This window comes from Halolactibacillus halophilus (assembly GCF_900115605.1).
Classification (GTDB): Bacteria; Bacillota; Bacilli; order Bacillales; family Amphibacillaceae; genus Halolactibacillus; species Halolactibacillus halophilus.
Genome location: NZ_FOXC01000006.1, coordinates 1 through 54963, shown reverse-complemented (window position 1 = coordinate 54963; position 54963 = coordinate 1). Strand labels below are relative to the sequence as shown.

The following is a 54963-nucleotide window of genomic DNA, read 5'->3' as shown; positions in this document are numbered from 1 at the left end:
TCACATGTAAATGGCTGTCTGCTAATCTAACTCACAGCTTAAAAAAATCAGGAGAAATATACAAACGAAAATTTCTACTCACTAGCATTATAACAAAAACAATTGACAAGAGGGGACCAATCACTAGAAAAGATAGGCTTAAATTAAAAAGCCTTATTATTTACCGTTATTTTTTATAATTTCTCAACCGGTATCGTTTGGATTACGTTTAGAAGTTTGTTATAGTTATACAAGAAGTTAAAAGAAGGCCAATTGTTGGTCAGTAAAAACTAGGAGGATTTTATAATATGTCTAACGTACAACAATCAGCAGAACAATTAGCGGATGCAATTCGCCAGAGTGAAGAGTTTTCAACTCTTAAGGAAGCATATGATGCGGTTATGAGCGATGAAATCGCTAAAAAAATGTTCGATGATTTCCGTAATACACAAATCGAATTACAACAAAAACAAATGCAAGGTCAAGAAATTTCAGAAGAAGAAGTCGAACAAGCGCGCAAAGTTGTCGAAACCGTACAACAACACGAAGCGATTTCTAAACTAATGGAAGAAGAACAAAAAGTGAACGAATTCATCAATTCTATTAGCCGCACAATCACAAAACCATTAGAAGAATTATATAACCAACAGTAAGTAAATGAATCGTCTGTCTCTTTTATTAGAGGGAGGCGATTTTTTTATGTTTATACGTCATAGAAGGGGCGTTATAGCACGTAATATTATTATTATGAATTTGTAACAAAACTAACAGATAGATGATAATATGTTATGATAATATTAACAATTAATTGGGAGGAATCAGCATGTTAAAAAAATTCGCTAGTGATGCTCTAGGAATTAGTGATATCGGGAAAGTGATTAAGCCAGAAGATTTTGATAAGACGTTATCAGATGATTTTGTGTTACATGAGGACGGGGAAACAATTCATTTTCTAATTAAATCTAAGACGGATGAATACTGTTTTACTAATCGTGCTTTGATACATTTAGATGGTGAGAAGGCAACAAGTTCAAAGCGAGTGATTAAGCGTTATGATTACTATCAACATGTCATCAGTGATGTACGAGTCGAAACAGCAGGAACGATTGACCTCGATTTAGAGATCAAGTTTAAGATGGGAGAGCTTGCTTTCTCAGTTGACATTGATAAAAAAGAAGGGGAAGCCATCACCGATCTGTATAAGTCCTTGTTTGAGATTTCTGTAAAACAAGCATCAGACAAGCGACAGTTTGATTACGCGAAAGATAGTCTTGAGCGCAGTCAAGGTTTGATCAAACGTAGTTACACTAAAGATACAGCGCTTTCAAGTGAACTTGAAAAAGCCACGACTTTTAGCAACGATTGGTTAAATGAGAAGTATGATGATTTCACTCAAAAAGACTACAAAGATATATTTATGAAATATATTCGCAATTAATCGAATTCAAAATAGTTAAGAACGATAAAAGCAGCGACGTGCCAAGGCGCGTCGCTGCTTTGTGTTACTTATTTTTTAGTTAGGATTACTTCTTCTCCATAACTTTGTCAATTAGACCGTATTCTAACGCTCTATTAGCTGTCATGAAGTTATCACGATCTGTGTCACGTTCAACAACTTCCATTGGTTGACCGGTGCGTTCAGCAAGGATTTCGTTTAATTTCTTGCGCATTTCAATGATACGGTTAGCGTGAATCTGAATATCAGATGCTTGACCTTGTGTACCGCCTAATGGTTGGTGAATCATGACTTCTGAGTTAGGTAACGCATAACGTTTTCCTTTTGCGCCAGCAGCAAGTAAGAAAGCACCCATAGATGCGGCCATACCAACGCAGATAGTTGAGACATCTGGTTTGATAAATTGCATCGTATCATAGATGGCCATACCAGCTGTGATCGACCCACCTGGTGAGTTAATGTAAATAGAGATATCTTTGTCTGGGTCTTCAGCTTCTAAGAAAAGAAGTTGAGCGACAATCGAGTTAGCAACATTGTCATCAATGCCAGAACCTAACATAATGATGCGGTCTTTTAATAGCCGTGAATAAATGTCATATGCTCGTTCACCGCGATTTGTTTGTTCAATTACTGTAGGGATTAAATTCATATTTATTCCTCCTCTAGAAATAACTTTAAGTATGTGTATGAAGCTTATAAATATATCATAGCTAATAGGTCAAAAAAGGTCAAATAAAACACTAACAGATGAAATGTTTTTTTCTTTTCAACCTTCCCAAGTTAATGTATGTATAAACTTTGTAAATAGTATAACAGAGATGGGGGTGTTTTGCGTATGGATTGCACTCGCCATTGTTGAAATTTTTCTATACTATGAGTGGATGGTGAAAGAAAGGATTGTATTTGTCGGTCATTTCAGTTATAATTATTTTTGTTCGATTTTAATATGCGCTCGTAGCTCAGGGGATAGAGCATCGGTTTCCGGTACCGTGTGTCGGGGGTTCGAATCCCTCCGAGCGCACTTTTAGACAGATGTTTTCATCTGTCTTTTCTCATATTTTATAAGTTGATATGGCTTTACAGAAAGTAAGAGGTGCAAAAATGAAAGTTATGATATGGTTAGCTGTGTCTGTGTTATTGATTTGGGAGCTAGTAGCATTACGTGATATTGTTGGTTATTCTCTTTTTATCCAAAATAGCTTGATCGTTCTCTCAAGTAGTTATTTCTTTTATTTATTGGATGTTCACGTTAGTCTGGCTAAAGTAAAAAGACAACTGGGACTCCTTATGAACAAAACCTCTCACTAAAAGAGGCGTAGATTGTTAAGGTGTATAAACGATAACAAAAGACTGATCCATATAAGCATTATAAAAGGTTCATTGATAATAGATGATCCCTGTTCATTAAACCGCTTTGGTTAATTCCCTAAAGCGGTTTAATTGTATTTTATGAAGTAAATTCAGCTTTTTTTACATTTTTGTTAAAAAACAAACATAGTTTAGTGGTATTTCGGGTATAGTATTTAAGTGAGAGAGAAAGTCTCTAAAATAGGTTTAAAGGAGTGTTTTTTTATGCATCAAAGAGCAAATAAAACAAAGAAAGTCGCCATTGTTGGAACAGGATTTGTTGGTTCAAGTTATGCGTATTCACTAGTAAATCAAGGAACAGTTAGTGAAATCGTGTTGATTGACTTAAATAAGGATCGTGCAGAAGGTGAAGCGCAAGATTTAAATCACGGGGTTCCATTTGGTTCACCAATGAAAATAAGAGCCGGTGATTATGCCGATTGTCATAATGTTGATTTAGTTGTCATCACTGCTGGTGCGAATCAAAAACCAAATGAAACTAGACTCGATCTTGCGAGTAAAAATGCAAAAATCATGCGTGGGATTGTAAAAGAGATAATGGCCTCTGGTTTTGATGGTATTTTACTGATTGCATCAAACCCTGTTGACGTGATGACACACGTTGCCTATGAAGCCTCTGGGTTACCAAAAGAACGTGTTATTGGTTCGGGTACTATTTTAGACACTGCACGCTTCCGTTATTTATTAAGTGATTATTTCCAAGTTGACTCAAGAAATGTGCATGCTTATATTGTAGGAGAACATGGTGATTCAGAATTGCCAATTTGGTCACACGTTACGATTGGTGGCTTGCCACTGAATGTGTATGGTAAACTTAATAACTTCTATGAAGACCGTGATATGCAGGCGATTTTTGAAAATGTTCGCGATGCCGCTTATCAAATCATTCAGAAAAAAGGCGCAACCTATTATGGTATTGGTATGGGACTTGCTCGTCTGACAAAAGCTTTACTCTATAATGAGAATTCAATTTTAACGGTATCAACCTATTTTGAAGGTGAATATGATATTAATGGTGTCTATATGGGTATTCCCGCTGTTGTTAATGCGCACGGAGTAAGAGAAATTTTACGGTTAAACTTATCAGACCGCGAACAACAATTGCTAGAAAGCTCAGCAAATATATTAAAAGACATGCACGATAATTTGAAATGAAAGATCAGTGAGATGTAAAGAGGCTGGATTAAGCCTCTTTTTTATATCTCTTATGTCTATCGTTTTTTGTTCGGTGTGATTTAAAACTTGTCAGATACCGATTTTTCTGATAATATTACATGTGTTGGGTATTTTTTTGCCCCCTGTGGGACAGAAATTTAACCACAGGGACTAAATTGGTCCCGGCAGTATTGAAAGGGTGCGTTAAGATGCAAAAGCTGATAGAATTGCAACAAAAAATATGCCCTGATCTTATCGCAGTGATTGACCGGCGTTTTCATTTGCTCCATACCATTCGTTATTATCAACCTATTGGCCGAAGAAGTTTGGCTACCGAGTTGATGTTAAAAGAACGTGAAGCTCGTGCAGAGATTCATAAGCTTTCACAACTTGGCTTAGTTGAGGCAACGCCCAAAGGGGTAATGCTGACGGTGGCAGGTCAAATGTTGGTGGATGAGTTTACGCCTTATTTCGAAGAGTTACGAGGATTTCGTGATTTAGAAATGAAACTTAAACAGACATTCGACTTAGAACGTGTTATAATTACACCTGGGGACAGTGATACTGATCCGTGGGTAAAAGACGAACTAGGTAAACGTGCTGTGTCGTTTTTACAATCCCAACTCAATATCAAGCAAACCGTCGCTGTGACAGGTGGCACGTCTATGGCTGCTGTGGCTAAAATGATGGCACCGACTGATTTAGGTAAAGGCTCAATGTTCGTTCCCGCTAGAGGTGGACTCGGGGAACGTGTCGAGAATCAAGCGAACACTATTTGCGCTGAAATGGCCAATAAGATGAAAGGTGATTATCGTTTGTTATATGTACCGGACCCGCTCAGTGAAGAAACGTATCATTCAATTATTGAAGAGCCCGGGGTAAAAGAAACATTACATATTATAAAACAAGCAGATATCGTCATGCATGGTATTGGTGATGCTTTTACTATGGCAAAACGTAGAAAAGCAGAAACAAACGTTTTAGAAAACCTTAAGTCGGGAAAAGCAATAAGTGAGGCCTTTGGTTATTATTTTGACCAAAATGGCCAAATCGTACACAAAGTACGGACCGTAGGTATGCAATTAGAAGACTTGTCTCATATTAAGACAGTTGTGGCGATTGCTGGAGGTAATTCAAAGGCAAAAGCGATTGAGTCCTATTTTAGACAAGGGAAGAGTAATGTCCTAATCACAGATGAAGGGGCAGCAAAAGCATTAATAAAGGACTTATAGTCCTTTAGATAAAATTTTAAACAATACTAAGGAGGAAATACGTATGACTGTAAAAGTAGGTATTAATGGTTTTGGTCGTATCGGCCGCTTAGCTTTCCGCCGTATTCAAGAAGTAGAAGGAATTGAGGTAGTAGCAATCAACGACTTAACTGACGCTGACACGCTTGCTCACCTTTTAAAGTATGACACAACTCAAGGTCGTTTCAATGGCGATGTTGAAGTTAAAGAAGGAGCTCTTGCTGTTAATGGACAAGACATTAAAGTATTAGCTAACCGCAATCCTGAAGAATTACCATGGGGAGACTTAGGTGTAGAAATCGTACTTGAGTGTACTGGATTCTTCAACTCAAAAGAAAAAGCTGAACTTCACCTTAAAGGTGGCGCGAAGCGTGTTGTACTTTCTGCTCCAGGTGGAAATGACCTTCCAACAATCGTTTATAACGTTAACCATGACATCTTAACAGGTGAAGAAACTGTAATCTCAGGTGCTTCATGTACAACAAACTGTCTAGCTCCAATGGCTGACACATTAAACAAGGAATTCGGTGTTGCTGAAGGACTTATGACAACTATTCACGCTTATACAGGTGACCAAAACACATTAGATGCACCTCACTCAAAAGACTTACGACGTGCACGTGCAGCAGCAGTTAACATTGTGCCTAACACAACAGGTGCAGCAGCAGCAATTGGTCTTGTAATTCCTGAACTTAAAGGTAAATTAGATGGTGCTGCTCAACGTGTTCCAGTTCCAACTGGTTCATTAACTGAGTTAGTAACTGTATTAGACAAAGAAGTTTCTGTTGAGAGCGTAAACGCAGCAATGAAAAAAGCAGCGAACGAATCTTACGGTTACACTGAAGATCCAATCGTATCTTCAGATGTTATTGGTATTTCTTACGGTTCATTATTTGATGCAACACAAACAAAAGTAATGACTGTAGGTGGCAAGCAATTAGTTAAGACTGTTTCATGGTATGACAATGAAATGTCTTATACTGCACAATTAGTGCGTACATTAGAATATTTCGCTAAACTTTAATTTTTAGCGAGCTAAACTAAACAAACAGTCCATTAGCGGGAAGCGTTCGCGCTTTCCGCTTTTAATTTTCACTAGGAGGATTATCCAATATGGCGAAAAAAATTGTAACTGATTTAGCTGTTGCCGGCAAAAAAGTACTCGTACGTGCTGATTTTAACGTACCGATGAAAGACGGTAACATTACTAACGATGACCGTATCGTTCAAGCGCTTCCAACAATTAAGCACTTACTAAAAGAAGATGCAAAAGTGGTTGTATTTTCTCACTTAGGTCGTGTAAAAGAAGAAGCTGATAAAGAAGGTAAATCACTTAAGCCAGTCGCTGAGCGTTTATCTGAATTATTAGGTCAAGACGTGACATTCGTACCTGAAACACGTGGAGAAGGATTAGAAAACGCAATTGACAAATTAGGCAATGGCGATATTTTAATGTTTGAAAACACGCGCTTTGAAGATATTGATGGTAAGAAAGAAAGTAAAAATGATCCTGAATTAGGTAAGTACTGGGCAAGTCTTGGTGACTTATTCGTTAACGATGCTTTTGGTACGGCTCACCGTGCGCATGCATCAAACGTTGGGATTGCTTCAAACGTTGAATCAGCCGCTGGTTTCTTAATGGAAAAAGAAATCCGTTTTATCGGTGATTCAGTCGATAGCCCAGAGCGTCCATTTGTAGCTATTTTAGGTGGTGCGAAAGTAAGTGATAAAATCGGTGTGATTGAAAACTTACTTACTAAAGCAGATAAGATTCTTATCGGTGGCGGTATGGCTTATACATTCTATAAAGCACAAGGCATGGCTATTGGTTCTTCACTACTTGAAGAAGATAAATTAGATCTTGCGAAAGATTTACTTGCACGTGCTGATGGTAAAATTATTTTACCAGTTGATACAATGGTTAACACTGACTTCTCTGAGGAGGGCGATGTGAAAGCTGTTGATGCTGGTGCGATTCCTGATGGCTATATGGGTCTTGATATTGGTCCTAAATCAGTTGCTCAGTTTGAAAATGAACTAGATGGTGCGAAAACTGTCGTATGGAACGGCCCTATGGGTGTGTTCGAAATGGAAGCATTCGCACAAGGGACAATCGGTGTATGTAAAGCAATCGCAAGCTTGGATAATGCAACAACCATCATCGGTGGTGGTGACTCAGCAGCAGCAGCGATGAAATTAGGTTTTGCTGATGACTTCTCACACATCTCAACTGGTGGCGGCGCGTCACTTGAATACCTAGAAGGTAAAGAACTACCTGGTTTAGCTGCAATCAGCAATAAATAAGGTAGAATAATAAACTCACTGATTAGTCAACTAATCATAGACGAAAGGGAAGAGATTATGCGTAAACCAATTATTGCAGGAAACTGGAAAATGAACAAATCTTTATCAGAAGCAAAAAGTTTTGCTGCTGATACAAAAAACAACGTACCAACAACGGATGCGGTAGATTCAATCATCTGCGTACCTTTCCCATTTCTTCACGCTTTAGTAGAAGATACAAAAGGAACAGATTTAAAAATCGCTGCGCAAAACATGCACTTTGAAGAAAGTGGTGCGTTTACAGGTGAAGTTTCACCAGCTGTCCTTAAAGACTTAGGCGTGACTTACGTTGTCCTTGGACACTCTGAGCGTCGTGAAATGTTCAACGAAACAGATGAGTCAGTAAACAAAAAAGCAAAAGCAGCGTTTAACTATGACTTAACACCAATCATCTGTGTAGGTGAAACATTAGAACAACGTGAAGCAAACCAAACGATGGACTTAGTGGCTGATCAAGTCACAAAAGCGCTTGACGGTTTAACAGAAGACCAAGTCAAACAATCTGTGATTGCGTATGAGCCAATCTGGGCAATCGGTACAGGTAAAACAGCGACATCAGAACAAGCAAATGACGTATGTGCACACGTGCGTAAAACCGTTGCATCTGTTGTCTCAAATGATGCTGCTGAAGCTGTCCGCATTCAATACGGCGGTAGTGTAAAACCAGCAAACATCGATGAATTATTACAACAATCTGATATTGATGGTGCGTTAGTTGGAGGCGCGAGCCTTGAAGCTGATTCATTCCTCAAATTAGTGGAGGCGGGCAAATAATGAGTCAAGACAAATTAGCAGCCTTAATAATTCTTGATGGTTATGCTCTACGTGATGAGGTTGTTGGGAATGCGGTTAAACAAGCCAATACCCCTAACTTCGATCGTTACTGGAATACTTATTCGCATAACCAACTGACGGCTTCTGGTGAAGCTGTTGGTCTACCTGAGGGTCAAATGGGTAACTCAGAAGTGGGCCACTTAAATATCGGTGCGGGTCGGATTGTCTATCAATCACTCACACGTGTGAATCTTTCAGTGCGTGAACGTGACTTTTTTACCAATGAACAGCTTGTTCAAGCAGTAGATAATGCAAAAGAAGATGGCAAGGCCTTGCACATTTTCGGTTTACTGTCAGATGGTGGGGTTCACTCTCATATTGAGCACCTGTTTGCATTATTAGAACTTGCGAAAGAAAAAGGACTTGATAAGGTGTACGTTCACGGTTTCTTAGATGGCCGTGACGTTGGTCAAAAATCAGCGAAACAGTATATCGAACAAGCTCAAAGCAAAATGGATGAACTTGGCGTGGGTCAATTTGCGACGATCTCTGGTCGTTACTATGCGATGGACCGCGACAAGCGTTGGGAACGAGTTAAGCTTGCGTATGACGCGATTGCTTATGGTGAAGGCAAAACATCAACAGATCCACTACAAGCCGTTGAAGACGCTTATAGTGAAGGTGTGTATGATGAATTCGTTATTCCAACGGTTATTACAGATGCGTCTGGAGAACCAGTTGCTAAGATGCATTCAGGTGATTCAGTTATCTTCCATAACTTCCGTCCTGACCGTGCGATTCAAATTTCGCAAAGTTTTGCTAACAATGACTTTAATGAATTTGATCGCGGCGAAGCAGCACCAAAAAATCTATTCTTTGTATCATTTATGAAATACAGTGATACCGTCAATAGTAAAATTGCGTACCCACCAACTGATCTTAAAAACACGATTGGTGAAGTACTGCAAGACAATAAACTTAACCAATTACGCATTGCTGAAACGGAAAAATATCCACACGTAACGTTCTTTATGAGTGGTGGCCGTGAAGCGGAATTTGAAGGGGAAAAGCGGATTTTAATCAGTTCGCCAAAAGTCGCAACGTACGACTTACAACCTGAAATGAGTGCGTATGAAGTAACTGATGCCTTACTGAAAGAATTAGATGAAGGCAACCAAAATGCCATCATCTTAAACTTTGCTAACCCTGATATGGTTGGACACTCAGGTATGCTCGAACCGACAATTAAAGCAATTGAAACGGTTGATGAATGTTTAGGTAAAATCGTTGATAAGATCACTGAAAAAGGTGGACACGCCATCATCACCGCTGATCACGGTAACTCTGATGAAGTTGTCTCACTTGATGGTAAGCCAATGACTGCTCACACGACCAATCCTGTTCCAGTTATTGTAACTAAAGACGGAATCGAATTGCGTGATGGTGGTATCCTAGGAGACTTGGCCCCAACATTACTTGATCTTTTAAACGTTGACCAACCAGAAGAAATGACGGGTAAGTCACTTATTAAGTAAGTTTTATCCTGTATTGATTCGAATCAATGTTAAAAAAACAAGCAGCAAGATCTATACTATATTAAAAACAAAAAGGAGTTTTATAATCATGCCATACATTACAGACGTATATGCTCGCGAAGTCATGGACTCACGCGGTAACCCAACAGTAGAAGTAGAAGTTTACACAGAATCAGGTGCGTTCGGTCGCGCTTTAGTACCAAGTGGTGCATCAACTGGTGAATATGAAGCAGTTGAATTACGTGACGGCGACAAAGATCGTTTCTTAGGTAAAGGTGTTCTTAAAGCAGTAGAGAACGTAAACGACGTTATTGCACCTGAATTATTAGGTTTTGACGTAACACGTCAAGTTGTCATTGACCGTGTACTAATGGAATTAGATGGTACTCCAAACAAAGGTAAATTAGGAGCTAACGCTATTTTAGGTGTATCTATGGCTGTCGCACGTGCAGCAGCTGATCACTTAGGTGTTCCTTTATACACTTACCTTGGTGGATTCAACGCAACAGTACTTCCAACACCAATGATGAACATCTTAAATGGTGGTGAGCACGCTGACAACAACGTTGATATTCAAGAATTTATGATCATGCCTGTAGGCGCGCCTACATTCAAAGAAGCACTACGTATGGGTGCTGAAATCTTCCACAACTTGAAGAAAGTACTTTCTTCAAAAGGTTACAACACAGCTGTAGGTGACGAAGGTGGTTTCGCACCAAACCTTAAGTCAAATGAAGAAGCTTTATCTACAATCATCGAAGCAATCGAAACTGCTGGTTACAAGCCAGGTGAAGAAGTTCAATTAGCAATGGACGTTGCGGCTTCTGAAATCTACGAAGATGGTAAATACAACCTTAAAGGTGAAGGTGTTGTTCGTACATCAGCTGAAATGGTTGACTGGTATGCAGAAATGTGTGACAAGTACCCAATCATCTCAATTGAAGATGGTCTTGACGAAAATGACTGGGATGGTTTCAAACTTCTTACTGACCGCCTAGGCGACAGAGTTCAATTAGTAGGTGACGATTTATTCGTAACAAACACTGAAAAATTAGCTGAAGGTATTGAAAAAGGAATTGGTAACTCAATCTTAGTTAAAGTTAACCAAATCGGTTCATTAACTGAAACGTTTGAAGCAATCGAAATGGCGAAACAAGCTGGTTACACAGCAGTTATCTCACACCGTTCAGGTGAAACTGAAGATACTACAATCGCTGACATCGCTGTTGCGACAAATGCTGGACAAATTAAAACAGGTGCTCCTTCACGTACGGACCGTGTTGCTAAATACAACCAATTACTACGTATTGAAGACGAACTTGTTGAAACAGCTAAATATGCTGGTAAAAGTGCATTCTATAACTTACGCTAATCAGTCGTAAGTAAAGATGAATAATGAAAGAGCCTAGTCCATCGACTAGGCTCTTTTATTCGATAATTATGATGACACGTTAAAAAACTTGGTGGAAAGATAAGATGAGATATTTAAATGGAAAAGAAATCATTTTGTTGAATTCACTTTTGATTAAGCGCTATAAATAAGTGCCGTCGAACGACTAAAGCAAACTGTATTTAAATCAGAAGCTGATCCGACCATTTGGACTAAAGCAGCAGACTATACTGTAAATATCGTTATTGAGAAATTTGAAATCAATGAGATTACAACATGGTTAAAAATTCATTCAGTCATGAGAGTGTAAAACAATCTTATTCATTGTATTTCGACAATTGATTTTGGTATTTCTATAAAAGTTATCAATTGCATAACAATTACTTTTCCCCTCTTGTCATGATCACTAATTTAAGTGATAATAAAAATATTGCTTTACTATTTAGGGGGGAGATTATTTGTCGTATTTACCGTTAGGCTTCTTTGTGTTGTTGCCAATTTTTTTAATCATTTATATTGCGTTAAGACAATTAAACAATCCCCGCCTAAAACGCCGATTATTTAATGGGGTCATGTTGGGATATTTCCTGATCTTAAGTTATTTAATTTGGTTTAGAGGACTTGGAGATGCGCGTGACGCGCTTCAAATAAATTTGGAGCCGTTTGAGACGATTAAACTTTATTTGCGTGCTTACAGGCAAGAGACGTTATCATTTGAGATTATTATTGTTAATCTCGTCGGTAATGTGGTGATGATGTTTCCGCTCGGTTTTTGGTTATATGTGAAACCTTATGGGTGGTTTAGAAAGTTATTGTTTATTGTCTTAGTACCGGTGTTATTTGAAGGTGGTCAGTACCTCTTACATCAACTTCATATGGTTTCACGGTCCGTTGACGTAGATGATTGGATTTTAAATAGTTTAGGCATTTATCTAGGATTGCTGCTGAATATGGGACATGAACAACTGTTATCAAAACTGTTGAATCAATCAAAGTACAAAGAAACAAAAAAGTCAAAACAACATATTAGCTAAAAGCGCCGCTATCATTCATAAGAATGATAATCGGTGCTTTTTTGTATCAATAGACATCATCGTGTTTTCGATATTTAAGGGCATCAGACTCATTTCATTAAAGTATGATACCAGTTATCAAGCTCTGCGGTGCTTATAAATGGTGTGCAGTACATCAATCCACTAGGCCCAAAGATTTAGCGCCCCGGTTCATAGCTGAATATTAGAGGTTCATTATTAAGAATTATTAAATCAATTATAAGATTTTTTTGCGTAAGTGGTTCTCTTTCTATTATACCAAATGCATCTTTACTCATTTAAGTAATCATTACTTTCTTAATGAAAAGGGTTTATTTGGTTAAAAATAAAGGAATAGAGTAATAATCCATTCTACCGAGGAGGCACATTTATGTTAAATATGAAATTGAAATACAGTAGGCAAGGCGCCTATACAGAAGAAAGAAAGTCACGGACAGAAAAAAAGCCCATCATTAAAGCGCCACAAAGCAAAACGATGATTTATCCGATGAACATGCATATTGGCGCACCAGCTGAACCGATTATTGAGGTGGGTGATGACGTCAATATGGGGCAGTTGATTGCCGAAAAGAAAGGTTTTGTCTCTGCCAATATATATAGTTCTGTTTCTGGCACCGTTGAGGTGATTCAAGAAATGATGACGATGCACGGCCCTCATCTTGCCATCGTTATTAAGAATGACTTTAAAGATACTCCAGCGCCCGCACTTACATCTACTCAAGAAGATTTAACATCACAGGATAAGCTGTCACTTATTGAACAAGCCGGCATTGCCGGAATGGGTGGCGCAACCTTCCCAACTCACGTCAAACTTTCACCACCAAAAGGAAAATCCATCGACACGTTAATTATTAACGGCGCAGAATGCGAGACGTATTCGACGGCTGATCACAGATTGATGATAGAGTCTGCTGAAGAAATCGTCGCAGGAATTAAAGAACTTCTAACACTTTTTCCGATTAAGCAGACGTATATTGCGATTGAGACAAATGTTCATGACAGTGTTGCAGCACTTAAACATGCGATTGGTGATGATAAACGGATTCAGATTAAAGAGCTTGAAACAATTTATCCACAAGGGGCAGAAAAACGTTTAATCAAAACCCTTGTCAATCGTGAAGTGCCTTCAGGCGGGTTACCACTTGACGTTCACACGATCGTCGCCAACGTCAGTACGGTACGTGCTGTTTACTTAGCGATTCAAAAAGGCTTACCACTGATGGATCGCGTCACAACTGTTACGGGAGAACCGATTAAAGACCCGCAAAACTTTAGAGTGAGAATTGGCACACCAGTTCAAGTCTTAATTGATGCTTGTGGTGGCTTTGTCGAAAAGACAGGTAAGATGTTGCACGGGGGACCAATGATGGGTAAACCGATTACCTCTGGTCAAGTACCAATCACAAAGGGAACGTCAGTCATCAGCTTTTTACCGAAAGAAGAAGTAAAAGTAGATGAACGGACCCCGTGTATTAAATGCGCAGAGTGCTTAAATGTCTGTCCAGTGAACTTGCAGCCGGTTCTGATATCAAATGCTTATGAACAAGGAGATATCGACGCAGCCGAACGACTCGGGGCGATGGACTGTATTGACTGTGGAAACTGTTCTTATATTTGTCCTGCCAATATTCCGCTCCTTGATAACATTAGACAAGCAAAAACAGAAATCAAGGCGAGAAAGGAGCAAAGCTGATGATGTCACTACAAGATATGAAGCTGAACGTGCGTGCATCACCTCACTTGAAATCTCATCGTAAAACAGATTGGATGATGAAACAAGTGATCATTGCTTTACTGTTACCGCTGATGGCAGCAATTTATTTCTTTGGGATCAAGTCGCTAGGTTTGGTGCTTGTCGGTGTGGCCTCGAGTGTGTTATTTGAATACAGCTTTCAAAAATTTAGAGATCAACCGGTAAGAATTAATGATTACAGTGCGGTTATTACTGGTATGTTAATTGGCTTAAGTGTACCTGTCACCGCTCCTTATTGGACAATTATTATTGGCAGTTTCTTTGCGATTGTGATTATTAAACAACTACCAGGCGGCATTGGTCGTAATATGTTTAATCCGGCCGTTGGCGCGCGGGTTATGTTGAAAGTTTTTTTCTCACCCTGGATTACGAACTGGGTTACACCAGGAACTGATGCGGTGTCAACGGCAACGCCGTTAGAATCAATTGGTCATTTCTCAACAACCATTAGTAAAGATGTGCCAGGATTGTTTGAGTTATTTTTAGGAGTAAATCTCGGAGGTAATATTGGTGAGACGTCAAAACTGATAATAATCTTGGCCTTTATTTATCTTGTTGTTCGTGGCGTTATCAATATGAAGATTCCGCTCCTTTATGTCGGAACGGTTGCCGTTATTAGTTCTATTTATGGTGGCTTTAGTTTCGATTATATGATGACCCATGTCTTGAGTGGGACGCTCATCTTTGCGGCGGTCTTTATGGCTACAGATTATACGAGTGGAGCGCTGACACCAGATGGGAAAACTATTTTTGCGATTTGTGCAGGGTTCTTAACGATAGCCATTCGCCTTATCTTTAACTTCCCAGGTGGCGTGGGTTTTGCGATTCTAATTATGAATGCGCTTAGTCCTGTTATAGATAAATATCTTGCCCCGCGTATATATGGCCATAAAAAAAGACCGAAAGTTGCGCTCGTCAAGTAAAACGAGATACTTTTTACAACAATGAGTGTGATAAAAGTAAGCGAGAATAGAAAAGAAATGAGGGCGTCTGTATTGAAAACATTTGATCCGTTCTTACAATCAGTTGAAGACCCAAGTCATCGTGAGCGTTTAACGATGATTTTACAAGATATTAAAGATACGTTTCCTGAACTTGAACCAGTAATCAAGTGGAATCAACCGATGTTTGTCATCCATGGCACGTACATCATTGGTTTTAGTATAGCTAAAGCCCACCTTGCGCTTGCTCCGGAAGAGGCTTGTTTAGAAAAATTCGAATCTGAAATTAACCAAGCTGGCTATCAAACGACAAAACAGTTAGTGAAGATTAAATGGGCCGATTCCATTGATCTTGATTTGATTCAAGATATGGTAAGGTTTAATATCGAAGATAAACAGGGTATGACAAGGTTTTGGCGGTAAGTCTTGTCAATATTCCCTAAACATATGAAAAGCCCGCTTATTCGCGTGAATAACGCAAATAAGCGGGCTTTTATTGTATTAATAGATCACTGGCGTGATTATTGATTAGTTTTTTCGCGAATGAATGCTTCAACCTCATCAGCCGTTGACATACTTAATAAGTCATCTTTGTAAGAACGAAGTTCTTCTTTAGATAGATCTTTAATTTGTGTCCGTGCTGGAAGAATTGATGTGGCACTCATACTAAACTCATCAAGACCTAAGCCGAGTAAGATAGGAATAGCGATGGAATCGCCTGCCATCTCACCACACATACCAGCCCATTTGCCTTCGGCGTGAGCTGCTTCAATCACGTTGTTTACAAGATTGAGAATAGCTGGGTGGTACGGTTGGTAAAGGTATGAAACTTGTTCGTTCATGCGGTCTGCCGCTAGTGTGTACTGAATTAAGTCATTTGTACCGATACTAAAGAAGTCAACTTCTTTAGCGAATTGGCGTGCGATGACAGCGGTTGCTGGAATCTCTACCATAATACCGACTTCAATCTCGTCACTCACTTCAACGCCCTGAGCTTTTAAGTTATCTTTTTCTTCAAGTAACATAGCTTTAGCTGCTCGGAACTCATCAAGCGTCGCGATCATTGGGAACATAATTTTTAAGTTACCATGAACACTTGCACGCAGAAGCGCACGTAATTGTGTACGGAAGATATCGTCACGCTCGAGGCATAGACGAATTGCGCGGAAACCAAGGAATGGGTTCATTTCTTTTGGTAAGTCCAGGTAGCTTAATTCTTTATCGCCACCAATGTCTAACGTACGAACAACAACCGGCTTGTCACCCATTTGTTTTAATACAGATGAGTAAGCTTCAAATTGCTGGTCTTCAGTCGGGAAATCAGAGTTGCCCATGTAAAGAAATTCTGTACGATATAGACCGACGCCTTCTCCGCCGTTATTAAGCACACCGACAACATCATCTGGTGTACCAATGTTAGCGACTAATTCAACGTGCTCACCATCTTTAGAAATGGTTGGCTCGTCTTTTAATTGTGCCCAAATTTCTTTTTGTTTTTCGAAATCAGCTTGTTTTTGTTTATATGTTGCTAATTCATCTTCAGTTGGATTAATGACAACTTTACCATCCATACCATCAACAACCACGATATCGCCTTCAGAAACATCTTCAGTGACGGTTTTAGTACCGACAACTGCAGGGATTTCTAAAGAACGGGCCATAATCGCAGAGTGTGAAGTACGACCACCAATGTTTGTCGTAAACCCTTTCACAAATTGCTTATTTAATTGTGCTGTATCTGAAGGTGTTAAGTCTTCAGCGATAATGACTACTTCTTCATCGATAAGCGCTGGGTCTGGGAAGGTCACTTGAAGTAAGTGCGCCATCACACGTTTAGTTACGTCCTGAATATCAGCTGCGCGTTCGCGCATATATTCATTATCCATCCCTTTAAACATATCGATAAACATACTCGCAACATCATCAAGGGCCTTTTCAGCATTGACGTTGTCATTTTTAATTTTATCTTCCATTGGTGTGATTAATTCAGGATCACTTAATACTAAGAGGTGCGCAGAAAAAATCTCCGCATGCTCGTCACCAAGTGAAAGACGTGCGTTTTCTTTAATTTTTTCTAATTCACTTTTCGATACCGTTAACGCATTATGAAGGCGGTTAACTTCTGTATCAACATCATCAACTTTCTTTGTCTCATAAGAAAGATCAGGTGTTTCTAATGTGTATGCTTTAGCAATTGCGACACCACTAGATGCCGCAATACCTGTTAAAGTCGCCATATACGAATTATTCCCCTAAGCCAGTTTCTTTAACTGTTGAGTAGATTGCGTTGATTGCTTCATCTTCGTCAGCACCTTCAGCAACGATCTTGATTTCAGCATCCTTAGGGATACCTAGAGACATAACACCCATAATTGATTTTAAGTTCACTGATTTACCATTGTACTCAACTGTAACGTCAGAAGCGAAGTTACCTGCTTTGTTTACGAGTACTGTTGCGGGGCGTGCGTGCACACCTGTTGAATCTGTAATTGTAATTGTTTTTTCAGCTGCCATGAAAAAAACCTCCTAGAATTTATAATTTTTTTTCAGTATACCATACCTTCTATTTTAACGGTTTATACCGCTAAATATCAAGTTTATTGCACATATTTATTTAGATAATGCAAATTATTTTTTTCCGATGTCTAACGGAAAAAGAAAATATGAGACAATAAACCTTTGATACCATATCATGAAACCTTTTGGCTGTAAAGGTTAAGGACATCTAGAAATCCGTTACGTCCACGGTTACGAGCTCAAAAAGTGTTTCTATCGCTTTTTTTTCAGCTAAATCTTTTGTGAAAGCAGTCGCACTTCCCGAGGCGATCGCAAGCCGGAAAGCATCAACAGGTTCATAACCACGTGAAAGACCAGCTAAAAAGCCAGCCACAGTGGAATCACCAGCGCCTACAGTGTTAATGACTGTTCCTTTTGGGACACGCGCTTCATAAATTGTGTGATCATGGAGGTAAATCGCTCCGTCGCCTCCCATTGAAATAATTACGTGAGTAATACCAGAATTATGAAGTTGTTTCGCATAATAAATCGCTTGTTGTTTTGATGTGATCTCTACATCGAATAGTTCACCAAGTTCGTGATGATTTGGTTTTGCTAAAAAGAGTGGTTCTCCGACCATTTTTTTTAATGCTTCAGATGAGGTGTCGAGTACAAGTTTAACTGGTTTGTCTCTTAATTGCTTAACCATCTGTAAATAGAAATCATCAGGTAAGTCATGAGGTAAACTACCAGCAAGCACTAAATAATCGTCTTCAGTTAATTGGTCAATCTGTTCAATAAATTGATCAATGGCTTTAGGTGTTAGCTTAGCGCCAGGACCATTGATTTCGGTTTCTTTTTCGCCTTTTAATTTAAGGTTGATCCGCGTATGGTCTGTGACGTGGATAAAGGCTGTATCGACGCCCTCATCATGCAAAGTTTGTTCGATAAACGCACCTGTAAAGCCACCAGCAAACCCTAATGCTGTTGAGGGGATAGCTAGCCGCGTGAGAATACGCGAAACGTTAATCCCTTTGCCACCAGGAAAGTAGCTTGGGTCTGTGCCGCGGTTAAGTCCGCCGTAATCAAAATCATTAACCGATAAAATATAGTCAATTGATGGGTTGAGTGTACAAGTGAAAATCATGTCATCGCCTCCAAAATGTCTGTGTTTTTTTCATAATCTATTCGATCTGTTTCTAATAAACGATCGGTAATTAACGTTGCCTCGCTTAGCTCACTAAAGCGGTAAGCACTTTTTGTTTGTAGTTTTGAATGATCAGCTAAGACAAATCGTTGGTCACTTAAACTTAACGCTTTTTCTTTTAAATCGCCCTCTTCAGGGTCTGGGGTAGAATAGCCAAAGGTGAGATCCACGCCATTAGCACCGATAAACGCCATGTTAAAATGATAATGTTCGATTTGCTTAAGGGCGACGCTACCAATGACTGCCCCTGTTTTGTCCTTTACTTTCCCGCCGATGATATACGTTGAGATCTGATAATGTTGGAGTAAGTCGAGATGCATCAGACCGTTGGTGACAACAGTAATCGGTCGATCTTTTAAAAAAGGTATCATTTCATATGTTGTTGTCCCAGCGTCTAAATAAATCACATCGTAGTCTTCGACAAGGGCAGCTGCATACTGGGCAATTTCTTTTTTCTCAGTCGTCCCGCGTTGTTTTTTCTCTTGAACACTTGGTTCATCTTTTATTTGGCTGACGGCGATTGCCCCGCCGTGAACTCTTTTTAATAACGCTTGTTTTTCAAGTTCACTTAAATCACGTCTAATGGTTGATTCGGATACGTGCATTAAATCAACAAGATCTTGAATAGTAATCGTTTGCTTTTTCGATAGCTCTTCTAATATTAAGGCATGTCGTTTTGGTGTTAACATCATCGTCGCCTCCTCTTATGTATTCAGTATACGATAATGCTTTATAGAAATCAATCAAAATCAATCAAAATCAATCAAATGTGACAATTTAATTGGATGTGTCTAATAAAGTCGAAATCGCTTTCATCAAAAAAGGAAAATATACTTGTCACGAAAGGTTGAAGTATGCTAAATTAGTACTAGTGTTTTTATTTAATGTTATAGAAATCAAGAAGTGACTTTAAGTGGGTCTAGGAGGTATGCTTTAACGATGGAAGCTGTTATGGTTACATTAATTATTCTATCAAGTATTGCCCTTATTGCTTTGATTGTGATGCAATCAGGTAAAAGTGAAGGGTTAGCAGGTGCGATTTCTGGAGGGGCTGAACAGCTCTTTGGAAAGAAGAAAGCACGTGGCTTAGATGCCGTATTACAAAAAGCGACAATCGTTGCTTCAGTAGTGTTCTTTGTAGCAACATTTGCATTTGCGTATATTATTTAACAAGATGAATCTCTTTAGGTGGCATTAGAAAGACGTCACCTAAAGAGATTTTCTTTTTACCTCGCACAATCACACATTGTGCATTCTCCGGCGCACTTTGATAAAATAAGAATGGAATTACACTAGAGAAAAAGCTCATCAGTAGCTAGGGAAGAAAGGACGATCGATTTGAAAATCAAACAACCAGAACCGTTTATGTTTAAAGGTGGGAAAAGAGCGGTATTACTATTACATGGGTTTACTGGTCATAGTGCGGATGTGCGCATGCTCGGCCGCTTTTTAGAAACGAAAGGCTACACATCACTGGGACCGATTTACCGTGGACACGGGAAAACTCCAGAAGATTTACTTGATGGCTCCGCCGAAACATGGTACGCGGATGTTGTCAAAGCGTATCAACAACTAAAACAAGACGGCTATGACAAAATTGCCGTTTTAGGCTTATCACTCGGAGGTGTCCTTAGCCTAAAACTGGCAACTGAGAATCCAGTCGTTGGTGTCGGTACGATGTGTTCACCGATGTTCTTTGACAATGAGACGCAATTGACGAAAGGTTTTCGTTACTTTGCTAGTCAATATAAACAAAAAGAAGGTAAATCAAGTGACGTCATTACAGAAGAAGTGAAAGCACTGACGAAAAATGCTGAGCCACTATTTGATAGTCTTGCAAGTTTAATTAATGAAGTGCGCGGGGGGCTCGATCATATTTATACACCAACACTCGTCATTCAAGCAGAAGATGATCAAATGATTAACATCGCTAGTGCGACAGAGATTTATGACCACGTAGAATGTGATATTAAAGAGATTCACTGGTATCCTGATGCTGGACATGCGATCACTCTAGGACCAAAACGTGACGAGGTCCATGAAACGGTCTACCGGTTCTTAGAATCATTGGCTTGGGATTAGAATATATTTATAAAAGTATAAAATAAAAGTAACAGATAACCAATAGGTTAGAAAGAAGGTGAAGGAAGAATGAATGATTTAAAACAAAAGATTTTAATATTTATTACAGAAGAAGCAGAGCGACCGGTATCAGTGGATGACATTAGTGACGCTGTGTTTGACGAGACCGTCACAAGTGACATGTTCACCGAGCTTATGAAGACACTCAATGACTTAGAAGGCGAAGGCCGGATTATGTTGACGAGAAAGAATAAATACGTCTCACCAGGACGTGCGGGACTTGTGCGCGGTAAAGTCCAAATGCATAAAAAAGGGTTTGCGTTTTTAATTCCTGAAGAAGAGGGAATAAAGGATTTATATTTACATCCGCACGATTTAAATGGTGCGATGAATGGCGATATTGTATTAGCGCGCGCAGACCAAGAAGTAAGTGGCGATAAACGTGTTGAAGGTATCGTTGAAAGAATCCTCGAGCGGGGTTCAACACGTGTTATCGGAAATTACATTGATAAAGGTAACTTCGGTTTTGTGGTGGCAGATGATAAACGGATTCCAAATGATGTTTTCGTTAAAAAAGAAGACAGTCAAGGTGCTGTTGATGGTCATAAGGTCATTGTGAACATCTTAAAATTTCCTGAAGGTCAAAATGCGGCTGAAGGTGAAGTGGTTGAAATTTTGGGACATAAAAATGACCCAGGTGTGGATATTCTTTCAATCATTCATAAACACAACATTGAGATTGAGTTTCCTGATGAGGTGTTAGACCAAGCGAAGAACGTAAAAGAAACGATTGATGAGGCTGATCTTAAAGGTCGGGTTGACCGTCGTGATGAAACGATTGTGACAATTGACGGGGCTGACGCGAAAGATTTAGATGATGCGATTAGAGTGGAACAGTTAGACAATGGTAACCACTTATTAGGGGTATATATTGCCGATGTGTCTTACTATGTTGAAGAAGGGTCACCGATTGACGTTGAAGCATATAAACGTGGAACGAGTGTCTATCTTGTTGACCGCGTAATTCCTATGATCCCGCACCGATTATCGAACGGAATTTGTTCACTTAATCCTCATGTTGATCGGTTAGTGCTTGCCTGTGAGATGGAGATTTCGCCGGAAGGTGAAGTTGTGTCACACGATATATTCCAAAGTGTGATCAACACATCTGCCCGGATGACTTACCAAGCGGTTAATCAAATTTTAACCGATCAAGATGAGGCGACAATGAAAGAATATGAGTCACTCGTTTCGATGTTTAACGATATGGAACAACTGGCGCAAATTTTACGTAAAAAGCGGATGGACCGTGGTGCGATTGATTTTGATTTCAATGAAGCAAAAGTACTAGTGGATGAATCAGGTCACCCAACAGATGTTGTCCTGCGACACCGCGGGGTGTCTGAACGTCTGATTGAAGAATTTATGTTAGCGGCCAATGAAACGATTGCCGAACACTTCCACTGGATGGATGTGCCGTTTATTCACCGGATTCACGAAGACCCAGACGAAGATCGTCTTCAAAAATTCTTTGAATTTATTGGTCAGTTTGGTTATAGCGTCAAAGGTGTTAAAAATGATATTCATCCTCAAGCTTTACAACGCGTGCTAGATGAAGTGAAAGGCGAACAAGAAGAGATGATTATCTCAAAACTGATGCTTCGGTCAATGAAACAAGCGAAGTACGACCCAAAAAGCATTGGTCATTTCGGGCTTGCGACCGAGTTTTATACGCACTTCACCTCGCCGATTAGACGGTACCCTGACTTAATTGTTCATCGACTTATTCGCACTTATCTGATCAACGGTGACCTCAGTAACGATACACAAGCAAAATGGAAAGAAAAATTAGCTGAGATTGCTAAACACACGTCAGAACAAGAGCGAGTGGCTGTTGATGCTGAACGTGATACTGATGAACTGAAAAAAGCAGAATTTATGCAAGATAAGATTGGCGAAGAGTTTGAAGGGGTTATTAGTTCAGTGACCGGTTTTGGTCTCTTTGTTGAACTGGAGAATACTGTCGAAGGGCTTGTGCACGTTAGTGACTTAACTGATGACTATTACCACTACGATGAAACGCGTTATGCGATGATTGGTGAAAGAACCGGTAATGTGTTTAGAATCGGTGACGTGATTGAAGTTCGTGTTGAAGCGGTCAATTTAGAAGAACAATCGATTGACTTTGAGATTGTGGGTATGAAAAAGAAAGCGAAGCGACCAAAAGCTGATTTTAATCGTGGTCCGAAAGGTAAAGGCCCTGCAAAAGGTTCAAAGAAAAAACATGGCGACGATAAAAAGCCGAAACGAAAAAAGAAAAAACAAAAAGGGCGCGCTGTCCCACCAAAAGCTGCGAAAAAGAAGCGTAAGAAGTAAGATGTAATATAAATATAAAGACAGATCATTAGCCAAGGAGCCAATGATCTGTCTTTTCTTTATATACCTATTTTGATGTTGACGTCTTTTCAATCGGTACGAACATCAATACTGCCGTTACTTGTGTCAAGACGGACATCGTCTGTAAGCGTCAGGCCATAGGCATCAATCGAACCGTTTTTTGTTTCTGCCTCAACCATCATTGCTTTGTCAGGAGAATGGATGACTTCAATGATTTCCTCATCTGAAAAGCTGCCTTGATGACTTAAAAAGGCACCCAATAATCCCGTGGTAATAAGAATCATTCCAACAATGATAAATGTTTTTTCATTGTATCCACCTTTTTCATCGTTATCATTATTCAAATCATTATATGAACGTGCCGTGCAGTTCCCAACCTGGTTCTAGTCGGAAGCAGTCTTTATCTGTTAGTTTTTGATATTGGGTTAGTGAAAAATTAAACCAAGGTAAACGATCGGGTTCATGTTTTAATAACTGGTCAATCGTAAAGAATAAACCGGGTGTCGTAAAGAGATCATCATGAACATAGCGGATATTCAGTAATGCTTCACCCTTATAATCATTATCGACAAATAAGCAGTGACCTGTGAGAGGGGACTTGAATAGCCGCATCACCCGTAATTTTTCAGCTGGTATTAAGTTTTCAGTCAGTGGGAAAGGGTAGTACGCTTCATAAGGAAACGAAGCAACCCCGCGATTGGTCAAGGATTGAAGTGCTTGTCGTTTCTCGTCATAATCAGTTATTTCATCCCAAAGAATCTGATCTGTGATCAGTGGCTTAAGATTAACAGCTGGGAAACTGTGGTACGTATCGATATGTTTCATACCTAGCTTCGTGAGTATTTTCTTTGCGGGCGTATTATCAATCTGGGTATAGCCGCCGATGAACTTTACGCTAGGGTCTTGTTTAACGGTATCAACAAGATAGTGAAGTAACTGCGTTGAGTAGCCTAATTGCCTAAACTGTTTATCACTTCGAAGACGCCCCAGCATGGCGTTGCCACCTGGGAAATATGTATACCCAGCGACACTTGCAAGTATATCGTCATCGAATAGGCCGTAAAGGTAATTAGCGGGTGGTGTCACCAGTCGCTCAAAGACCGTTAACATATAATCATTGTTCATGCCTGTTTGCATTTGTTGATAAAGAGAAAAATCATTCATTGTGAGTCGTCGAATTGATATCATCGATCGTAATCCTTTCTTCTACTTTCATCTAGAGGTGTGTATTTCATTCCTTTTCATTGTATAATAAGATCAAGCTTGGTAAAATAGAAAAAGGACAATTTAACAAAGCGAGGTGAGAAACATGCCAAAAGGATCAGGAAAAGTCGTCGCTCAAAATAAAAAAGCGAATCATGACTTCTTTATTGAGGAAACATTAGAAGCGGGTATTGTCTTACAAGGAACAGAAATCAAATCTGTACGTAATGGCCGTGTTAATATGAAAGATAGTTTCGCGCGGGTAAGTAACGGTGAAGTATTCTTGCATAACTTGCACATTTCCCCTTATGAACAAGGAAATATTCATAACCACGAGCCGACGCGGATGCGTAAGTTGTTGTTGCATAAAAAACAAATCGCAAAATTAATTGGAGAAACCCAACAAGCAGGGTATTCACTGGTTCCAATTAAAATTTATTTAAAAGATGGCTACGCAAAAGTCCTTATCGGACTCGGAAAAGGTAAGAAGAAATATGATAAACGTGAAGATTTAAAACGCAAACAAATGAAACGTGATGTTGCACGTGCTTTAAAAGATCGCGATTAACGAACGGGGATCTGACTTGAAAAAGTGTGAAATTCCTGTTATAGTAGACGATGTAAGAAAATTGAATAGGCGCAAGTTACGCCTCTTTCTGTACTTTCCTATTACGGGGACGTTACGGATTCGACAGGGGTAGTTTGAGCTCAAGCTGCGTGTCGAGGTTACGGCTCGTAAAACGTTACCCGCCAATAATAACTGGCAAACAAAACAATTTCTCTTTAGCAGCTGCCTAAGCAATTGCTAAAGGATCCCGCTTAGCATCACCCATGTGCTAAGATTTGGGGTCTCAACTGAAGTGGGATACGCTAACCTCCACCGTCTGAGGACGGTTAGAAGAGTCTAATCAGACTAGCAACATGGACGCCTGTTGATTGGCATATGTGCTTGCGAATCCAAAATAGATCAACTACACATGTAGACGCTTGAGTGGCGATATCTCTGGACGTGGGTTCGACTCCCACCGTCTCCACCAATATGACTTAGGTCGTTGGGGGAGTAAGAACTTAAATTTTGTGATACACTTTGTGATACAGTTTTATTTTATTTTATAAACTTTAGCGAGTTTGAAGTCATCTTCCATTTGGGAGATGGCTTCTTTTTCTTTGCTCGGATATAAATGCGCGTATATGTCCAATGTCGTGGACGTATTCGCGTGTCCTAGACGTTTACTCACAATTTGAATGTCATTGCCTGCGTTTATTAAATAACTTGCGTGTGAGTGTCTTAAATCATGTAGACGTATCTTTGTTACTTCAGCTTTTTCTATATATCTGTCAAAGTAACGATTCACGCTTGTATCAGATAAGCTGTCGTAAAACTCGCCAAAGACAACATAATCTGGTTTACTAAACTTACTGATCTTTAACTCGGCAAGTAAATTAATCGTGTGCGATGGCATCTGTATCTTGCGTACAGATGATTCGTTTTTAGGTGTTGTCACTCGTCGTTTCATTGTCGTTTTATTGATATCAACAGTATTATTGTCTAAGTCAATATCCTTCCAGGTGAGTGCTAACGCTTCACCTTTCCGCATCCCACCATAAAAAAGCAGCATGAACAATGCTTTGTATTCTAAGCGATCCACCACACTAATAAACTGCTTAAATTCTTCTAACTGCCAATAATTCATCCGTTTCGGTTCTCTTAAATCAATGTTACCGACTTCTTTAGCGACATTATTCTTTAAATACTCCATTTTAATAGCGTAATTAAAAATCGCTGACAATATTGTGTGCGCTTTTTTAGCACTAGCAACACTTAACTTATCAAGTAGCTTGTCATGCAATACCGCAACATCACGTCGTGTGATATTTTTAATTAGCTTGTTTTTAAAGTGTGTCTTGAGATAAAGACGCACGACGCTTTCTGTTTTATTATACGATGATTCTTTACGTCGTTTCTTATACCAGTCTGTGTACATATCAGCGACTTCACTAAATGTGACGTTTTCTTCGTCAGCCGTTTCAAATTCATATAAAAAATCAACTTCGGCCTTCTTTGCTTCACGTTGTGTTTTAAAGCCGCGCTTCATATACCGTTTCTTTTCTCCGCTTTTTAACTCAACTGTCACACTATAATAGTACGTGTTACGTTTCTTATCTTTATAAACAGTCATGATGATTTCTCCTTTCATAAATTTAAGCCCTGATGATCAGTCAGGGCTATTAAGTTTTTAGCGCTAAGAACTTAATCTAACTCTACAATATAAACGACAACTTTACCGTGTATGACTAGATTTTCATTATTATCACTTGTCACGTAGTCGTAAAAACGTTTGTCGTGTGAATCTGGTCTAAAGATGATTCTATTGTCATCTCTAAAGTACCGTTTGACTGAATAATCGTGATTGTCTGAGTAAACAACAATGTCACCATCTTTCAGTAAGTTACAATCCGTCGGTTTAATAGCGATGATAGAACCGTGCGGAATGATACGATTCATCGATTCGCCATTGATGCGCATCATGTAAATATCTTTATCTCCTGCCCATTTGCCCATGATTGAATCCGGAACACTTATCTTTTCGGCATGATCTATGCCGTCAACTGTCAAAGGTAGTCCGGCGCTTATTGATGTTGGTAAGTAAACATATTTACTTGATGTGAAAGTTGATTCTTTTTCAGGCGCTCGATCGTTTTCTTCTACCAAATCTTCTATTTTAACTCCTAATGTATTGGCTACTTTTAAAACGCTATCTATAGAAGCTCTCTCTAAATCTCTGTCAATAAAAGATTTGATTGTGGTATATGGAACTCCGGCAGCTTTAGAAAACTGGCTTATGTTTTTGTATCTACTTCTTAAAATCATATTCTCTAATCTTTTTCCTTTGCTCATGTTTTCACCCCCTTTTTCTTTTTTTGAATTATAGTTACGATATTTCGTAACTAAATTAATCTTATCATTATATGGTTATGATGTAAAGCATTAAAATACGACAAAATGTAATTTTTTTAATAAAAACCATTGACAAGTTACGACATGTAGTTTAAAGTTAAAAATGTAAGTTACGACACATCGTAGATGGAGAGGAGTTGACTATATGTACCCAAATTTAAACGCAGAACTAGCTAGAAGAAATATCAAGCGAACTGACATAGCTAAAGATTTGTTTAACGGTCGAACTGCTACAGTTTCCGACAAATTGAACGGAAGATATCCCCTTCAGTTATCGGAAGCGATAAAAATTAAAAAGCGGTATTTCCCAGAATTAGAATTAGGTTATTTGTTCGAGCCTGAAAATGAATCAGAAGAGGTGAAATAAATGAGTAATTTCAGTATCAATTTTTCCGATGAAGAACAATACAAGAAATTCATTCAATCCATTAAGGATGAAGTTGTTCAAGAGATTCAACCAAGAACAGTGTACAACCCGTCTTGGATAACTGTAAGGCAGGATATGGAGAGTCGATTCCGCAGCGATTATAACGACAATTGCGGTCATTGGCACAATAACCAACAATCTATGTATGCAATTTTTAGATTAGCTTTTCAAAAGCGATCAATCAAAGATTTGGATGACGTTGATGGTACGAAGATTAAATCACTACACGATGAATTATTCCAACTTATTGATAAATACCGGGAGGGAAATTAAATGAATCAATTAGAAAAAACGTTAACAAGTTTAGAAGTAGCCGAAATGGTAGATCGAGAGCACAAAGAAGTCTTGAGAGATATCCGCAATATACTTAGTCAAATAGGTGAGAGCAAAATTGCGCTGTCCTATTTTATTGAATCAACATATCAAAATTCTCAAAACAAACATTTACCATGTTACAACCTCACCAAAAAAGGTTGCGAACTTTACTCAACGCGAATGACTGGAGAAAAAGGAACACAATTCGCTGTTGCTTACATCGAACGTTTTAACAAGATGGAGAACCACATTAAACAAAATGAGATAAACACATCAAATTTAAGTCCTGAACTTCAAATGTTCAATGGTTTATTTCAATCTTTGGCTAAGCAAGAATTGGCTACGAAACAGTTAGAAACAAAAGTTGATGGTATTCGTGATGTGGTTGCACTCAACACTACAGACTGGCGAAAAGATGCGCGTCAATTAATCAGTAAGATAGCTCAATCTCGCGGCGGATTTGAAGCATATAAAGAAGTTAATAACGAGATTTACAAGGAGGTTGAACGTAGAGGTGGTTATCAATTAAGTGTGAGACTTACCAATAAACGTAGACGTTTAGCTGATGAAGGAGTTAGTAAATCAAAACGAGACAAGCTTAGCAAAGTAGATGTAATCGCAGACGACAAACGCATAACCGAGATTTATGTAGCTGTGGTTAAGGAGTTTGCAATTAAAAACGGTGTAACTATCAAGGAGGCAAATTAAATGTTTAAAAATGCAGAATTAACAGTAATCGAAAACAACGCAAACGTATCTGTTGAGTATGACGAGAACAACGACATTTATAACTTGACATTGATTGAGTACGACGAAGGTAAAACGGTGGCGACAGATACAGGTAGTCACACAGCCCACGAAATCAAAAACGTAGCAACTGTTCAAATCGAAAAGAAAGACGTTAAACAAATCATCAAAATGTTAGAGTATATCACTTCAAACGATGGATATATCGAAAACAATTATTAAATTAATCGAAAGGAAATGATCTAAATGGAGAAAATTCAACAAGCCAAATTTTTACCCACAGTAAACGAACTACAAGAGATGGGAAGTGAAGAATTTGAAGAGTGGACTTCTCATGCAGTATATGAACTGGCTAGAAGAAAAAATGAGAGGGATCCGTACCCAAATTTAAAAACTAAATTAAAAAGTATACTTGAGAATCCCTCACTAAATGAAACTCATAAGGAGGTACGCATTCTAGAAGCTTTGCAGAAATTTAGTGATTGGTACCTTTGATAGCTATTAGTGTTATTTCAGAGTTTCGTAAGCTTAGAAAAGGCAATTCAATGTTATCAGTCAAGGATATAGGGTTATACAATACATCATCAATCTCACTATCTATATCAGAGAAGTCAATCATATCAACGATTTCTCTTAACGTATTGTAGATTAATCTAGGATCGTCAAGCTTCCGTAAAAAATCTCCGTGCTGTTTGATGTATTCGTGTGAAGTGTTGTGAATTTCACTTAAAAATGGAGAAATTCCTTTATAGTGAATCTTTCTATCTATTACTCCTATTCCATCAACATATTCTTCAACAATTGAATTTGAGTTCCAGTTTATGAGATCACCAGTCCATAAACGATTGTCAATTTGTAAGACTACTTTAAATTTTTTGTCTTTGGCTATGCTATTTTCAGAAAAAAATCTTTTTAAGAGCACATCAAAAGCTTGGAGTTTAATAATTTCATTCATTCATCTCACCCCCTTATACAGTATTTAACAATATTCTAACACAATATATTGAGTTATCAAAGGGAGAGTGTACGCATGTTAAGGGTTAAAGAACTACTTGAAGAAAAGAACATATCAATCTATCAATTATCTAAACTAACAGGTCTTTATGATTCCACACTAAACAACATTGTAAATAACAGTGAAGCTAATCCGACATTTAATAAAATATGCAAAATTGCGGATGCTTTGGAAGTTTCACTAGATGAATTGAGAGGTGATAAACATGAATGCTAAATTATTCGTCGCTCGTAGAGAAAACAGATTAAAACAATCTGACGTAGCAAAGAAACTGCACATAAGCAAACAAACGTACTACAAAAAAGAAAAAGGCATTAACTGTTTTACACAAAAAGAAATGGTTCAACTCGCGAGAATATTTAACTGCACATTGAACGACTTATTTTGGGAGGGTGAAGAAGATGAACAGATACCAGGACTTAATCGATCGCATGGATAAATGGGAAAACGGTCATTTAGTCGTAGACGGAAGCGGAGTGTTGAAGTTACAACGTAAGTCTGATGATGAGATTGTCGCTATTCACAGAGATAGCAAGATTGAAGTATTTAACGAAAACAGATTTGAAAAGCACAGTTACGAAACATTACTAACTGTTACTGACGAAGATGGATACCCCGCTTATGCAGGTCACTATACGAGGGTGAAATGATGTCTAGATACTTTATCACTTTTGGAGAATTAGCCTTTATTGGATTTGAAGATAATGAAGCCAGGTTCGCTGTAATGGATAGCCCGGGTTGGGGAAGTAAAGTGAAAGTGTATGACAATGCCATTAGTGTTTGGCACGACAAACAAATTTTAGGATTTGGTCGGGTTAAATTCGCCAGAAACTTCAAGGAAATCGGAGGGGAAATTGATGTACAACGTACTCACTAATATTGATGAATTTTTAAGGAAGTTTAAAGAACGGTTTGAAGAAGTAAAAGCGTGTAACAACTTACGGATTAGAGATTATCGAATTCAAGCGCTTATGACAGACATTGAACGTGCATTTGATATTCCGGTAGCTGATAGAGCAAAACGAGAAGCATTTAAAGTTGGTTTCCCGGAAGTATGGGATTTGTATCAGCGAGTATCTAAAGAGCGGTGGCCGAATCAATGAACTTCTTAACCTATATTGCCTTTACGACTTTTACCGCTTCATTGGTAACCGCTTCAATCACAATTGCGCTAGCTTTAAAGATTGGTAGCACACGCAATATTAATAAAGTACTGATAGATCAGATAGGCGCACATATAGAATGTACGAACTTATTGATTGAAAAGCAATACATCGAAGGTAACTATGAAGCGCTTAACAAGTTACTAGTCAATCAATTAACGAATTACAGGGATATAAGAAAATTACTGAAGGAGGACAAACATGAATATTAAAGTATCTTTTTGGATGCGGTTAAGCAAGAAACAACAGCTTAGTCTACTGATGAAGCGGAAAGGGGGTGAGATCTAATGAAGCATGGTAAGAAGCCGAACAGACAACAGAAACTACTAATGAGCAAATACAAGATTGATAGCGGAAACTGGTTAGTTGTTAAGAATTTAAACGATGAGTTAGTCGTGAGCCATCGGGAGACAGGCAGATTGAGAACGTTAGACAAGTCAGTTATGCAATAAAAAGAACCTTACTATTGTAAGGCCCTTAACCAACTAAATTATAACACGAAAGGGTGTAAATGCAATGGATGAAATGATTGTTGATTTAAATGACTTTGCTGACGGAGCATTAGCAGAACGCTTTAACTATGAATTGAAAAACCTGCTCCAAAATATTGCGGATCCTAACACGGACCCGAAGAAGAAACGTAAGTTACAAATCGTCTTAACGTTAACGTCTAATGAAAAGCGTGAAATCGCTGAAGTAGATATTGATGTTAAAACAACACCGGCACCAAGATTATCACTAGGTTCTACGTTAGTTATGGATAGAGATGAAGCGGGTTATGCAACAGCAGCGGAATTAAAGAGTGGCATGAAAGACCAGACGTATTTTGATTCAGAGGATGGTCGTATCAAGGACGACCGCGGCGGCGTTATCGACTTTAAAGCACAGGGAGGAAATAAATAATGATTAAAGAAGCAATGCAGTATATCGCAGATTTAAGTAACAAGAAGGTATTAGACGTTAATAACCAAAAGTACGCAACAGGTTCTATGCAAGTACTCAGCAAGCCGACGGTTCAAACTATCACCGTACAAAGCTTATCCGGTTTAGTGGATTACATTAAAACGAATTTTGATTCGCTAAAAAAAGTATTGATTCACATCGTAGATCCGCAGACTGTTCGTGTCATGACCGAACATAACGAAGATATGAACCGTCAACATTACTTAGAAGCCAAAGCGTTCGTTCCTGCGTTTAATTTTGATCGTTTTTACGATGCGGAATCATTCAATATTAAGCTGCAGTCCGTTTTCGTGAAGAACGAGGACCGAGATATCGTTTTAAAGGTTGTTGGTAATCTACGTGAAGAAAACGTTAAATCCATCGGTGATGATGGTGTCAGTCAGTCTGTATCTGCCAAAGTGGGGATTGCAACTGTTGCTGACGTAAAGGTGCCTAATCCGGTCCTATTAGCGCCATACAGAACATTTACAGAAGTGGCGCAACCTGAATCTAATTTTGTTTTACGTATGCGTGATGGTGGAGAATGCGCTCTATTTGAAGCGGATGGTGGTGCTTGGCAACTAAATGCTATGGATTCGATTAAATATCACCTGCAGTATCAATTAAAAGATATCGATGTGCATGTAGATATTATCTCGTAATTAAAACAGGGGCCTTCATTTGAAAGCCCCTAACCCAATAATAGTGATGGTGCAACATCACTTAACACGATTATACATGAAAATAGGTCGAGGTGATAGAGTGTCAAAACAACGTCGTTTGAAAATATTATCTGAGATAGATCATCTCAATGATAACTTTTGCAATAATTGCGAGTACTCTCAATTATCCTCGACAAAACAGTGCAGAGGTTGTCCTGTATTTAAACAATTAAACGATTTAGGTAATCAGTTATGTATGACGAAGCAAAGGGGCGATAAACCGATGGCAGGAATAAACTTGAGTGACAAAGACTTAGAAAAAACTACGTCGCTAAGAGATCAAGGTAAAACATACAGAGAAATAGCTGAACATTTTGGAATAAAAATGACCACACTATACGACAAACATAAAAAGTTTTTGCGTAAGGCCGACAAAAAAGAGCGAAGTAATCAACCTGAAGCTAGTGATAAAAAAGATGGTTACGACCAACTGAAGAAAGATTACGAAAAGATTAAAAGCGAGCATGAAGAAGCGTTGGGATTAATAAACGCAATGGCTGAAGAAAACTCTGAGTTGCAGGAAGAATTGAAAAGCAGCAAAGAGATGTACGAAACTCTTAGTTCGCAGCAAACCATCCAATTTACACAATGTAATTGTAGTGGATCAGACGTTACTAAGCACCTAGAAGTATTGTTACATCATTACATGTCAGAGACGTTGAAATAACGGGATTGGAGTGTTCTAAATGGCTAAAACAAAAAGGTTTTACTGGTTAAAGTTAAAGAACGATTTTTTTAATCAACGTGAAATAAAAAAACTAAGAAAGATAGCTGGTGGCGATACTTTCACGATTATATATTTAAAAATGCAATTACTAAGTATAAAGAATGACGGAATAATTTCCTTTGAAGGGACTGAAGATGGATTGGATGAGCAGTTGTCTTTAGAACTTGATGAAGATATCGACAATGTAAAACTTACGCTTGCTTTTTTGCACACGAATAACTTGATTGAGAACATAACTGAAGATGATTATTTACTTAATAAAGTTCCAGATGTGATAGGGTCTGAAAGCGAGTCAGCAGAACGCGTTAGACGTTTAAGAAACAAAAAAAACGGTCAAAAAACGTTACATTGTAACGATGGTGTAACAGAAGGTAACACAGAGATAGAGAAAGAGTTAGATATAGAGTTAGAGAAAGAAAAAGATATTGTCCGTGATCTGTTCGATCACTTTCTCTCTCAGGGCATTATTCAACATAAAAAATTAACGAACACAATGAGAAGTGCAACGAAAGCAAGATTGAAAGATTACAGCTTTGACGAATTGAAACAAGCTATCAACAATTACGCAATGGTATTTAAAAGTGAAAAACATTGGTTTACTCACAAATACACATTTGCAGATTTAATGCGAGACAAAGACATACGTAAATTCGTTGATGAAGCTGACCCGATTAACAACTTTGCTAAAGATAGCTACAAACAAAAAACACAAAGCCCTACGTTCGATTATAACCCGGATGTAGACGCGTTTTAGGAGGGCGAAACGTGCGACGATTTGACGAAATGATAAAAGAGAAGTTCGGTATTGAGGAAGCGGGAAAAGAAACGTGTGAAAAATGCGGAGAAACCTATACTTTGTATCACACACCAAAAGGGACAGTAGGCGCATGTAAGCCGTGTTACGACAAAGAGTTTATACAGAGTTTGGACTTACCAACAAAAGATGAATACCGACGATCTAAAGTGACAGGTGTTATCAGCGAGTTAGAACGTGTCACAAGCGACTTAGTCGATGCGACAGTGAATAACTATCAACCGAAAGATAAAACGCAAGTCAAAGCGAAAGAAATAGCGAAAAACTACATCATGAACTTTGATAAAGAACACTCACTTGTTTTGAGTGGCAATCCCGGACTTGGCAAAACACACTTAGCTTATGCCATTGCGAAAGGCGTGCGTAAGATGCGCGATGATGACGGTAATCACTACACGACGTTATTCATCAAAAGCACAGACTTATTGCAAAAGATTAAAGCGACGTATCATCGTGAATCGACTCTATCAGAAGATCGCATCTTAAATTTAATAGACCAAGTAGATTTACTGGTGCTTGATGATGTTGGTTCAGAGTATATCAAGAAAAATGATGATGGATCAGAGACATGGGCGACAGACATTTTATATAAAGTCGCTGATATGCGCTTGGGTAAAGCGTTAGTCGTCACAACAAACTATAACGAATCCAGTCTTGTTGAGAAGTTTGGCAATAACGGCCCACGCGTCATTGATAGATTGCTAGACAACGCAGAACGCCACCGATTAGAGGGTGAGAGCTTTAGAAAGAATCGATTCTAGGAGGATTATATCATGCAAGGAGTTATATACTTTAAAGCTAGAAAAAACGGTGATTGCAGAAATGTTTTTGATAAATTCCCGCTTCTATGCCAGGAAGTTGGGTTGACAAAGGAGGACCTTAATCATGACGTTCAGTCCTTACAGCAAACAATCGCAACTAGGAAGTAAACGTAAGAAGACGAATCGTAACTTCTCGCCATCAGTTAAACAAGCCATATTCGAACGTGACGGCTATAAATGCGTGAAGTGTGGAAAAGGCATCATCGAGAGCGTACCGCATCACATTACTTTTAAGTCACAAGGTGGAACTGGTGAGAAGCGGAATGGAGTCACAGTATGTAGGTCCTGTCATGATTGGGCACATGGTTTGAAGATAGGCCCATATCATGAACCCGCACATCTAGGTCGTAAATGGTTTGAGAATTGGCGAGAGCGTCGCTTAGATCAGGACGGTAACTATTTATGAAAATCTACGTTTTGGAGAGAGCAATCAGAGCAAGAAGCGGCGAGATATTACAGGTCGTACAAACGTTCGATTCTAAGCCAAGACGTTACACTTACATTATTTTTATTTAGGAGATGACAAGATGTTAAACAGAGTAGTACTAGTCGGTAGATTGGTTAAAGATCCGGATTTAAGGTACACACAAAGCGGTAAAGCGGTAGCTAACTTTACTATCGCAGTCAATAAGCCATTCACTAATCAAAATGGCGAACGTGAAGCGGATTTTATTAACTGTGTGATTTGGAACAAACCTGCCGAGAACTTAGCGAATTACATGAGTAAGGGCCAAATGATTGGTGTAGATGGCAATTTACAGACACGTAGTTACGATGGCCAAGATGGCAAACGAGTATTTGTCACTGAAGTATTAGCTGGATCCGTACAGTTTTTAGAATCTAAGAAAAATAGTAAACAAGAAGCGGTTGATTATCCGAGAACAGCACCGCAAACGCAAAACGAGCCGATTGATATTTCAGACGATGATCTACCATTTTAGGAGGGAGTAGTTTTGGACGAAAGAACAAGATTATTAATTGAGTTAGATAAATTGATTGCTGATGATGCACCGACACACGAGCTACAAGCAATGCTAGATAAGATTTATCCGAAGCGTGTGGCCAAACGCAAGAAGTTGCAAAGAAAGCCGTCTAAAGAATTAACCAAAGACGAACGAGAGTACCTCTTTGACTTGAATGGAGTCAAATACGCAAAATCTAATGGTTACACAGACGAAGAGCTTAACAAGATTATTGAATTAAGATTTATTGAGCAATGGACTGCAAAAGACATCGCTATCGAATTGAATCGTACGGAATCGGCAATAAAAGGAAAGATACGTTATTTAGTTAAAACAGATGAATGTGCGAAAAAATACTTTAACGAAGAACAAAAGCTGAAAGAAGAAAAGGTACTACGCAAAGAAAAGCAAGTACTTGATCTTGTTCGCGAAGGTAAAACGAATAAAGAAATTGCTGAGTTGGTACCAGGGGTTTCAAGCAGTAGTAACGTCACGAAGATTAAAAGCAAATATCAAATGATTCTTGGTGATAAACGTGTCAAGAAAACAGTTTATTGACTTACTCAATAGATTAGGTATTTACCAAGCTAAACAGATGACGGATGCAGAACTTGTCATAATCTATCACGAATTGAAGCGGGTAGAAGAGTTAATCAACGAATACAGCAAACAATGAGGTGTGTAAATGAGATACTCCGAAATAATTGATGCTAAGAAGCGGATACACGTTATACAAGAACTTGCTAACAAATTTGACTATCACGATGTGCAAGATAAATCATACGAAAAGCTTGTTAGTATACTTACTCATTTTAGAGCGTCAGAAATCAACCACGATCATCCATTCGATATATGGTTCTGACGTAGTTGAGAGAAACTGTTCATTAAGGAGGCAACACTTTGAAAGTTAAAGAATTCGAAAATGGGCTTGTTATTAAACATCGTAAGTCGGCTATTATCTTCGAGAATGCAGAAGGAAAAAAAGAAAAAGAGGAACGTTTTGTATATAGGTTTTCATCAAAAGAATTTAAAGTGTTTACTGATTATATTAAAAAAATTGCAAATGAATCTTGGACTAATATAGCGCCTAAAGAAGCCCATAGCATGGGTTCTGATTATGACGAATACTATGACCACCGATATGATGATAACGGCTATTTATCCCTTTTAGATGATGGGATTTCTATTAGAGCACCTTATTGGTCAGTTGATACACTTTACCAATTTAACAAAGCTAAAATTCAATCGTTTATTTATGATTTGGACCAAAAGTTACTGCGTAGTTCGAGTAAAACTACGTAATACATGTTAAGGGAGAAATGGTGAGATGTTAAAAAAATTAGCAGTCTGGTATTTAAGAAAAAGTAACTGTTCTGTACTTATCGGATTTGAGATAAAATCCGGATATGTAAGGTCGATTAAAAATAATACGTTTATTTATGATAATGAGCTATGTGATGTTGAATACAGAACAAGCGATGACGAACGTTTGTTTCTTCCGAAAGGAAAATTCAGTATACAACAAAGGAGATGAAGAAATGAAGTTAAAAGACACCAAAATACTCATTCCACAAATACCAAAAGAATGGAATGAAAGATTACGTTCGGGACACACAAATATTTGGAATGAACACTCCTATAATAGTGAATTGCCAGAAGTAAGATTAGATCCACCAATGCGAGGTTTGTATGCTGAAAGGTTTGAATATGGATGGTATTGGGTTTGTGGTTGCAACAAATGCTTAAACAATAATGAAAAATATTCTTATATTGTCTGCGAAGAGCATGACCGATGTGTTACGTGTGGCACCCATAGAAAAGATCTTACTGAAATACCATGGGGTACACCAGATGGGTTTCAATGTAAGTCTTGCAATTCAATAGAACATGAAGAACGTAAGCAAGAAGCGTTACAACTTGCAAAAGAAAACGGTCATGATGAATGGGATTGTTTCCATCAAGATAAAATCATATGTCCTGTTTGCGCTTCGGAATATTCTGACGATGATATACACCAGGTTGTAAAACATGAAATGGAATGTGATGTCTGTAATACATGCTTTGTCGTTGAAGTCGAATACGATGTGAAATACACATCGACTTTAAAGAATAAATAAACAGCTTCAGAGGAGATGAAGAAATGAAACAACGAAAATTGATTTTACTAACTATGGTGTTACTAACAATATTATTAAGCGCTTGTTCAGCGGCGGATACAGTGTCACACAATATCAGCAAGGATTCAGACGAGTTCAGAGTGATCAGACGCGTGGTTTTTTATAACTCACTCACTGACACTTATATCATGGAGATGGTCGGGAACATCAGTGTAGACCTCGACCGAGACAACGTTATCGAAGTCATCGCAAAGGTCGGACCGGACAAATATCAAAAGCATTATCTAGGACTGAGCGACAATGTGACGTACACAGTCGAGCAATTAAGAACGTCAGACGTGTCTGAATATGATTACAAGATGATTTTCAAACCGGAAAAAATTATACCTATCGACATTGAATATAAGACTGGGGAGGAAGAGATGGAATGAAAAAGAGACTAAAAAAGAAAGTGATCAAGCAATTAGCTGCTAAATCTAAACGGATGGAATCAACCGGGGAAAAAATAAAGCCGACAGAATTAGAAAGCAGGGTTGCCGAAAGTATATTTAAAAGCGAATTCGATAAGTTTCAGACGAAAGAATATTTAGAGCAAACTATTTATAGTGAAGGTTATTTAACGAGAATGCAACGGAAAGTAAAAGAAATAGACAACATGTTCAAATCTAAAAATCTATTAGAACTAGCTAAAAAAATGTGAGGAAGTGACGGAATGATTAAAGTATTTTGCCAACCAAGAAAAAGCGGAAAGACAACGAAACTTATTAAGATGGCTCACGAATCCAACGCTATCATAATAGTCAATAGTTCAGATCAAGCTAAAGAGGTTAGTTTTATTGCTAAGCGTATGGGTTTAGTTATTCCTAAGCCGATATCAGTCGATGAATATATTAGTTCTTATGATAAATATAAAAGATATCCATTATTAGTCGATGAGGCACAAAGTGTACTAAACAGGCTGTTAAAAGGAAACGTCCAAGCGATGACAATCACTGATTACGATGAAACTATAGACTACGATAAATTAGGTTATTATTTATGAAACGTCACGATAAGGAACTAGCTGAGATATTACACAACGTAGAAGCATATATAAAAGCTTTAGAAGAAACAAACGAACGATTAGAACAAGAAAATGAACAGTTGCAAAAAGAACTAATTAAAGTGCAATCGAGAGGAATTTGATTTTGATGATATTTAAAATATTAATACTTTATATAATCGTAACAATTGCATGGATGCTATTAGAGAAAATCATATATGGTCAAACACAACCGAGATTAGTCGATGATGTGATAGCGATCGTATTAAGTATTTCTTTATATTACAATTTTAATTAAAAGGAGAACGTGAACATGGATTTAAAACAGTTGTTTGAAACGCAGCGAAAACTAGATGAACGCATAGTCGAAGAAAAAGGATTACAAGGTAAAGATCTTCTTGCAGAAAAGTATTTAGCGTTGAGGACAGAATTAGGAGAACTTGCAAATGAGTGGCGAGGATTTAAGTTTTGGAGTGAAGACCAAAAACCGAGAACGAAAGGTAGCTGGGTTTGCTATACAGGGGTTGAAAATGGTGATTTTATTAATCTTTATGAAAATCCATTGTTAGAAGAATACGTCGATTGTCTGCATTTTTTGTTATCTATCGGAAATGAATATCATTTTTCTGTCTATACAGCACTTAAACCGACTGGATTGGATTATACGATCTTGCACCAATTTAACCAACTATTTAATCATGTGGAATCGGTTAAAAATTGCATGTCTATGGGTGTGTTAGGTTCGTATGAAATGTTGTTTAATGGTTTTTTAAATTTAGGAAGATTGCTAGGTTTTACAGACGAACAGATAGAACAAGCCTACTACGACAAAAATAAAACCAATCACGAGAGACAATATAATGGTTATTAAAACAGTCAGTGAGTGATTATATGACTAATCAGAAGCGGATAGATGAGAATCTAGAAGAAGTGAAGAACTATCATAAACAGATCATGCAGCTATCTGAAGAGGATAAAGTAGACAAGATATACTTGTTATCAAAACAGCTTATATTCATCGGTCGATTAGCTGCGATATTCTCAGAGATGCACAGAAACATATACGTTGAGCGTAAGCGTATTTACAACACAGAGTACTTAAAATCTAAACAAAGCAAAGCAGTACATGCAGAGCTTGCTATTATCGATATAAGACAGAAAGAAGCGGACGCATACAACAATTACAAGCGATGGAACACAGCTTTTATCACAACACGAGAAGAAATTAATGCATTGAAGTACAAAGTTAGAATTGACTTAGAAGACGGATCAAGCAGATAGGCGGTAGATAATGTGCAGGAATTAAAGACAACCAAGTCAACATTTAAAAAAGTAGAATCGGAATGGTTTAATTATTATCGTACGTTACAAGAAATTAAGATGCTAGAAGATGCAATACTTTATCCGTACGATGATAGTAACAACGATCCAACAGTTGTGTCCGGTAAGAACAGCGTAAGAGACACAACAGACCCGACGGCAGATAAAGTTATTAGACTGACTAAACATAAGCAGCTTAATTACTTACGCGAGATTACAAGCGCGATTGAAACAGTATATAACGCATTACCTAAAGACCGGAAGCGGTTAGTGCATGAACGATACTGGTGCAAGGACAATAATAAGGATTGGGAGTACGTTGCGCATCAATGTTCAGTAAGCAAGAGACAAGCGTTGAGATGGCGTGATGAAATGGTTCAAGCGACAGTTGAAGTGCTCGGTTGGAGATAACATGTCACTATCATGTCACTTTTGGCCTTCTAAAATGTGATATTATGTTAATGTGGAATACATCTCCTTAGTTAGGACATTCGTGCAATCGGTGCGGGTGTCCTTAAATTTAACCCTTCTATTTCTTTTCTATTATGGTAATATAAAACCATGTCAAATTATACTAAGGAGTGATTGTATGACAGGAGAAACAAGGTCGTATTTTGATGGAGGGTTATTGCAGTTGGTAGGATGGACGTTATTAGGATGGGTTATCACAATTGTAACGTTTGGTATTATGTATCCGTGGGCGCTATGCAGAGTGTATGGATGGAAAATTAATCACACGGTGATTGAGGGTAGAAGACTGAAGTTTACAGGCTCAGCTGTTAGTCTATTCGGCCGATGGATCAAGTGGCTATTATTAACTTTTATAACATTAGGCATTTATAGTTTCTGGGTACGCATTGATCTAGAGAAATGGAAAGTAAAGCACACGATATTTATTAACTAAATAGTATTATCTGAGACATCTCATAGTGAGGTGTCTTTTTTATTATCTATTGATTACAGCGCACAGCATAAAAGGATTAAGTTCCTGCGCTGTCATGAGTGGATAAAGAGAGGTGATAGTTTGGCAACGAAACAGACTAATCCGTTTTATAAGACTAAAAGGTGGAGACGTAAACGAGAGAACATACTTAAACAACGTGACTATCTATGTGCTGAGAGTAGACAGTACGGTAACAATAGACAAGCAGAGATGATACATCACATCTATCCTTTAGAAGATTACCCTGAGTTAGCTTATGAAGATTGGAACTTGCTACCGTTAACCAATGCTACACACAATACATTCCATGATAGGAACACGAATGAAGTCATTGGTCGCGGTTTATATTGGCAAAGCAAACGCAAGAAAGAGTTTGATAGATTCTATGAAGAAAGAAAATTAAAAGGTGGCGATCGACATGGTTGATAAAAATAGTTTTACAATCATTTGTGATAACTGCGGTAGAAAGATAACGGCGGTATCAGTAGATGACATTCCAGACACAAGCGAAGAGATTGAACTATGGTTAGCGAGTGGCGCACACATGACAATAACGTGTAAGAACGAAGATTGTAAAAACGAAGTTAGTCATTATTGAAACGATAGTCCCCCCTCTTATTAATAGGAATAACAGTATTTAAGGGACCGGCGGGGGGAACTCTTTCCCTCTCCACTAAGTTTAAAAAATTTGAAAATGTCGCTAGGGGATGAGCGTATTGAATTTTGGAGAACAGTTAAAAGCATATCGTAAAAAGAAAAACCTTACTCAAAAACAACTCGCTGAAATGCTAGATATTTCTCGTAATTATTTGTCTGAAGTCGAGCGTAGCAAGAAGAACCCAAGCTCTGAGCTAAAAGAAAGAGCATCTAGTTTATTTAAAAAAGAAAGCAAGGAACCGCAAAAAAAGGTAGAGTTTTTAACAAACAAACAAGACTTAAAGACAATTTACAAAAAGCGTGTTATTAGCGACATGAAGTCGCTGAACACGTATAAAATTGAATTTGAACAAATTATCGATATCTACACTGATCTTCTTGTTCAATATCGCAATTCCTTAGACCAATATCAAAACGAGAAAGAAGCGCATGATGCATACATGATAGAAACAGGTAAAAAGCCGGCTTTGGTTTTGGTTATTGAGAATTTAAGAAAAGATATCATCACATACTCTGACAGATTAACTCTAAATCCGAAATCTATTCAAAGTACTATTTCTGACAGCAAGCCTAAATCGAAATTAGCGGAAGTGCTGAAAGGCTTTGGATAAAAACATGCACGAAGCTGAGGTGTTAGAGTATGCACGATCAGTTGTCGATAATAAAAAGATAGCCGGAAAAGAAATAGTGCAAGCGTGTCAACGTTATTTAGATGATCTTGATTATAAAAAATATGATTTTAAAACAAAAGATGCCGATTTTGTTATTGGCATTATTGAAAAAACGATTGTTCATGATAAGGGAGAAAAATTAGATGGTTCACCACTTATGGGTGAGCCTTTTATTTTGGAACCGTGGCAAAAATTTATTGTGTATAATCTTTTGGGTTTTTTTGAGAAAGGTACGATTAAACGTCGTTATAAAGAAGCGTTTATATTCCTTCCAAGAAAGAATGGTAAGACGAGATTTATCGCCGCGTTGTCATGGGGGTTAGCTTTATTACAGAGAAAATCCGGTTCGACAATATATATTGTAGGTGCCGCGCTTGAACAGTCTATGCAGTCGTTTAATTTTATTAAGTATAACCTGGATGAAATGGGCGAGAGTGACAACTTCCGTATTCGAGATAATAACCAAGAGCACTCCATTAGTGGTGATTTGGGGGACGGTAGCTTATACATCAAAGCATTAGCTGCAAACCCAGATGCACAAGACTCGCTGAACTGTAACGTAGGTATAGCAGATGAGTTGCATGCTTATAGAACACCTAAACAATACAATATTATAAAAGAAGCGATGAAAGCATATACAAACAAGTTAATGATTGGCATCACGACAGCTGGCGACAATATGAATAGCTTTTGCTACAACAGATTGAAGTATTGTCAAAAGATATTAGACAAAACGGTAACAGCAGAAGAGTACTTTGTTTTTATAGCTAAAGCTGACGAAGATGAAAATGGCGAAGTTGATTACACGAGTGCAGAGCAACACGAAAAAGCTAATCCAAACTATGGCGTAACTATTCGTCGAGAAGATATTATGAACGATGCCGAGCAAGCGCAAAATGATCCACAAGGAAGAAAGGACTTCTTTGCTAAATCCTTAAATATATACACAAGTGCTATGCGCGCTTACTTTAACATCGAAGAGTTTAGAGCGAGTGATAATAAATATAGTTGGACACTAGAAGAGTTAGCTAAATTACCAATTCAATGGTATGGCGGTGCTGATTTATCTAAATTGCACGACTTAACAGCAGCGGCTTTATACGGTCGATATAAATATAAAGGTAAAGATATCGACATTGTTGTTTCACACGCATTCTTCCCGATTGTCGCAGCACACAAAAAAGCCGAAGAAGACAACATTCCGTTATTCGGATGGAAAGACGACGGTGTGTTAACGATGAGTAATACACCAACGGTTTCGTATGATGACATTATTAACTGGTTTAAAACAATGAAAAGAAAAGGTTTTAAGATTAAGTTGATTGGCTTCGATAAAAAATTCGGTAAGGAATTCTTCTTAGGCATGAAGAGAAGTGGATTCCGTATCGTTGATCAACCGCAATACTTCCACAAAAAATCGCAAGGATTCAGAAGAATCGAAGTTAAAGTTAAGAATGGCGAGTTTTATTACTTAGGAAACCAAGCGTTTGAATACTGCGTTCAGAACGTGAGAGCTATCGAAAAAACAGATGACATGATCCAATATGAAAAAGTAGATGGTGATGGTGGTACGCAAAGAATTGACTTGTTTGATGCATCAGTTTTTGGTGCAGTTCAAATGCTAGAGGATTTAGAAAAAGGAACGACAGCAAGCAAATGGTTAGGTGGTGATTAATATTTTAAAAGAGCTAACAAACAAAATCTTAAAAATGATGTATTTAACACCAAAATCCGTATTTTTATTTATAAAAGATAACACAAGCGACTTGTTGATGCTTATTGGGATTTCCTTTATCTCAGTAGGTTTTTTTATATGGTCAACTATTATCGGTTTCATCGTAACAGGAATTTTAATAGTGGGGGTGTCTCTATTGATTCATAAAGGGGGTGTTTAAAGTTGGGTTTTTTATTAGGAAGACAAAGAAGTCCATCAAATTCTAGAGGGTGGCTAGAAACTCAAACGGCATACGAAAGTTTAGCGATTCCTGGCTATTCAAGATTGTCGCAAAGTCCAGAAGTTAAGATGGCTGCATCAAAGATAGCTGAATTGATTTCAAGCATGACGATTCATCTGATGGAAAACTCGGAAGATGGCGACATCAGAGTAAAAAACGAGTTATCAAAAAAGATTGATATTAATCCTTACTCACTAACAACGAGAAAAGCATGGATGTACAACATTGTCTATACGATGTTGATTGAAGGTAAAGGGAATAGTGTTGTTTATCCTAAAACTAAAAATGGATTAATTGATGACTTGATACCATTAAATCCATCAAAAATTAGGTTTGTTAGTGCAGACAACTCATATCAAGTTGTATATCAGAACAAATCGTATGATCACGATGAAATACTTCATTTTATGATTAACCCTGACCCAGAGAAACCTTATATGGGTACAGGATATCGCGTTGTACTAAAAGACGTTATTAACAATCTTAAACAAGCAAGCGAAACAAAGAAAAGTTTCATGAGTGGTAAATATATGCCCTCATTAATCGTCAAAGTGGATGCAAATACGGCTGAATTATCAAGTGAGGAAGGTCGTAACGGCGTATACAAAAAGTATCTTAATTCTACAGAAGCGGGACAACCTTGGATAATACCTGCAGACTTAATCGATGTACAACAAGTAACGCCTTTGTCGTTAAAAGATATAGCTATTCATGAGTCTGTTGAGATTGATAAAAAGACTGTCGCTAGTATTTTCGGTGTACCTGCTTTCTTCTTAGGTGTAGGTGAGTATAAAAAAGAAGAGTATAACAATTTTATCAACTCTACTTTACTGCCAATTGCCAAAGGGATGGAACAAGAACTAACAAGAAAGCTTTTACTTAGTTCTGACATGTACTTTAAATTCAATCCACACAGTCTGTATGACTATGATTTAAAAGAACTGTCGGAAGTATTCTCTAATCTTTATGTTCGTGGTTTATCTCCTGGTAATGAAGTGAGAAATAAATTAGGGCTCACGCCATTAGACGGATTAAATGAATTGGTTCTGTTAGAAAACTATATTCCGTTAGATAAGATCGGCGAACAAAACAAATTGAAAGGTGGTGATGTTAATGAGTAGAGAGAAAAGACAAATGAGAAGTATCTCTGTCGATTTAAAAACTAGAGCAGAAGATGACGAGATGGTCATTGAAGGTTACTTTGCTGTTTTTAATTCAGAGACAGAACTTTTTAGAGGTGCTTATGAAGAAATCTCTCCCGGCGCCTTTGACGATACATTAAGTAATGACATTAGAGCGCTTATCAATCATGACACAGGTCTTGTTCTCGGTAGAAATAAATCGGGTACTTTAGATTTGAAAACTGACAGTAGGGGTTTGTGGGGATCGATTAGAATCAACGCAAACGATTCGGATGCTGTTAATCTGTATCAGCGTGTAAAACGCGGTGACGTAGATCAGTGTTCGTTTGGTTTTAATATTATCAACGAAGAAACGGATTTCCGTGATGACGGAACGGTCAAGTGGACGTTAAAGGAAATCGACTTACACGAAGTGTCTGTTGTTACGTTTCCTGCTTATGCAGATACAGGAGTTCAAGCTAGAAAAAGAGATTATGAAGATATACAAAAACGGAAACTCGAAACTAAGAAAAACAATTTAAAGGAGCGTGTTAAGAATGGCATTAAAGCAACTGATGCTTAAAAGAAAAATCGATCAACGTAATAGTGAATTAGAAAAGGTGCTAGAACGCGACAAAGACTTTAAAAAGCGTTCGGAAGAGTTAGAAGCATCAATCGAAGAAGCTCAAACAGATGAAGAAGTTGAAGCTGTTGAAGAAGAAGTGAAAACTTTGGAAGAAGAACAATCAGAAAATGACAAAGAAAAGCAACGCTTGCAGGATGAAATCAAAGATTTAGAAACAAAGTTAGACGATATGGAAGATGACGAACCAAAAAACGTTGACGAAACAAATGAAGAAAGAGATAAAAAAACAGAGGGAGTTGTTCGTATGAAAGTAAATAAAGGATTTTTTAAAGGTCAAGAACGTTCCGCATCGGAGCAATTTGTTCAACGCGAAGAAGTAAAAACGTTTTTAACTGATATTCGCGAAGGCAATGTATTAAAAGAATCACAAATGAAGAAACGTGCTATTAATGGTGCTGATTTAGGTATTCCAGACGTTATTCTTGGACTATTGCGTGATAACTTACATCGTTACTCTAAATTGATCAGTAAAGTTAATTTACGTGCTATTCCAGGTACTTCACGTACCAATATTGTCGGAGATATTCCAGAAGCTGTTTGGACGGAAGCTTGCGCGACATTAAATGAATTAGATCTTCGATTCTATCAACTGGAAATGGACGGCTATAAAGTTGGTGGATTTATTCCTGTTTGTAATGCCACTTTGGAAGATTCAGATTTCGACCTTGCAAACGAAATTTTGGATGCTTTAGGACAAGCGATTGGTCTCGCTGTTGATAAAGCGATTTTATATGGTACAGGTACCAAAATGCCTGTTGGTATTGTCACTCGACTTGCTGAAACGGTAGAACCGTCATACTGGGGTACTAACGAAAAAGGCTGGACTGACCTTTCTACTACTCATGTAGGTCAAGTTACAGGAGCAGATGCAAAAGAGTTTTACGCTAACTTAATTCGTTTCACTGGTAAAGCAAAAGCTAATTACGGTAACGGTTCTAAGTTCTGGGCGATGAACGAAACAACATACACTGAAATTCAAGCGAAGTTAGTTGAGTTTAACGCAGCGGGCGCTATTGTATCTGGTGTTAATAATACATTGCCTATCATCAACGGTGACGTAGTTATTCTTCCGTTTATGGCCGATGGTGACATTGTCGGCGGTTATGGTTCTCACTACATCTTAGCGGAGCGTGCCGGTTCTTCATTCGCGCAATCTGAGCACGTACAATTTATCGAAGATAATACTGTTTATAAAGGTACTGCTCGATACGATGGTCGCCCTATCTTCGGTGATGGTTTCGTAGCAATTAACATCGATGGAAGCGCACCAACAACAACAGCGACATTCGCACCGGATACAGCTAATACGCCCTAATGCACCCGTCAACCTAACAGCATCCGCAACAACTAAGACTAAAACTGAATTAAGTTGGGATGCTGTTAGCCAAGCTGACGGATACAACATCTACAAAGATGGAACAAAGATGACTAGCGTGACAGGAACAACTTATACAGCTAGCAATTTAACAGCGAGTACAGAGTATGAATTTTATGTGACGGCTACAAATAGCGTGCATCAAACAGAATCTGACGCAAGTAACGTAGTTACAGTTACTACTACTGCGTAGGGGTGATCTAAATGGAAACACAAGCATTACCTTTATTAAAAGCAAGATTAGGTATCACGACAAACGTTCGTGATGCCTATCTTATTGCTATTTTAACAGGTATTAAGAGTGAATTAACTGATATACAAGGATTATTATTAGATAGCGAGAGCACGGCTCATCTTATGTTTTTAGTTGACTATGCGGAGTATCGCTATTCTAATAAAGAGAGTCCAACTATGCCTAGACATTTGCAGTGGCGCTTACACAATTTATTAATTTCGAATGGTGGTGATTAGATGAACTTCGATATTGAAATCGAGATTGGAAAACTGATTGAAATGATTGAACATGGCGAAGTTATTCAATCTGTTGATTGGTACCGAAGACTAGCTAATCAATTAGACGATAACCGCTCTGAATTCTATCAAGCTGCAAGAAGTGGGTTGAAGCCAGAATTAACATTTGAAATTAATGATTTTGAATACAGCAATGAAAATTTTGTTAGGTACAACGGTCAACAATACACGATTGTTAGAGCATCAAAACAAGGCGATATGCGCGAATTGGTCTGCTCGTCTCAAGTAGGAAGTGAAGTAAATGGCGCGTAAACGAAAAGAACTAACGATGGAATCAAACTTAGAACATATCACTAAACGCATACAAGAAAAACCTTACAAAGTCATGAACTTGGCAGGTCAACAGTTAGTGAGAGAGATTAAGCCGAATGTACCGAAAGACAAAGGAGATTTAAGAAAGTCTCTCGGTTATTGGGCAAGAAAGAAAGAAAAAGATTTGCAAATAGGGTGGTACAAAGACCCTAAAAGAGGCGTTTTTTATTCGCATATATTAATGGGTTGGGAAAAAGACCCTATAAAACCAGTCGTTGCGAAAAATGCTGAACTGATTAAACAAATGATAGGCGAAGCGTTGGATGAAATACGAAAGGAGTGAACTGATGAATACAAATATGATAGCTGATGCTATATACGGCTTTTTAAAAACTAAACATGAGCGTGTCTATCGTAATACTTCGACTAGCTCACCAACCTTCCCTTACGTCGTCTATCGCATCGAATCGGTTATGGATAACACGCCTAGTGAAGACTTTTATGTCCATGTGGATATTTACGAAGATACAAACAAAAGTGTGCGTGTGATGGAAGATTTAGCGGACAGCATAGACAATGAATTAAATGATTTAGTGATGAACACTGACGGCTTTAACGCTCATTTTATGAGGGAAGGTCGGCAGTTTGTAGATGGAAATGAATTAATTAGTGAGCAAGGTGTGTTTTTACGATACAACACACGAATATATTTTAAGTAGGAGGTAATTAAATGGCAACAGCAGATAAGATTTTACTGGGCTATGGCGTTGTGACAATTGGAGAACAACCGATTGGACTAACACGTGGCGGTTCATCTTTTACAGTTGAACGTGAGATTAGAAACATCGAAGCTGATGGTGATCGTGGGCAAGTCAAAGGACGTATCGTGATTGATACGGAGAACGCAAAGCTAACGGTCAACGCATTAGAAATGTTTAGTGCACCGGATATGAAAAAGTACTATCCTGGACTAGTAGCTGAAGGTAATAAAATCACGTCAACGATTAAAGTTGATGCGGGTGATTATAATGACGTTAAATGGGAAGGTAAGACTAAAGACGGCGAGCCAGTCGTTATCACGGTTAAAAATGCAATTAACATCGGTAACTTAGAGTGGACACTTGAAGATAAGAACGAAGTCGTCCCTGCATTAGAATTTACAGCTAGCTACACAGAAGATGACAGAGATACCGCACCGTGGGAAGTACTCATGGGAGAAGTAGTATAAAACGTTTTAAGAGGGCTTAATTGCTCTCTTTTTTTATTTTTATTTTTAGGAGGTAAAAAATGAGAAAACTAGAACTATCAGACGTGTTTAAACTATCAGAAATTATCGATGCAATGGGTATTGAATTAGATTTAAATAAGATGCTTGATAAAGCGAAGTCAAAAGAAGGCAACGTACAGGCAAACATGGGTGCCGAATTAGGATTTAAACTTGTTAAAAAGATTCATAAAGCAGAAAAGCTAGTGTACAAATTTATCGCTGATTTAACGGGCGATGACATGCAAAAAGTAAAGAAATATTCATTAAAACAATTGATCGAGTTTTTCCAAGAACTATTTAATGACGAAGATATCGTTGATTTTTTTATTCAGGAGTAACGTTAAAAGCTGAAGATATAGAAGATATCTTTCTATCTAGATATAGCGACATGCAATATATCATGTCGTTGTCGCTTAAAAGAGCATCAAAGTTACTCAATAAAGCGGTTGAAGAAAAACAAAAAGAAGAAACATACGCACTTTGGTTAGTTAGATATTCGTCTTACACAGAAGAAACGTTTGAAACGTTTGAAGAATTTTACGAAAAACTATATCCTCCGAAAATTGAAATGGACACTCGAAACAAAGATGAAATCATGAGTGAGTTACTCGGAAAGGAGGAACGATAAATGGAACTGTTTAAATTGTTCGGCTCAGTACTCATAGACGATAAAGATGCAATTAACACGCTGAACAATGTTGATAAAAAAGGTAAATCCACAGGTTCAAAGTTTGCTGATGTAGCAAAAAAAGGTGCTTTAATTGGTACGGCTGTTGTCGGCGCGGCGGCTGCTGCTGGCGGTGCATTGTTAGGCATGTCTAGTAAAGCAGCGAGTGTCGCTGATAACGTTGACAAGGCGAGTAAACGAATGGGCGTAAGCGCTGAAGCTTATCAAGAGATGGACTATTGGGCGAGTCAAAACGGACTATCTCAAGCTGACTTAGAAAAAGCTGTCGGACGATTGAATCAACGGATGGGCGAAGCGGCTAACGGAAATGAAAAGTATTCGGGTGCGCTCGAAACTCTTGGCGTTAATATGGACGATGTAAGAGATGGTACTTTATCCACAGAAGACGCTTTTGTTCAGTCTATTCAGTCTCTCTCTGAAATGGAAAATGGTCAAGAACAAGCGGCACTTGCATCAGAATTATTTGGTACAAAGTTAGGTCGTGAATTATTACCTGCTTTACAAGACGGATCACTATCAATAGAAGATGCAAAGAAACAAGCACAAGATTTAGGTATTGTTCTTGATGGTGAAGCTGTGGGCGCAGGTGTCCAGTTTACAGACACGATGGATCAAGTCAAACGTAGTTTAAGCGCGGTAACAACAAATATCGGCGTTAAAGTTATGCCGATGTTCCAAAAAGCGCTTGAATGGGTTATAGCAAACATGCCAACGATTCAATCCGTCATGGGTAAAGTGTTTAGTGCGATTAGTTTCTTTGTTGAAACAGCAGTCAATATATTTAAAACGTATCTACTTCCTGTTTTTCTCTCTTTGTACGACTGGATACAAGCGAATATGCCGATGATTCAACAGACAATTAGCAATGTGTTTGCTGGTATAAAAAACATCTGGGAAACAACGTTAAGACCAGTTTTTGAAGCTGTTATGAACGTGTTAAATCTCGTGTGGGAATTATTTAAAGTGGCTTGGCCGCATATATGGACGGTCGTAAAACTCGCGTTTGACAATATTAAAAATATTTGGGAAACGATATTGCAACCAACCATTATGTTTATTGTCGATATTATCAACGTGCTAGTATCTGTGTTTAAAAAGCATATGCCAGCGATTGAAAATACGTTTAAAAATCTTGTTGAAGCGTTTAAAGCTTATTACGAAAACATATTTAAACCAACAATCAATCTTATCGCTAATATCATCGCTTGGATGCGAGATAAGTTCACAGAGTACATCTTACCACTAGTTTCAAAAGTCATTGGTTGGTTTGCAAATATGTCATCTGGAATGGCCGAGAAAATCAACAATGCAAGGGATAAAGTGAGCAATGCTATAAATAAAATAAAAGGTTACTTTGACAGTATTGGCAGAACGAAAGATAAAGTTCTTGGTATATTCTCTGATATCTATAACGGGATTAAGAATAAAATCGAATCAGCTAGAGATAAAGTCAAAGATGCCATCGACAAGATAAAAAGTTTCTTCAACTTTAAATTTACGTGGCCAAAACTTAAAATGCCGAAATTCAGCATCAGCGGAAGTATGAATCCCATCACTTGGTTAAAAGACGGTGTGCCAAAACTTAAAGTTAATTGGAATGCTAAAGGTGGTATCTTCGATAAACCAACGATTTTTAACACAGCGAGAGGATTACAGGGTGTTGGTGAAGCAGGTCCTGAGGCAGTATTACCTTTAAACAAATCTACACTAGCGGGAATTGGTGATGGAATCGCAAGAAACATGAGCATGCAAAATATGATTAACATACTTGAAGATATTGCTAGTTTGTTAAGAAATCAAGATTATCAAATTGTGATGCAGACAGGCGCTCTTGTGGGAGCGTTAAGAAAAGAAATAGATCGTCAGTTGAGCGACGAAACTGAAATGAGAGGGCGTGGACGTCCGTGAACCAAGTTATTTTTGATGGCGTAGCGTCTTATTCGGATTGGGGTCTTTTTTGTACATCAGTCAATGTAGAGGAACCGGAACCTAAGGAACTTTACATCGACATACCATTCAGAGACGGAAGTATTGATTTAACCGAATCTCTGACGGGCGACATCGCTTATAAAGACCGAAAATTCGAAGCTTCTTTTGCTTTTATAGGAAATGAAAAAGAGTGGGAGCCTTTAAAGAGAAAGGTGAGAGCTCATTTGCATGGCAAAAGAAGAGTTATAGAGACCGACAATCTAAAAGAATATTATTTAGATGGACGGTGCCAAACAACGTTCGAAAGAGATGGAGTTGTACTAAGATTGACCGTTGCCGCGACTTGCGACACGTATATGATCAAAAAAATACCGACAATCTATAACGTAACGATAGATAGCGCCGGAACAAAGTCAATCGTATGCAAAAACTCACGTAAGCGTGTGATCCCGACGATCACGACTGACGGTGAAATCACAATTACGTTTAACGGTAATAGCTACACGCTAGACGCAGGTACGCACCGGATCACTAACATTGTATTCACTGAAGGTGATAACAACATTACATTCAGTGGTGCTGAAGGAACAAAACTCTCTGTTGAATATAGAGAGGGGGCGATTTAATGTACACAGTTTATTGTGATGGTCAACTGCTGTTTGATCCACGTGTCGATGAACTTAAAATCACCGATAAAAAACTAACGCTTGAAGTTAATAAAACGGGTGGATTTGATTTTACAATTTATCCAACTCATCCACTATACGAGAGTGTTTATAAGCTCAAATCAATCATTGAATTGTATCAAGATGATACGCTTCTTTTTTATGGGCGTGTTTTGGATGACGACATCGGATTTTACAACGATAAAAAAGTCGCGTGTGAAGGCGCGCTAGGGTATTTAAATGACTCTGTCATAAGGCCGTATGAATTTACTGGTAGTGTATCAGAGTATATCAACATGATTATATCGCAACACAACGATCAAGTTGATGACTATAAAAAATTATACATCGGTAACATAACGATACAAGATGATAACGACTACATCGTTAGATCAGATGCAACTCACACAAAAACATGGGATGTTATCACAAATAAAGTGATTAAATCATTTAACGGCTATTTACACTTTAGACGCGAAAATAACGTCAATTACGTCGACTTTTTACAAGACTCTACTTTTTACAGTAATCAAAAAATAGAGTTTAGAGAAAATCTATTGGATTTAACAAGGTCGAGAAAAGGCAGCGCGATTGTAACAGCTGTTATACCGAAAGGCGCCAGAATTGAAGATGAAGAAGGCAACGAGTCGTACGTCGACATAACGTCAGTGAATGATGGTGTTGATTACATCTACAATCAAGAGGCTGTTGACGCTTATGGTTGGGTTTATGAAACAGTTGAATTTAGCGACGTGACTCTACCAAGCAATTTAAAAACAAAAGCTGAAGCTTATCTATCTGAAGCTATTAAAACGCCTGTCACAGTCGAATTAAAAGCGATTGACAAATCGATGGCGGACGTTAATTTTGACGAACTTAACTACTTTGAATATGTCGAAGTTAAAAGCGCAATACACGATATCGATGATTATTACTTGATTAAAAAACTGTCGATTGACATGGAGAATCCGGCCAACAATACAATTGTTGTTGGTGCTGAATACCGAGTGTTTACAGACCAAAAAATATCGACAGACAATAAGATCAACGAGATTGTTAATACAATCGAGTCTAATCGAGACAGATGGAAAAATGTCACGGAAGACAGTTATCCTAACGTCAAGCCCGCAATCCCGACTGGCTTTTCTGTCACTGCAGGATTTAAAACAATTCAAATTGCATGGGATTATTCAAACTCTATCAACGTAAAAAAATACGAGCTTTATGCAGCTAAGTCAATCGATTATATAACACAACCTCAAAACCTTATTTTTGAAGGTGACTCAAGTGGGTATAGTCACGTTGTTGAGACGAGTGAAACGTGGTACTACACATTAAGGGCTGTTAATCATCACGGTCGTCCAAGCGATTTTACAACGATCGTGAGCGCGACGACAGTAAAAATTATCACAGATGACATGCTGTTTGGCAGTGTTAACGCTGATATACTCGCTGATTTGGCTGTTGATGCAAGTAAGTTAACGGACAGTGCTGTCACAGCTGAAAAAATAGCTAATGCGGCTGTCGGGAATATAGCGATTGAAAACGGTGCGATAACTAACGCTAAAATCGGTACGGCGGCAGTTGATACCTTACAAGTCAAAGACGCTGCGATTACAAACTTAAAGATAGCTGATTTGGCTGTTGATAGCGCAAAGATTGCTGATGCATCAATTACAAATGCAAAAATAGCCGATGCAGCAATCACCAATGCAAAGATAGCTAATGCGTCAATAGACGATGCGAAAATATCCAGTTTAAGCGCAGATAAAATCAACGCCGGCATATT

The 54963-nt window shown here is 38.2% G+C and carries 77 protein-coding genes, 1 tRNA gene and 1 other RNA gene; 69 read left to right on the top strand and 10 right to left on the bottom strand.

The window, feature by feature from the left end; all coding sequences use genetic code 11:
• Window positions 1-287 precede the first annotated feature (287 nt).
• Both BM098_RS03765 and BM098_RS03760 read left to right on the top strand, forming a co-directional pair.
• The gene (locus tag BM098_RS03765; RefSeq protein WP_089830562.1) at window positions 288-632 is read left to right on the top strand and encodes a YlbF/YmcA family competence regulator; all 345 of its coding nucleotides are present in this window, start codon (window positions 288-290) and stop codon (window positions 630-632) included.
• Window positions 633-802: 170 nt separating this feature from the next.
• Window positions 803-1417 carry a PH domain-containing protein gene (locus BM098_RS03760; protein WP_089830560.1) on the top strand — a complete coding sequence of 205 codons (615 nt, stop codon included), beginning with the start codon at window positions 803-805 and terminating at the stop codon, window positions 1415-1417.
• An 85-nt stretch (window positions 1418-1502) separates the two neighbouring features.
• Here BM098_RS03760 and clpP read toward each other — a convergent pair whose 3' ends face one another.
• Complete coding sequence (gene clpP, locus BM098_RS03755; protein WP_089830557.1) at window positions 1503-2084, bottom strand: ATP-dependent Clp endopeptidase proteolytic subunit ClpP; 582 nt, start codon at window positions 2082-2084, stop codon at window positions 1503-1505.
• Window positions 2085-2383: 299 nt separating this feature from the next.
• Here clpP and BM098_RS03750 point away from each other — a divergent pair.
• The 13 genes from BM098_RS03750 to BM098_RS03690 all read left to right on the top strand — a co-directional run bounded on the left by BM098_RS03750 (window position 2384) and on the right by BM098_RS03690 (window position 15419).
• Window positions 2384-2456: transfer RNA gene (locus BM098_RS03750), tRNA-Arg, on the top strand.
• Window positions 2457-2506: 50 nt separating this feature from the next.
• Window positions 2507-2743, top strand: coding sequence for a hypothetical protein (locus BM098_RS03745; protein ID WP_234987404.1), 237 nt, complete (start codon window positions 2507-2509; stop codon window positions 2741-2743).
• 264 nt (window positions 2744-3007) lie between these two features.
• A complete protein-coding gene (locus BM098_RS03740; RefSeq protein ID WP_089830554.1) occupies window positions 3008-3958 on the top strand; it encodes an L-lactate dehydrogenase in 951 nt (316 codons plus the stop codon).
• Window positions 3959-4167: 209 nt separating this feature from the next.
• Window positions 4168-5190, top strand: a complete 1023-nt coding sequence (locus BM098_RS03735; RefSeq protein ID WP_089830551.1) for a sugar-binding transcriptional regulator — start codon at window positions 4168-4170, stop codon at window positions 5188-5190.
• A 43-nt stretch (window positions 5191-5233) separates the two neighbouring features.
• Window positions 5234-6232, top strand: a complete 999-nt coding sequence (gene gap / locus BM098_RS03730) for a type I glyceraldehyde-3-phosphate dehydrogenase (RefSeq protein ID WP_089830549.1) — start codon at window positions 5234-5236, stop codon at window positions 6230-6232.
• 89 nt (window positions 6233-6321) lie between these two features.
• A complete protein-coding gene (locus BM098_RS03725; protein WP_089830547.1) occupies window positions 6322-7512 on the top strand; it encodes a phosphoglycerate kinase in 1191 nt (396 codons plus the stop codon).
• 57 nt (window positions 7513-7569) lie between these two features.
• Window positions 7570-8325: a triose-phosphate isomerase gene (gene tpiA, locus BM098_RS03720; RefSeq protein WP_089830545.1), complete on the top strand. Its 756-nt coding sequence runs from the start codon at window positions 7570-7572 to the stop codon at window positions 8323-8325.
• Window positions 8325-9860, top strand: a complete 1536-nt coding sequence (gene gpmI, locus BM098_RS03715) for a 2,3-bisphosphoglycerate-independent phosphoglycerate mutase (protein WP_089830543.1) — start codon at window positions 8325-8327, stop codon at window positions 9858-9860. Before tpiA ends, gpmI begins: the two co-directional genes overlap by 1 nt.
• 88 nt (window positions 9861-9948) lie before the next feature.
• The gene (gene eno, locus BM098_RS03710) at window positions 9949-11232 is read left to right on the top strand and encodes a phosphopyruvate hydratase (protein ID WP_089830541.1); all 1284 of its coding nucleotides are present in this window, start codon (window positions 9949-9951) and stop codon (window positions 11230-11232) included.
• Window positions 11233-11708: 476 nt separating this feature from the next.
• Entirely contained in the window at window positions 11709-12284 is a 576-nt protein-coding gene (locus BM098_RS03705; RefSeq protein WP_089830539.1) for a VanZ family protein, read from the top strand.
• 388 nt (window positions 12285-12672) lie between these two features.
• Window positions 12673-13995 (top strand): electron transport complex subunit RsxC, encoded by a 1323-nt coding sequence (gene rsxC / locus BM098_RS03700; RefSeq protein WP_200795829.1) that lies wholly within the window; start codon window positions 12673-12675, stop codon window positions 13993-13995.
• Window positions 13995-14978: an RnfABCDGE type electron transport complex subunit D gene (locus tag BM098_RS03695; protein ID WP_089830537.1), complete on the top strand. Its 984-nt coding sequence runs from the start codon at window positions 13995-13997 to the stop codon at window positions 14976-14978. The genes rsxC and BM098_RS03695 overlap by 1 nt, the downstream gene beginning before the upstream one ends.
• 72 nt (window positions 14979-15050) lie before the next feature.
• A complete protein-coding gene (locus BM098_RS03690) occupies window positions 15051-15419 on the top strand; it encodes an iron chaperone (RefSeq protein WP_089830535.1) in 369 nt (122 codons plus the stop codon).
• A gap of 98 nt (window positions 15420-15517) precedes the next feature.
• Here BM098_RS03690 and ptsP read toward each other — a convergent pair whose 3' ends face one another.
• The 4 genes from ptsP to BM098_RS03670 all read right to left on the bottom strand — a co-directional run bounded on the left by ptsP (window position 15518) and on the right by BM098_RS03670 (window position 19388).
• Window positions 15518-17233: a phosphoenolpyruvate--protein phosphotransferase gene (ptsP, locus tag BM098_RS03685; RefSeq protein ID WP_089830532.1), complete on the bottom strand. Its 1716-nt coding sequence runs from the start codon at window positions 17231-17233 to the stop codon at window positions 15518-15520.
• Between the two features lie 7 nt (window positions 17234-17240).
• Window positions 17241-17510, bottom strand: coding sequence for a phosphocarrier protein HPr (locus BM098_RS03680; protein WP_089830530.1), 270 nt, complete (start codon window positions 17508-17510; stop codon window positions 17241-17243).
• A 211-nt stretch (window positions 17511-17721) separates the two neighbouring features.
• On the bottom strand, window positions 17722-18639 hold the full coding sequence (gene pfkB / locus BM098_RS03675) for a 1-phosphofructokinase (RefSeq protein WP_089830528.1): 918 nt from the start codon (window positions 18637-18639) through the stop codon (window positions 17722-17724).
• Entirely contained in the window at window positions 18636-19388 is a 753-nt protein-coding gene (locus BM098_RS03670; RefSeq protein WP_089830526.1) for a DeoR/GlpR family DNA-binding transcription regulator, read from the bottom strand. Before BM098_RS03670 ends, pfkB begins: the two co-directional genes overlap by 4 nt.
• A 250-nt stretch (window positions 19389-19638) precedes the next feature.
• Between BM098_RS03670 and secG the strand changes: the two genes are divergently transcribed.
• The 3 genes from secG (at window position 19639) to rnr (ending at window position 23157) form a co-directional block, all read left to right on the top strand.
• Complete coding sequence (gene secG / locus BM098_RS03665; protein ID WP_089830524.1) at window positions 19639-19869, top strand: preprotein translocase subunit SecG; 231 nt, start codon at window positions 19639-19641, stop codon at window positions 19867-19869.
• A gap of 168 nt (window positions 19870-20037) precedes the next feature.
• Entirely contained in the window at window positions 20038-20781 is a 744-nt protein-coding gene (locus BM098_RS03660) for an alpha/beta hydrolase (protein WP_089830521.1), read from the top strand.
• 69 nt (window positions 20782-20850) lie between these two features.
• Window positions 20851-23157: a ribonuclease R gene (gene rnr / locus BM098_RS03655; protein ID WP_089830520.1), complete on the top strand. Its 2307-nt coding sequence runs from the start codon at window positions 20851-20853 to the stop codon at window positions 23155-23157.
• 89 nt (window positions 23158-23246) lie between these two features.
• Here the strand turns inward: rnr and BM098_RS03650 are convergent, their stop codons facing one another.
• Together BM098_RS03650 and BM098_RS03645 are read right to left on the bottom strand one after the other, a co-directional pair.
• Window positions 23247-23522 carry a hypothetical protein gene (locus BM098_RS03650; RefSeq protein WP_089830518.1) on the bottom strand — a complete coding sequence of 92 codons (276 nt, stop codon included), beginning with the start codon at window positions 23520-23522 and terminating at the stop codon, window positions 23247-23249.
• 4 nt (window positions 23523-23526) lie between these two features.
• On the bottom strand, window positions 23527-24366 hold the full coding sequence (locus tag BM098_RS03645; protein ID WP_089830517.1) for a GNAT family N-acetyltransferase: 840 nt from the start codon (window positions 24364-24366) through the stop codon (window positions 23527-23529).
• Window positions 24367-24487: 121 nt separating this feature from the next.
• Between BM098_RS03645 and smpB the strand changes: the two genes are divergently transcribed.
• Window positions 24488-24949 carry an SsrA-binding protein SmpB gene (gene smpB, locus BM098_RS03640; protein ID WP_089830516.1) on the top strand — a complete coding sequence of 154 codons (462 nt, stop codon included), beginning with the start codon at window positions 24488-24490 and terminating at the stop codon, window positions 24947-24949.
• A gap of 105 nt (window positions 24950-25054) precedes the next feature.
• Window positions 25055-25418: a transfer-messenger RNA gene (gene ssrA / locus BM098_RS03635) on the top strand.
• A 63-nt stretch (window positions 25419-25481) separates the two neighbouring features.
• Here ssrA and BM098_RS03630 read toward each other — a convergent pair.
• A complete protein-coding gene (locus BM098_RS03630; protein WP_089830515.1) occupies window positions 25482-26561 on the bottom strand; it encodes a tyrosine-type recombinase/integrase in 1080 nt (359 codons plus the stop codon).
• A gap of 71 nt (window positions 26562-26632) precedes the next feature.
• Window positions 26633-27280 carry a LexA family protein gene (locus tag BM098_RS03625; protein ID WP_234987403.1) on the bottom strand — a complete coding sequence of 216 codons (648 nt, stop codon included), beginning with the start codon at window positions 27278-27280 and terminating at the stop codon, window positions 26633-26635.
• A gap of 205 nt (window positions 27281-27485) precedes the next feature.
• Here BM098_RS03625 and BM098_RS03620 point away from each other — a divergent pair, with 205 nt between their 5' ends.
• Genes BM098_RS03620 through BM098_RS03600 form a run of 5 tightly spaced genes read left to right on the top strand, consistent with a single transcriptional unit; the run spans window position 27486 to window position 29324 of the window.
• Complete coding sequence (locus BM098_RS03620) at window positions 27486-27707, top strand: hypothetical protein (RefSeq protein WP_089830514.1); 222 nt, start codon at window positions 27486-27488, stop codon at window positions 27705-27707.
• Window positions 27708-28040 (top strand): hypothetical protein, encoded by a 333-nt coding sequence (locus BM098_RS03615; RefSeq protein ID WP_089830512.1) that lies wholly within the window; start codon window positions 27708-27710, stop codon window positions 28038-28040.
• Window positions 28041-28790, top strand: coding sequence for a Rha family transcriptional regulator (locus tag BM098_RS03610; RefSeq protein ID WP_089830510.1), 750 nt, complete (start codon window positions 28041-28043; stop codon window positions 28788-28790).
• Complete coding sequence (locus tag BM098_RS03605; RefSeq protein WP_089830508.1) at window positions 28791-29051, top strand: hypothetical protein; 261 nt, start codon at window positions 28791-28793, stop codon at window positions 29049-29051.
• A 24-nt stretch (window positions 29052-29075) separates the two neighbouring features.
• Window positions 29076-29324, top strand: a complete 249-nt coding sequence (locus tag BM098_RS03600) for a hypothetical protein (protein WP_089830506.1) — start codon at window positions 29076-29078, stop codon at window positions 29322-29324.
• Here BM098_RS03600 and BM098_RS03595 read toward each other — a convergent pair.
• Complete coding sequence (locus BM098_RS03595) at window positions 29305-29784, bottom strand: hypothetical protein (protein ID WP_089830504.1); 480 nt, start codon at window positions 29782-29784, stop codon at window positions 29305-29307. The two genes, BM098_RS03600 and BM098_RS03595, sit on opposite strands and share 20 nt — an antisense overlap.
• A 75-nt stretch (window positions 29785-29859) precedes the next feature.
• Between BM098_RS03595 and BM098_RS03590 the strand changes: the two genes are divergently transcribed.
• From BM098_RS03590 to BM098_RS03380, 44 genes are all read left to right on the top strand, one after another.
• Entirely contained in the window at window positions 29860-30060 is a 201-nt protein-coding gene (locus BM098_RS03590; protein WP_089830502.1) for a helix-turn-helix domain-containing protein, read from the top strand.
• Window positions 30050-30283: a helix-turn-helix transcriptional regulator gene (locus BM098_RS03585; protein ID WP_089830500.1), complete on the top strand. Its 234-nt coding sequence runs from the start codon at window positions 30050-30052 to the stop codon at window positions 30281-30283. Before BM098_RS03590 ends, BM098_RS03585 begins: the two co-directional genes overlap by 11 nt.
• On the top strand, window positions 30246-30494 hold the full coding sequence (locus tag BM098_RS03580; protein ID WP_143423370.1) for a hypothetical protein: 249 nt from the start codon (window positions 30246-30248) through the stop codon (window positions 30492-30494). Before BM098_RS03585 ends, BM098_RS03580 begins: the two co-directional genes overlap by 38 nt.
• Window positions 30494-30721 (top strand): hypothetical protein, encoded by a 228-nt coding sequence (locus BM098_RS03575; protein ID WP_089830496.1) that lies wholly within the window; start codon window positions 30494-30496, stop codon window positions 30719-30721. Before BM098_RS03580 ends, BM098_RS03575 begins: the two co-directional genes overlap by 1 nt.
• Window positions 30702-30947, top strand: coding sequence for a hypothetical protein (locus tag BM098_RS03570; RefSeq protein WP_089830494.1), 246 nt, complete (start codon window positions 30702-30704; stop codon window positions 30945-30947). Before BM098_RS03575 ends, BM098_RS03570 begins: the two co-directional genes overlap by 20 nt.
• The gene (locus BM098_RS03565; RefSeq protein WP_089830492.1) at window positions 30944-31219 is read left to right on the top strand and encodes a hypothetical protein; all 276 of its coding nucleotides are present in this window, start codon (window positions 30944-30946) and stop codon (window positions 31217-31219) included. Before BM098_RS03570 ends, BM098_RS03565 begins: the two co-directional genes overlap by 4 nt.
• Before the next feature lie 75 nt (window positions 31220-31294).
• Window positions 31295-31459, top strand: a complete 165-nt coding sequence (locus BM098_RS13970) for a DUF6906 family protein (RefSeq protein WP_373863184.1) — start codon at window positions 31295-31297, stop codon at window positions 31457-31459.
• Between the two features lie 64 nt (window positions 31460-31523).
• A complete protein-coding gene (locus BM098_RS03560) occupies window positions 31524-31910 on the top strand; it encodes a replication terminator protein (protein WP_234987402.1) in 387 nt (128 codons plus the stop codon).
• Window positions 31910-32611, top strand: coding sequence for a hypothetical protein (locus tag BM098_RS03555; RefSeq protein ID WP_089830490.1), 702 nt, complete (start codon window positions 31910-31912; stop codon window positions 32609-32611). Before BM098_RS03560 ends, BM098_RS03555 begins: the two co-directional genes overlap by 1 nt.
• 100 nt (window positions 32612-32711) lie before the next feature.
• A complete protein-coding gene (locus BM098_RS03550) occupies window positions 32712-33338 on the top strand; it encodes a zinc-finger domain-containing protein (RefSeq protein WP_159430104.1) in 627 nt (208 codons plus the stop codon).
• A gap of 19 nt (window positions 33339-33357) precedes the next feature.
• Complete coding sequence (locus BM098_RS03545) at window positions 33358-34152, top strand: phage replisome organizer N-terminal domain-containing protein (RefSeq protein WP_089830486.1); 795 nt, start codon at window positions 33358-33360, stop codon at window positions 34150-34152.
• 11 nt (window positions 34153-34163) lie between these two features.
• Window positions 34164-34973, top strand: a complete 810-nt coding sequence (locus BM098_RS03540) for an ATP-binding protein (protein ID WP_089830484.1) — start codon at window positions 34164-34166, stop codon at window positions 34971-34973.
• Window positions 34974-35097: 124 nt separating this feature from the next.
• Window positions 35098-35439 carry an HNH endonuclease gene (locus tag BM098_RS03535; protein ID WP_089830482.1) on the top strand — a complete coding sequence of 114 codons (342 nt, stop codon included), beginning with the start codon at window positions 35098-35100 and terminating at the stop codon, window positions 35437-35439.
• A 121-nt stretch (window positions 35440-35560) separates the two neighbouring features.
• Window positions 35561-35974, top strand: coding sequence for a single-stranded DNA-binding protein (ssb, locus tag BM098_RS03530; protein ID WP_089830480.1), 414 nt, complete (start codon window positions 35561-35563; stop codon window positions 35972-35974).
• A 12-nt stretch (window positions 35975-35986) separates the two neighbouring features.
• The gene (locus tag BM098_RS03525; RefSeq protein WP_089830478.1) at window positions 35987-36553 is read left to right on the top strand and encodes a helix-turn-helix domain-containing protein; all 567 of its coding nucleotides are present in this window, start codon (window positions 35987-35989) and stop codon (window positions 36551-36553) included.
• The gene (locus BM098_RS13405) at window positions 36531-36671 is read left to right on the top strand and encodes a hypothetical protein (protein WP_159430103.1); all 141 of its coding nucleotides are present in this window, start codon (window positions 36531-36533) and stop codon (window positions 36669-36671) included. The genes BM098_RS03525 and BM098_RS13405 overlap by 23 nt, the downstream gene beginning before the upstream one ends.
• Before the next feature lie 224 nt (window positions 36672-36895).
• Window positions 36896-37297 carry a hypothetical protein gene (locus BM098_RS03520; RefSeq protein ID WP_089830476.1) on the top strand — a complete coding sequence of 134 codons (402 nt, stop codon included), beginning with the start codon at window positions 36896-36898 and terminating at the stop codon, window positions 37295-37297.
• A gap of 143 nt (window positions 37298-37440) precedes the next feature.
• Window positions 37441-38112, top strand: coding sequence for a hypothetical protein (locus BM098_RS03510; protein WP_234987401.1), 672 nt, complete (start codon window positions 37441-37443; stop codon window positions 38110-38112).
• 23 nt (window positions 38113-38135) lie between these two features.
• Window positions 38136-38543: a beta-sandwich lipoprotein gene (locus BM098_RS03505; protein WP_089830470.1), complete on the top strand. Its 408-nt coding sequence runs from the start codon at window positions 38136-38138 to the stop codon at window positions 38541-38543.
• Window positions 38540-38812, top strand: a complete 273-nt coding sequence (locus BM098_RS03500; RefSeq protein WP_089830468.1) for a hypothetical protein — start codon at window positions 38540-38542, stop codon at window positions 38810-38812. Before BM098_RS03505 ends, BM098_RS03500 begins: the two co-directional genes overlap by 4 nt.
• Before the next feature lie 12 nt (window positions 38813-38824).
• Window positions 38825-39154 carry a hypothetical protein gene (locus BM098_RS03495; RefSeq protein ID WP_089830466.1) on the top strand — a complete coding sequence of 110 codons (330 nt, stop codon included), beginning with the start codon at window positions 38825-38827 and terminating at the stop codon, window positions 39152-39154.
• The gene (locus tag BM098_RS13400) at window positions 39151-39297 is read left to right on the top strand and encodes a hypothetical protein (protein ID WP_159430102.1); all 147 of its coding nucleotides are present in this window, start codon (window positions 39151-39153) and stop codon (window positions 39295-39297) included. Before BM098_RS03495 ends, BM098_RS13400 begins: the two co-directional genes overlap by 4 nt.
• 170 nt (window positions 39298-39467) lie before the next feature.
• Window positions 39468-40025 carry a dUTP diphosphatase gene (locus BM098_RS03490; protein WP_089830463.1) on the top strand — a complete coding sequence of 186 codons (558 nt, stop codon included), beginning with the start codon at window positions 39468-39470 and terminating at the stop codon, window positions 40023-40025.
• 20 nt (window positions 40026-40045) lie between these two features.
• Window positions 40046-40435, top strand: coding sequence for a hypothetical protein (locus tag BM098_RS03485; protein ID WP_089830461.1), 390 nt, complete (start codon window positions 40046-40048; stop codon window positions 40433-40435).
• 12 nt (window positions 40436-40447) lie between these two features.
• Window positions 40448-40885, top strand: coding sequence for a transcriptional regulator (locus tag BM098_RS03480; RefSeq protein WP_089830459.1), 438 nt, complete (start codon window positions 40448-40450; stop codon window positions 40883-40885).
• Between the two features lie 178 nt (window positions 40886-41063).
• The gene (locus BM098_RS03475) at window positions 41064-41378 is read left to right on the top strand and encodes a DUF898 family protein (RefSeq protein ID WP_089830456.1); all 315 of its coding nucleotides are present in this window, start codon (window positions 41064-41066) and stop codon (window positions 41376-41378) included.
• A 120-nt stretch (window positions 41379-41498) separates the two neighbouring features.
• Window positions 41499-41843: an HNH endonuclease gene (locus BM098_RS03470; RefSeq protein WP_089830454.1), complete on the top strand. Its 345-nt coding sequence runs from the start codon at window positions 41499-41501 to the stop codon at window positions 41841-41843.
• Window positions 41836-42015, top strand: a complete 180-nt coding sequence (locus BM098_RS03465) for a hypothetical protein (protein WP_089830452.1) — start codon at window positions 41836-41838, stop codon at window positions 42013-42015. The genes BM098_RS03470 and BM098_RS03465 overlap by 8 nt, the downstream gene beginning before the upstream one ends.
• Window positions 42016-42133: 118 nt before the next feature.
• Entirely contained in the window at window positions 42134-42685 is a 552-nt protein-coding gene (locus tag BM098_RS03460) for a helix-turn-helix domain-containing protein (RefSeq protein ID WP_159430101.1), read from the top strand.
• A gap of 4 nt (window positions 42686-42689) precedes the next feature.
• Window positions 42690-44420: a terminase large subunit gene (locus tag BM098_RS03455; protein WP_089830626.1), complete on the top strand. Its 1731-nt coding sequence runs from the start codon at window positions 42690-42692 to the stop codon at window positions 44418-44420.
• 222 nt (window positions 44421-44642) lie between these two features.
• Window positions 44643-45821, top strand: coding sequence for a phage portal protein (locus tag BM098_RS03445; protein WP_089830446.1), 1179 nt, complete (start codon window positions 44643-44645; stop codon window positions 45819-45821).
• Window positions 45814-46404: an HK97 family phage prohead protease gene (locus BM098_RS03440; RefSeq protein ID WP_089830444.1), complete on the top strand. Its 591-nt coding sequence runs from the start codon at window positions 45814-45816 to the stop codon at window positions 46402-46404. The genes BM098_RS03445 and BM098_RS03440 overlap by 8 nt, the downstream gene beginning before the upstream one ends.
• Entirely contained in the window at window positions 46379-47782 is a 1404-nt protein-coding gene (locus BM098_RS03435; protein ID WP_089830443.1) for a phage major capsid protein, read from the top strand. Before BM098_RS03440 ends, BM098_RS03435 begins: the two co-directional genes overlap by 26 nt.
• Window positions 47724-48035 (top strand): fibronectin type III domain-containing protein, encoded by a 312-nt coding sequence (locus tag BM098_RS13965; protein WP_089830441.1) that lies wholly within the window; start codon window positions 47724-47726, stop codon window positions 48033-48035. Before BM098_RS03435 ends, BM098_RS13965 begins: the two co-directional genes overlap by 59 nt.
• An 11-nt stretch (window positions 48036-48046) precedes the next feature.
• Window positions 48047-48313 carry a hypothetical protein gene (locus tag BM098_RS03425; RefSeq protein ID WP_089830439.1) on the top strand — a complete coding sequence of 89 codons (267 nt, stop codon included), beginning with the start codon at window positions 48047-48049 and terminating at the stop codon, window positions 48311-48313.
• Complete coding sequence (locus tag BM098_RS03420; RefSeq protein ID WP_089830437.1) at window positions 48314-48625, top strand: phage head closure protein; 312 nt, start codon at window positions 48314-48316, stop codon at window positions 48623-48625. It abuts the gene before it with no gap.
• A complete protein-coding gene (locus BM098_RS03415) occupies window positions 48615-48968 on the top strand; it encodes an HK97 gp10 family phage protein (RefSeq protein WP_089830435.1) in 354 nt (117 codons plus the stop codon). Before BM098_RS03420 ends, BM098_RS03415 begins: the two co-directional genes overlap by 11 nt.
• A 4-nt stretch (window positions 48969-48972) precedes the next feature.
• Window positions 48973-49344 (top strand): hypothetical protein, encoded by a 372-nt coding sequence (locus BM098_RS03410; RefSeq protein WP_089830433.1) that lies wholly within the window; start codon window positions 48973-48975, stop codon window positions 49342-49344.
• A gap of 11 nt (window positions 49345-49355) precedes the next feature.
• On the top strand, window positions 49356-49853 hold the full coding sequence (locus BM098_RS03405) for a hypothetical protein (protein ID WP_089830430.1): 498 nt from the start codon (window positions 49356-49358) through the stop codon (window positions 49851-49853).
• Between the two features lie 59 nt (window positions 49854-49912).
• Entirely contained in the window at window positions 49913-50230 is a 318-nt protein-coding gene (locus BM098_RS03400) for a hypothetical protein (RefSeq protein WP_089830428.1), read from the top strand.
• 50 nt (window positions 50231-50280) lie between these two features.
• A complete protein-coding gene (locus BM098_RS03395) occupies window positions 50281-50520 on the top strand; it encodes a hypothetical protein (protein ID WP_089830426.1) in 240 nt (79 codons plus the stop codon).
• Window positions 50521-52488, top strand: a complete 1968-nt coding sequence (locus BM098_RS03390; RefSeq protein ID WP_089830424.1) for a hypothetical protein — start codon at window positions 50521-50523, stop codon at window positions 52486-52488.
• Window positions 52485-53135, top strand: coding sequence for a hypothetical protein (locus BM098_RS03385; RefSeq protein ID WP_089830422.1), 651 nt, complete (start codon window positions 52485-52487; stop codon window positions 53133-53135). The genes BM098_RS03390 and BM098_RS03385 overlap by 4 nt, the downstream gene beginning before the upstream one ends.
• Window positions 53135-54963: phage tail protein (locus BM098_RS03380; RefSeq protein ID WP_089830419.1), on the top strand; the 1829-nt coding region annotated here is incomplete at its 3' end. The genes BM098_RS03385 and BM098_RS03380, both read left to right, overlap by 1 nt.

Bases quoted from the DNA above. Each gene is read 5' to 3' on its own strand.
- BM098_RS03510 (WP_234987401.1), top strand. From the start codon at position 37,441: ATGAGCTATGTGATGTTGAATACAGAACAAGCGATGACGAACGTTTGT.
- gpmI (WP_089830543.1), top strand. From the start codon at position 8,325: ATGAGTCAAGACAAATTAGCAGCCTTAATAATTCTTGATGGTTATGCT.
- BM098_RS03545 (WP_089830486.1), top strand. From the start codon at position 33,358: ATGGCTAAAACAAAAAGGTTTTACTGGTTAAAGTTAAAGAACGATTTT.
- BM098_RS03585 (WP_089830500.1), top strand. From the start codon at position 30,050: ATGAATGCTAAATTATTCGTCGCTCGTAGAGAAAACAGATTAAAACAA.
- BM098_RS03695 (WP_089830537.1), top strand. From the start codon at position 13,995: ATGATGTCACTACAAGATATGAAGCTGAACGTGCGTGCATCACCTCAC.
- BM098_RS03735 (WP_089830551.1), top strand. From the start codon at position 4,168: ATGCAAAAGCTGATAGAATTGCAACAAAAAATATGCCCTGATCTTATC.
- BM098_RS03420 (WP_089830437.1), top strand. From the start codon at position 48,314: ATGAACTTCGATATTGAAATCGAGATTGGAAAACTGATTGAAATGATT.
- BM098_RS03455 (WP_089830626.1), top strand. From the start codon at position 42,690: ATGCACGAAGCTGAGGTGTTAGAGTATGCACGATCAGTTGTCGATAAT.
- BM098_RS03390 (WP_089830424.1), top strand. From the start codon at position 50,521: ATGGAACTGTTTAAATTGTTCGGCTCAGTACTCATAGACGATAAAGAT.
- BM098_RS03490 (WP_089830463.1), top strand. From the start codon at position 39,468: ATGGATTTAAAACAGTTGTTTGAAACGCAGCGAAAACTAGATGAACGC.
- ssb (WP_089830480.1), top strand. From the start codon at position 35,561: ATGTTAAACAGAGTAGTACTAGTCGGTAGATTGGTTAAAGATCCGGAT.
- eno (WP_089830541.1), top strand. From the start codon at position 9,949: ATGCCATACATTACAGACGTATATGCTCGCGAAGTCATGGACTCACGC.
- BM098_RS03760 (WP_089830560.1), top strand. From the start codon at position 803: ATGTTAAAAAAATTCGCTAGTGATGCTCTAGGAATTAGTGATATCGGG.
- secG (WP_089830524.1), top strand. From the start codon at position 19,639: ATGGAAGCTGTTATGGTTACATTAATTATTCTATCAAGTATTGCCCTT.
- rsxC (WP_200795829.1), top strand. From the start codon at position 12,673: ATGTTAAATATGAAATTGAAATACAGTAGGCAAGGCGCCTATACAGAA.
- BM098_RS03625 (WP_234987403.1), bottom strand. From the start codon at position 27,280: ATGAGCAAAGGAAAAAGATTAGAGAATATGATTTTAAGAAGTAGATAC.
- BM098_RS13965 (WP_089830441.1), top strand. From the start codon at position 47,724: ATGGAAGCGCACCAACAACAACAGCGACATTCGCACCGGATACAGCTA.
- BM098_RS03595 (WP_089830504.1), bottom strand. From the start codon at position 29,784: ATGAATGAAATTATTAAACTCCAAGCTTTTGATGTGCTCTTAAAAAGA.
- BM098_RS03535 (WP_089830482.1), top strand. From the start codon at position 35,098: ATGACGTTCAGTCCTTACAGCAAACAATCGCAACTAGGAAGTAAACGT.
- BM098_RS03680 (WP_089830530.1), bottom strand. From the start codon at position 17,510: ATGGCAGCTGAAAAAACAATTACAATTACAGATTCAACAGGTGTGCAC.
- BM098_RS03495 (WP_089830466.1), top strand. From the start codon at position 38,825: ATGATTAAAGTATTTTGCCAACCAAGAAAAAGCGGAAAGACAACGAAA.
- BM098_RS03565 (WP_089830492.1), top strand. From the start codon at position 30,944: ATGAACTTCTTAACCTATATTGCCTTTACGACTTTTACCGCTTCATTG.
- BM098_RS03580 (WP_143423370.1), top strand. From the start codon at position 30,246: ATGAACAGATACCAGGACTTAATCGATCGCATGGATAAATGGGAAAAC.
- BM098_RS03600 (WP_089830506.1), top strand. From the start codon at position 29,076: ATGGAGAAAATTCAACAAGCCAAATTTTTACCCACAGTAAACGAACTA.
- ptsP (WP_089830532.1), bottom strand. From the start codon at position 17,233: ATGGCGACTTTAACAGGTATTGCGGCATCTAGTGGTGTCGCAATTGCT.
- BM098_RS03560 (WP_234987402.1), top strand. From the start codon at position 31,524: ATGGATGAAATGATTGTTGATTTAAATGACTTTGCTGACGGAGCATTA.
- BM098_RS03725 (WP_089830547.1), top strand. From the start codon at position 6,322: ATGGCGAAAAAAATTGTAACTGATTTAGCTGTTGCCGGCAAAAAAGTA.
- BM098_RS03745 (WP_234987404.1), top strand. From the start codon at position 2,507: ATGGCTTTACAGAAAGTAAGAGGTGCAAAAATGAAAGTTATGATATGG.
- BM098_RS03405 (WP_089830430.1), top strand. From the start codon at position 49,356: ATGGCAACAGCAGATAAGATTTTACTGGGCTATGGCGTTGTGACAATT.
- BM098_RS03440 (WP_089830444.1), top strand. From the start codon at position 45,814: ATGAGTAGAGAGAAAAGACAAATGAGAAGTATCTCTGTCGATTTAAAA.
- BM098_RS03570 (WP_089830494.1), top strand. From the start codon at position 30,702: ATGTACAACGTACTCACTAATATTGATGAATTTTTAAGGAAGTTTAAA.
- BM098_RS03605 (WP_089830508.1), top strand. From the start codon at position 28,791: ATGTTTAAAAATGCAGAATTAACAGTAATCGAAAACAACGCAAACGTA.
- rnr (WP_089830520.1), top strand. From the start codon at position 20,851: ATGAATGATTTAAAACAAAAGATTTTAATATTTATTACAGAAGAAGCA.
- BM098_RS03415 (WP_089830435.1), top strand. From the start codon at position 48,615: ATGGCGCGTAAACGAAAAGAACTAACGATGGAATCAAACTTAGAACAT.
- BM098_RS03475 (WP_089830456.1), top strand. From the start codon at position 41,064: ATGACAGGAGAAACAAGGTCGTATTTTGATGGAGGGTTATTGCAGTTG.
- BM098_RS03575 (WP_089830496.1), top strand. From the start codon at position 30,494: ATGTCTAGATACTTTATCACTTTTGGAGAATTAGCCTTTATTGGATTT.
- BM098_RS03610 (WP_089830510.1), top strand. From the start codon at position 28,041: ATGAATCAATTAGAAAAAACGTTAACAAGTTTAGAAGTAGCCGAAATG.
- BM098_RS03765 (WP_089830562.1), top strand. From the start codon at position 288: ATGTCTAACGTACAACAATCAGCAGAACAATTAGCGGATGCAATTCGC.
- BM098_RS03555 (WP_089830490.1), top strand. From the start codon at position 31,910: ATGATTAAAGAAGCAATGCAGTATATCGCAGATTTAAGTAACAAGAAG.
- BM098_RS13400 (WP_159430102.1), top strand. From the start codon at position 39,151: ATGAAACGTCACGATAAGGAACTAGCTGAGATATTACACAACGTAGAA.
- clpP (WP_089830557.1), bottom strand. From the start codon at position 2,084: ATGAATTTAATCCCTACAGTAATTGAACAAACAAATCGCGGTGAACGA.
- BM098_RS03590 (WP_089830502.1), top strand. From the start codon at position 29,860: ATGTTAAGGGTTAAAGAACTACTTGAAGAAAAGAACATATCAATCTAT.
- BM098_RS03425 (WP_089830439.1), top strand. From the start codon at position 48,047: ATGGAAACACAAGCATTACCTTTATTAAAAGCAAGATTAGGTATCACG.
- BM098_RS03630 (WP_089830515.1), bottom strand. From the start codon at position 26,561: ATGACTGTTTATAAAGATAAGAAACGTAACACGTACTATTATAGTGTG.
- pfkB (WP_089830528.1), bottom strand. From the start codon at position 18,639: ATGATTTTCACTTGTACACTCAACCCATCAATTGACTATATTTTATCG.
- BM098_RS03505 (WP_089830470.1), top strand. From the start codon at position 38,136: ATGAAACAACGAAAATTGATTTTACTAACTATGGTGTTACTAACAATA.
- BM098_RS03740 (WP_089830554.1), top strand. From the start codon at position 3,008: ATGCATCAAAGAGCAAATAAAACAAAGAAAGTCGCCATTGTTGGAACA.
- BM098_RS03670 (WP_089830526.1), bottom strand. From the start codon at position 19,388: ATGTTAACACCAAAACGACATGCCTTAATATTAGAAGAGCTATCGAAA.
- BM098_RS03465 (WP_089830452.1), top strand. From the start codon at position 41,836: ATGGTTGATAAAAATAGTTTTACAATCATTTGTGATAACTGCGGTAGA.
- BM098_RS03615 (WP_089830512.1), top strand. From the start codon at position 27,708: ATGAGTAATTTCAGTATCAATTTTTCCGATGAAGAACAATACAAGAAA.
- smpB (WP_089830516.1), top strand. From the start codon at position 24,488: ATGCCAAAAGGATCAGGAAAAGTCGTCGCTCAAAATAAAAAAGCGAAT.
- BM098_RS03395 (WP_089830426.1), top strand. From the start codon at position 50,281: ATGCAATATATCATGTCGTTGTCGCTTAAAAGAGCATCAAAGTTACTC.
- BM098_RS03485 (WP_089830461.1), top strand. From the start codon at position 40,046: ATGACTAATCAGAAGCGGATAGATGAGAATCTAGAAGAAGTGAAGAAC.
- BM098_RS03620 (WP_089830514.1), top strand. From the start codon at position 27,486: ATGTACCCAAATTTAAACGCAGAACTAGCTAGAAGAAATATCAAGCGA.
- BM098_RS03410 (WP_089830433.1), top strand. From the start codon at position 48,973: ATGAATACAAATATGATAGCTGATGCTATATACGGCTTTTTAAAAACT.
- BM098_RS03435 (WP_089830443.1), top strand. From the start codon at position 46,379: ATGGCATTAAAGCAACTGATGCTTAAAAGAAAAATCGATCAACGTAAT.
- gap (WP_089830549.1), top strand. From the start codon at position 5,234: ATGACTGTAAAAGTAGGTATTAATGGTTTTGGTCGTATCGGCCGCTTA.
- BM098_RS03400 (WP_089830428.1), top strand. From the start codon at position 49,913: ATGAGAAAACTAGAACTATCAGACGTGTTTAAACTATCAGAAATTATC.
- BM098_RS13970 (WP_373863184.1), top strand. From the start codon at position 31,295: ATGAAGCATGGTAAGAAGCCGAACAGACAACAGAAACTACTAATGAGC.
- BM098_RS03645 (WP_089830517.1), bottom strand. From the start codon at position 24,366: ATGATATCAATTCGACGACTCACAATGAATGATTTTTCTCTTTATCAA.
- BM098_RS03500 (WP_089830468.1), top strand. From the start codon at position 38,540: ATGAAAAAGAGACTAAAAAAGAAAGTGATCAAGCAATTAGCTGCTAAA.
- tpiA (WP_089830545.1), top strand. From the start codon at position 7,570: ATGCGTAAACCAATTATTGCAGGAAACTGGAAAATGAACAAATCTTTA.